At 68.4% G+C, this 57,671-nt stretch carries 42 protein-coding genes (1 of these 42 running past the window's edge); 17 read left to right on the top strand and 25 right to left on the bottom strand.

The genetic code is table 11. The features are described from left to right. From KF833_07485 to KF833_07475, 3 genes are all read right to left on the bottom strand, one after another. A protein-coding gene (locus KF833_07485; GenBank protein MBX3745137.1) for a metallophosphoesterase crosses the window boundary here: on the bottom strand, positions 1-584 show its 5' portion. Its footprint begins 235 nt before the window's first position; 584 of the gene's 819 nt are visible here — the first part of the coding sequence; its start codon is at positions 582-584; its stop codon lies beyond the left edge, outside the window. A 187-nt stretch (positions 585-771) separates the two neighbouring features. Then, complete coding sequence (locus KF833_07480) at positions 772-1,680, bottom strand: hypothetical protein (protein ID MBX3745136.1); 909 nt, start codon at positions 1,678-1,680, stop codon at positions 772-774. A gap of 131 nt (positions 1,681-1,811) precedes the next feature. Beyond that, the gene (locus KF833_07475) at positions 1,812-2,813 is read right to left on the bottom strand and encodes a MoxR family ATPase (protein ID MBX3745135.1); all 1,002 of its coding nucleotides are present in this window, start codon (positions 2,811-2,813) and stop codon (positions 1,812-1,814) included. A gap of 137 nt (positions 2,814-2,950) precedes the next feature. Between KF833_07475 and nadE the strand changes: the two genes are divergently transcribed. The 12 genes from nadE (at position 2,951) to KF833_07415 (ending at position 18,123) form a co-directional block, all read left to right on the top strand. Next, positions 2,951-4,966 (top strand): NAD(+) synthase, encoded by a 2,016-nt coding sequence (gene nadE, locus KF833_07470; GenBank protein MBX3745134.1) that lies wholly within the window; start codon positions 2,951-2,953, stop codon positions 4,964-4,966. 63 nt (positions 4,967-5,029) lie between these two features. After that, positions 5,030-8,335, top strand: coding sequence for a PSD1 domain-containing protein (locus tag KF833_07465; protein ID MBX3745133.1), 3,306 nt, complete (start codon positions 5,030-5,032; stop codon positions 8,333-8,335). Between the two features lie 58 nt (positions 8,336-8,393). Further along, on the top strand, positions 8,394-9,068 hold the full coding sequence (locus KF833_07460; GenBank protein MBX3745132.1) for a response regulator transcription factor: 675 nt from the start codon (positions 8,394-8,396) through the stop codon (positions 9,066-9,068). Then, positions 9,049-10,440, top strand: coding sequence for a HAMP domain-containing histidine kinase (locus KF833_07455; protein ID MBX3745131.1), 1,392 nt, complete (start codon positions 9,049-9,051; stop codon positions 10,438-10,440). The genes KF833_07460 and KF833_07455 overlap by 20 nt, the downstream gene beginning before the upstream one ends. A 965-nt stretch (positions 10,441-11,405) precedes the next feature. Further along, a complete protein-coding gene (locus tag KF833_07450) occupies positions 11,406-12,155 on the top strand; it encodes a class I SAM-dependent methyltransferase (protein MBX3745130.1) in 750 nt (249 codons plus the stop codon). A gap of 179 nt (positions 12,156-12,334) precedes the next feature. Next, a complete protein-coding gene (locus tag KF833_07445; protein MBX3745129.1) occupies positions 12,335-12,997 on the top strand; it encodes a class I SAM-dependent methyltransferase in 663 nt (220 codons plus the stop codon). A gap of 22 nt (positions 12,998-13,019) precedes the next feature. After that, positions 13,020-13,700, top strand: coding sequence for a class I SAM-dependent methyltransferase (locus KF833_07440; GenBank protein MBX3745128.1), 681 nt, complete (start codon positions 13,020-13,022; stop codon positions 13,698-13,700). After that, a complete protein-coding gene (locus KF833_07435) occupies positions 13,697-14,554 on the top strand; it encodes a sugar nucleotide-binding protein (protein ID MBX3745127.1) in 858 nt (285 codons plus the stop codon). Before KF833_07440 ends, KF833_07435 begins: the two co-directional genes overlap by 4 nt. After that, a complete protein-coding gene (locus KF833_07430) occupies positions 14,547-15,707 on the top strand; it encodes a class I SAM-dependent methyltransferase (GenBank protein ID MBX3745126.1) in 1,161 nt (386 codons plus the stop codon). The genes KF833_07435 and KF833_07430 overlap by 8 nt, the downstream gene beginning before the upstream one ends. After that, positions 15,704-16,282, top strand: a complete 579-nt coding sequence (locus tag KF833_07425) for an HAD family hydrolase (GenBank protein MBX3745125.1) — start codon at positions 15,704-15,706, stop codon at positions 16,280-16,282. Before KF833_07430 ends, KF833_07425 begins: the two co-directional genes overlap by 4 nt. Beyond that, a complete protein-coding gene (locus tag KF833_07420; GenBank protein ID MBX3745124.1) occupies positions 16,279-17,055 on the top strand; it encodes a nucleotidyltransferase family protein in 777 nt (258 codons plus the stop codon). Before KF833_07425 ends, KF833_07420 begins: the two co-directional genes overlap by 4 nt. 75 nt (positions 17,056-17,130) lie before the next feature. Further along, a complete protein-coding gene (locus tag KF833_07415; protein ID MBX3745123.1) occupies positions 17,131-18,123 on the top strand; it encodes a glycosyltransferase family 2 protein in 993 nt (330 codons plus the stop codon). A gap of 162 nt (positions 18,124-18,285) precedes the next feature. Here KF833_07415 and KF833_07410 read toward each other — a convergent pair whose 3' ends face one another. The 6 genes from KF833_07410 to KF833_07385 all read right to left on the bottom strand — a co-directional run bounded on the left by KF833_07410 (position 18,286) and on the right by KF833_07385 (position 27,556). Then, positions 18,286-20,304, bottom strand: coding sequence for a c-type cytochrome (locus KF833_07410; protein ID MBX3745122.1), 2,019 nt, complete (start codon positions 20,302-20,304; stop codon positions 18,286-18,288). 74 nt (positions 20,305-20,378) lie between these two features. After that, complete coding sequence (locus KF833_07405; protein ID MBX3745121.1) at positions 20,379-21,608, bottom strand: MFS transporter; 1,230 nt, start codon at positions 21,606-21,608, stop codon at positions 20,379-20,381. 231 nt (positions 21,609-21,839) lie between these two features. After that, positions 21,840-23,852, bottom strand: coding sequence for a response regulator (locus tag KF833_07400; GenBank protein ID MBX3745120.1), 2,013 nt, complete (start codon positions 23,850-23,852; stop codon positions 21,840-21,842). 10 nt (positions 23,853-23,862) lie between these two features. Further along, positions 23,863-25,017 (bottom strand): response regulator, encoded by a 1,155-nt coding sequence (locus tag KF833_07395; GenBank protein MBX3745119.1) that lies wholly within the window; start codon positions 25,015-25,017, stop codon positions 23,863-23,865. Continuing rightward, on the bottom strand, positions 25,014-26,222 hold the full coding sequence (locus KF833_07390; GenBank protein ID MBX3745118.1) for an HDOD domain-containing protein: 1,209 nt from the start codon (positions 26,220-26,222) through the stop codon (positions 25,014-25,016). Before KF833_07390 ends, KF833_07395 begins: the two co-directional genes overlap by 4 nt. Next, positions 26,219-27,556, bottom strand: a complete 1,338-nt coding sequence (locus KF833_07385; GenBank protein ID MBX3745117.1) for a PAS domain-containing protein — start codon at positions 27,554-27,556, stop codon at positions 26,219-26,221. Before KF833_07385 ends, KF833_07390 begins: the two co-directional genes overlap by 4 nt. A gap of 336 nt (positions 27,557-27,892) precedes the next feature. Here KF833_07385 and KF833_07380 point away from each other — a divergent pair, with 336 nt between their 5' ends. Continuing rightward, complete coding sequence (locus tag KF833_07380; GenBank protein ID MBX3745116.1) at positions 27,893-29,845, top strand: response regulator; 1,953 nt, start codon at positions 27,893-27,895, stop codon at positions 29,843-29,845. Positions 29,846-29,949: 104 nt separating this feature from the next. On the opposite strand, the gene KF833_07375 is transcribed toward KF833_07380, so the two are convergent. From KF833_07375 to tdh, 11 genes are all read right to left on the bottom strand, one after another. Further along, entirely contained in the window at positions 29,950-30,330 is a 381-nt protein-coding gene (locus tag KF833_07375) for a hypothetical protein (GenBank protein MBX3745115.1), read from the bottom strand. Between the two features lie 314 nt (positions 30,331-30,644). Continuing rightward, positions 30,645-34,751: a response regulator gene (locus KF833_07370; protein MBX3745114.1), complete on the bottom strand. Its 4,107-nt coding sequence runs from the start codon at positions 34,749-34,751 to the stop codon at positions 30,645-30,647. Between the two features lie 178 nt (positions 34,752-34,929). Beyond that, positions 34,930-36,843, bottom strand: coding sequence for an ABC-F family ATP-binding cassette domain-containing protein (locus tag KF833_07365; protein MBX3745113.1), 1,914 nt, complete (start codon positions 36,841-36,843; stop codon positions 34,930-34,932). After that, entirely contained in the window at positions 36,840-37,826 is a 987-nt protein-coding gene (locus KF833_07360; GenBank protein ID MBX3745112.1) for a fatty acid desaturase, read from the bottom strand. The genes KF833_07365 and KF833_07360 overlap by 4 nt, the downstream gene beginning before the upstream one ends. 15 nt (positions 37,827-37,841) lie before the next feature. Next, entirely contained in the window at positions 37,842-38,279 is a 438-nt protein-coding gene (locus KF833_07355) for a hypothetical protein (protein MBX3745111.1), read from the bottom strand. 16 nt (positions 38,280-38,295) lie between these two features. Then, entirely contained in the window at positions 38,296-39,009 is a 714-nt protein-coding gene (locus KF833_07350) for a type II secretion system protein (protein MBX3745110.1), read from the bottom strand. 118 nt (positions 39,010-39,127) lie between these two features. Beyond that, positions 39,128-40,726 carry a tandem-95 repeat protein gene (locus tag KF833_07345; GenBank protein MBX3745109.1) on the bottom strand — a complete coding sequence of 533 codons (1,599 nt, stop codon included), beginning with the start codon at positions 40,724-40,726 and terminating at the stop codon, positions 39,128-39,130. Between the two features lie 353 nt (positions 40,727-41,079). Next, the gene (locus KF833_07340; GenBank protein ID MBX3745108.1) at positions 41,080-42,963 is read right to left on the bottom strand and encodes a PIG-L family deacetylase; all 1,884 of its coding nucleotides are present in this window, start codon (positions 42,961-42,963) and stop codon (positions 41,080-41,082) included. A gap of 158 nt (positions 42,964-43,121) precedes the next feature. Continuing rightward, positions 43,122-43,775: a trimeric intracellular cation channel family protein gene (locus KF833_07335; protein ID MBX3745107.1), complete on the bottom strand. Its 654-nt coding sequence runs from the start codon at positions 43,773-43,775 to the stop codon at positions 43,122-43,124. A gap of 28 nt (positions 43,776-43,803) precedes the next feature. Next, positions 43,804-44,988 (bottom strand): glycine C-acetyltransferase, encoded by a 1,185-nt coding sequence (locus tag KF833_07330; GenBank protein ID MBX3745106.1) that lies wholly within the window; start codon positions 44,986-44,988, stop codon positions 43,804-43,806. Continuing rightward, a complete protein-coding gene (gene tdh / locus KF833_07325) occupies positions 44,985-46,037 on the bottom strand; it encodes an L-threonine 3-dehydrogenase (protein ID MBX3745105.1) in 1,053 nt (350 codons plus the stop codon). The genes KF833_07330 and tdh overlap by 4 nt, the downstream gene beginning before the upstream one ends. A 144-nt stretch (positions 46,038-46,181) precedes the next feature. On the opposite strand from tdh, the gene KF833_07320 reads away from it, so the two are divergent. The 3 genes from KF833_07320 (at position 46,182) to KF833_07310 (ending at position 49,870) form a co-directional block, all read left to right on the top strand. Beyond that, positions 46,182-46,787, top strand: a complete 606-nt coding sequence (locus tag KF833_07320; GenBank protein MBX3745104.1) for a helix-turn-helix transcriptional regulator — start codon at positions 46,182-46,184, stop codon at positions 46,785-46,787. Positions 46,788-47,028: 241 nt separating this feature from the next. Beyond that, positions 47,029-47,622, top strand: a complete 594-nt coding sequence (locus KF833_07315; GenBank protein MBX3745103.1) for a hypothetical protein — start codon at positions 47,029-47,031, stop codon at positions 47,620-47,622. After that, on the top strand, positions 47,540-49,870 hold the full coding sequence (locus KF833_07310; protein ID MBX3745102.1) for a heavy metal translocating P-type ATPase: 2,331 nt from the start codon (positions 47,540-47,542) through the stop codon (positions 49,868-49,870). Before KF833_07315 ends, KF833_07310 begins: the two co-directional genes overlap by 83 nt. A 48-nt stretch (positions 49,871-49,918) precedes the next feature. On the opposite strand, the gene KF833_07305 is transcribed toward KF833_07310, so the two are convergent. Then, on the bottom strand, positions 49,919-51,766 hold the full coding sequence (locus tag KF833_07305; GenBank protein ID MBX3745101.1) for a hypothetical protein: 1,848 nt from the start codon (positions 51,764-51,766) through the stop codon (positions 49,919-49,921). Between the two features lie 115 nt (positions 51,767-51,881). Here KF833_07305 and tgt point away from each other — a divergent pair, with 115 nt between their 5' ends. After that, positions 51,882-53,102 carry a tRNA guanosine(34) transglycosylase Tgt gene (tgt, locus tag KF833_07300; protein MBX3745100.1) on the top strand — a complete coding sequence of 407 codons (1,221 nt, stop codon included), beginning with the start codon at positions 51,882-51,884 and terminating at the stop codon, positions 53,100-53,102. Here tgt and KF833_07295 read toward each other — a convergent pair. From KF833_07295 to KF833_07280, 4 genes are read right to left on the bottom strand one after another with little or no spacing between them, the layout of a single operon-like run. Further along, the gene (locus KF833_07295; protein ID MBX3745099.1) at positions 53,054-54,046 is read right to left on the bottom strand and encodes an MCE family protein; all 993 of its coding nucleotides are present in this window, start codon (positions 54,044-54,046) and stop codon (positions 53,054-53,056) included. The two genes, tgt and KF833_07295, sit on opposite strands and share 49 nt — an antisense overlap. A gap of 5 nt (positions 54,047-54,051) precedes the next feature. Then, the gene (locus KF833_07290) at positions 54,052-54,810 is read right to left on the bottom strand and encodes an ATP-binding cassette domain-containing protein (GenBank protein ID MBX3745098.1); all 759 of its coding nucleotides are present in this window, start codon (positions 54,808-54,810) and stop codon (positions 54,052-54,054) included. Next, positions 54,810-55,553 carry an ABC transporter permease gene (locus tag KF833_07285; protein MBX3745097.1) on the bottom strand — a complete coding sequence of 248 codons (744 nt, stop codon included), beginning with the start codon at positions 55,551-55,553 and terminating at the stop codon, positions 54,810-54,812. The genes KF833_07290 and KF833_07285 overlap by 1 nt, the downstream gene beginning before the upstream one ends. After that, the gene (locus KF833_07280) at positions 55,534-57,051 is read right to left on the bottom strand and encodes a hypothetical protein (GenBank protein MBX3745096.1); all 1,518 of its coding nucleotides are present in this window, start codon (positions 57,049-57,051) and stop codon (positions 55,534-55,536) included. Before KF833_07280 ends, KF833_07285 begins: the two co-directional genes overlap by 20 nt. Between the last annotated feature and the right edge of the window lie 620 nt (positions 57,052-57,671).

Genomic DNA, 57,671 nt, shown 5'->3' with positions numbered 1-57,671 from the left:
CGTTCGATCGCCTCGGTCCACTCCGCGTTTCCTCCGATCGGCCCGGAAGGCATGCTCAACGGCGTGCCCAGCGGCGGTTCGTGCATCAGCCACAGGACCCGGGCCGCCGGTCCGATCCGCCGCACCACTCGCGGCAGCCAGCCGTCCATGTGCCCCGGAAGCGGTTCCTTCGTCAGCGTGAAGGCCGTCTCGTCCCCCAGCCGGGTCGGAAACCCCACCAACGTCAGGGACCCCACCCGGCACGCCTCCCCATGCAAGGTCACCACCTCCCGACCGATGTCCCGGAGGGCCGCGGCGAATCCCACATAATTCCAATCCTCGTGATTGCCCCGCACCACCACCACCTCCCGCACCGGCAGGGCCGCCACCGCCTCCGCGCATCCCCGCACCGACAACTGACCCGATGCCACCCCCAACGCGTCCAGGAAATCTCCGAGCAACGCCACGGCGTCCGGCTTGTGCAGCGCGACCGCCTCCCCCAACTGCCGGTAAAGCGCCTCGGACTGGTGAAGATCGCTGACCGCCAGCAATCGCACCGTCTCCTGCCCGCCCTCACCCGGCTCTGACAGACCCCGACGCACCATGGGCCAAGAGTATCCAGCCGGTTCCGCCGCGTCATGCCGGAAGAACTCCCACCACCGTATCCATGCAGAACGGTTCCTGTTTGGCGGCATTTCTGTTGCCTGAGGGTTGGGACTTACGGACGTTGGACGGGTCGGTGCCGGTTCCGGCCCGACTCCCGCCATGGGTGAAGCAAGTGCCAGCAACAGGTCATGGCTTGGCGCGCATGCGTTGGAGTCGGGGGGTGTCCTGCTCGCCATCTACGGCCTGCTGGCGTTCCTGGCGGCCTGGCTTGGTGGCGAACTGCCCTCCCGCATCAGGCTCACCCATACCCGGCTGCAACTGGCCATCGGATTCGTCTCCGGGCTCATGCTCGGCCTGGCCATGCTGGGTCTCCTGCCGCATGCCATCGGCACGCTGGCCGCATCCGATCAGGCCATGGGCTGGGCGTTGGCGGGCTTCGTAACCCTGTTCCTGATCCAACGGTTCCTCCCGTTCCACCACCATGATGTTGCCGAAGGCACCCCGCCGGAAACCTGCGGCCTCCCCCACGCGCTGGCGGATCGCTCCGCCCGGAACCTGGGCTGGATCGGCGTCGCCCTGGGCTTGTCCCTCCACTCCGTCTTCGATGGATTGGCCCTGGCCGCCGCCACCGCAACCACGGAGCACGGGGCCGGCGCGATGCTGGGGCTCGGAACCGCCCTGGCGGTGATTCTCCACAAGCCGTTCGGAGCCCTGGCCATTGCCACCCTGATGACGATTCGGGGGACGCCCGCAGCGCTGCGGCGCCAGGTGATCCTCGGATTCGCGCTGGTGACGCCTCTGGGAGCGCTGGCATTTCATCTGGGCGCAGGTCCCTGGGCCCATGGTCACCCCGCCTGGCTGGGCGCGGCGCTGGCCTTCTGTGCGGGCACCTTCCTTTGTATCGCCGCAGCCGATCTGCTGCCGGAGATCCAGTTCCACACCCATGACCGCTGGAAGCTCAGTGCCGCACTGATGGCCGGACTCGGCGTGGCGGTGCTCATCACGCGATTCGCCCACCCCGACCACCCCGACCCGGAACATCGGCACGCCCGGATTCACCGCACGCCGCAACCGACGCTCTTCGAGGTCTGCCACAGCCCACCCGACCGGAACCACTCCCCCTATCCCTTCCCCTCGCGCGATCCCGGATTCCACCCCGGCCCGCCCCCCGCACCCCCGGAACCGTCGTTTCTGCGACCGCGCCCCACGGCGCCCCTGCCCCCAGGTCAGTGCTGCGGGATCGCCGCGATGATCTGCCGGACGATCTCGTCCGGGGAAACGCCGTCGCTCTGGGCCGCAAAATTCGGGCCCAGTCGGTGCCGCATGACGGCGGGCGCGATGGCGGCCACATCGGCGCAACTCACGCAGTCCTCGCCTCTCAAAAGAGCCCGGGCCCGCGCCGCCACCACCAGGCTCAGGCTGGCACGCGGTCCCGCCCCCCAGCTCAGCCATTTCTTGCAGAGATCGAGGGCCGTGGGGTCCTTGGGGCGCGTCACCCGCACCAGCGTCTCGGCGTACTGGTACACATGATCGGCGATCGGGATCCGCCGCACGCCCGCCTGCAACTGGATGATCTCCTCCGCCGACAACACGGGTTCGGGCGCACCTTCCGATGCCGTCGTGCCGCGCTTCATGATCTCGAGTTCCTCGCTCGAACTGGGGTAATCGACGGTGATCATGAACAGAAACCGGTCGAGTTGCGCCTCGGGCAGCGGATAGGTCCCCTCCTGCTCGAGTGGATTCTGCGTGGCCAGCACGAAGAACGGGTCCGGCAGCGGATAATCCGTTCCCCCGGCAGTCACCTTCCGCTCCTGCATGGCCTCCAGCATCGCCGCCTGCGTCTTGGGCGGCGTCCGGTTGATTTCGTCCGCCAGAATGACGTTGGCGAAGATCGGACCAGGCAGGAACTTGAACCGCCGCTCCCCGGACACCGGGTCCTGGTAGATCACCTCGGTGCCGGTGATGTCCGAGGGCATCAGGTCCGGCGTGAACTGGATCCGTTTGAAGCTCAGATGGAGCGAGCGCGCCAGACTCGAGACCAGCAGGGTCTTCGCCAGCCCCGGCACCCCCACCAGCACCGCGTGGCTCCTCGTGAAAATCGCAATCAGGATCTGCTCGATCACCTCACGCTGGCCCACAATGACCTTGGCCAGTTCGCGCTCGAGCGCGGCGCGGGCATCCTGCAGGCGGGAAAGGGAGGCGAGCGGGTCTTGGGTCGATGTCGTCATGGTGCGAACTGGATCGGCGTCAGCGCCGCGAGGCTTCTCCGCGACGCTCCCGATTGCAACACGGAGTTTGCGCCCACCCGATGGGCCGAAGGGGGTCTCGACGCGCCGCCGCCCCCGGATAAAGTCCCCGCGGCGCCATGAAGCTCATCCGTCTCGCCGCTGCGGTCCTCAACCAGACCCCCCTCGACTGGCGGGGCAACCGCGCCCGGATCGGCGCCGCCATCGACCAGGCCCGCGCCCAGGGCGCCTCCGTCCTCTGCCTCCCCGAACTCGGCATCTCCGGCTACGGCTGCGAGGACACCTTCCAGTCCCCCAACACCCTTCACCACGCCCTCGAAGCCCTCCTCGATCTGCTGCCCCGCACCCGCGGCATGGTCGTCTCCTTCGGCCTTCCGCTCCGCGTCCGGAATGGCATCTACAACGTCGCCGCGCTGGCCGTCGATGGGCGCCTCCAGGGATTCGTCGGCAAACAGCACCTCGCCGGCGACGGCATCCACTACGAACCCCGCTGGTTCAAACCCTGGCCGGCCGGCGTCCATGACACCGTCCTGGTCGCCGGGCAACCCGTCCCCGTGGGCGACCTGGCCTTCGACATCGGCGGTGTCCGCTTCGGCTTCGAAATCTGCGAGGATGCCTGGGTCGCCACCCGCCCCGGCATCCGCCTCGCCCGCCATGGGGTCGATGTCATTCTCAACCCCAGCGCCAGTCACTTCGCCTTCGGCAAGATCGCGGTGCGGCAGCGGTTCGTCCTCGAAGGCTCCCGCGCCTTCGCCTGCAGCTACGTGTACGCCAACCTCCTCGGCAACGAAGCCGGCCGCGCCATCTATGACGGCGAGGCCATGATCGCCACCGCCGGACGCCTGGTCGCCCTCGGACCCCGCTTCTCCTACGCCGAACATCGCGTCACCAGCGCGGTCGTGGATGTCGACCTCACCCGCCTCGAACAGGCCCGCCGGACCGCCTTCCAACCCCACCTCGGCTCCGATCCCGGACGCATCGTGGTGCCCGACTTCCCCTGGCCGGAATGCCCGCCCGAATCCCGCCCGCCCGAGGCCCCCGCCTGGGAGACCTCGCCGTGCCTCAAGGAGGAGGAGTTCGCCCGCGCCGTCCCGCTGGCGCTGTTCGACTATCTCCGCAAAAGCCGCTCCCGCGGCTTCGTGATCTCCCTCAGCGGGGGCGCCGACTCCGCCGCCATTGCCTGCCTCGTCGGCCTCATGGTCCGCTTCGGCGCCGCCGAACTCGGCATCGACGGCCTCCGCGCCCGGCTGGGTCTGCCAGCCGACACCCCCGCGGATTCCCGCGAACGTGCCCTTGAACGCGCCCTTACCCGCGCCCTCCTCACCACCGTGTACCAGGCGACCGCCAACAGCGGACGCATCACCCGCGCCGCCGCCCGCGCCGTGGCCGAGGCGGTCGGGGCCGAACACCACGAGTTCGATGTCAGCCCCCTGCACGCGGGCTACGTGGACCTTGTCTCCAAGGCCCTCGGCCGCCCGCTCTCCTGGGGCGAAGACGACCTGGCTTTGCAGAACATCCAGGCCCGCGTCCGTTCCCCCGGCGCCTGGATGCTCGCCAACGTCAAGGGCGCCCTCCTCCTCTCCACCAGCAACCGCAGCGAGGCCGCGGTGGGTTATGCCACCATGGACGGCGACACCAGCGGCGGGCTCGCCCCCATCGCCGGCATCGACAAGGCCTGGCTCCGCCATTGGCTGGTCTGGCTCGAACGCGAAGGTCCCCACGGCCTCGCACCGGTTCCCGCCCTCGCCGCCGTCAATGCCCAGGCGCCCACCGCCGAATTGCGCCCCGCCGATCGGGCCCAGACCGATGAGGACGACCTGATGCCCTACCCCCTGCTCGATGCCATCGAACGCGCCGCCATCCGCGACAAACGATCGCCCATCGAGGTCTTCCGGCTGGTCCGGCCCGCCTTCCCCGACCTCGACCCGGCCCAACTCGGCCGTTGGATCGAACGCTTCTTCCGCCTCTGGTGCCGCAACCAATGGAAGCGCGAGCGGTACGCCCCGAGCTTCCATCTCGACGACGAAAACCTCGACCCGAAGACCTGGTGCCGGTTCCCCATCCTCAACGGAGGCTTCGAACTCGAACTCGAAGACCTCCGCGCCTGGATCGCCAGCCCGCCCCCGGCCGGCTGAAGTCCTTCCCATCCCGATTCCCCGGGTTGCCGTCGGGCGTCGGCCACGGCATAACTCGCACCCATGGACTCGCCCCGTTCCCGCCTGCGCCTGCTCTCCCGGGCGGCCTCGCCGCTGGCCGGCGTTCTGATGGCCTTCCTGCCCCTGGCGACGCCCGCTTCGAGCGCCGGCCCGGACCTCGACGGCATCGAGTTCTTCGAAACCCATATCCGGCCGCTCCTGATCGATTCCTGCTACTCCTGCCACAGCGCGGGCGCTGACAAGGTCCGGGGCGATCTGCTGCTCGACTCCAAAGCCGGCTGGGAGAAGGGAGGCGTCAGCGGCAATCCCTCGATCCGCCCCGGCGATCCGGATGCCAGCCCGTTGATCCAGGCGGTTCGGCACGAGGACGACGACCTGGCCATGCCCCCGCGCAAGAAGCTGCCCGACGAACACATCGCGCTCCTCGAGGCGTGGGTCCGCATGGGGGCCCCCGATCCCCGCACCGACGGAGAGGCCCTGCCCGACCCCGCCCAGCTCGCCGCAGGGCACTGGGCGTTTCAACCGGTCCGCACGCCGGAACTCCCGGAGGTCTCGGACGTCTCCTGGGTCCGCAACGGCATCGACCGCTTCATCCTGGCCGGCATCGAGAAGGCCGGTCTCACCCCAGCACCCCAGGCCGACCGGTTCACCCTGATCCGCCGGGCCAGCTTCGTCCTCACCGGACTGCCCCCCACGGACGAGGAAGTGGCCGCCTTCGAAGCCGATCCCTCGCCCGACGCCTTCGAGCAGGTGGTGGACCGGCTCCTCGCCTCGCCCCGGTACGGGGAACGCTGGGGTCGCCACTGGCTGGATGTCGCCCGGTACGCCGACACCAAGGGGTACGTGTTCGAAGAGGAGCGCCGCTACCCTTACGCCTACACCTATCGGGACTACGTCGTCCGCGCCTTCAACGACGACAAACCCTACGACCAGTTCCTTCTGGAACAGATTGCCGCCGATGCCGTGGTCACCGAAGACGACCGGACCGCCCTGGCGGCGATGGGCTTCCTGACCCTCGGCCGGCGTTTCCTGAACAACGCGCACGACATCATCGACGACCGGATCGATGTCCTGACCCGGGGCACCATGGCCCTCACGGTGAGCTGCGCCCGCTGCCACGATCACAAGTACGATCCCATCCCCACCGCGGATTACTACTCCCTCTACGGCGTTTTCGCCTCGTCCGAGGAACCCGCCGAGAAACCGCTGCTGGGCACCATCCCCGATGCCGCCCGCCATGCCGAGTTCGCCGCCGAACTTTCCCGGCGCGAAACGGAACGCGACGAGTTCGTCCGCTCCAAGGAGGAGGAACACCGCGCGAAACTGCGGCGCACCGTCGGCACCCACCTTCTGGCCGCCCACGACGCGGCAGCCTTCGAGGACGCCGGCAAGCGCGAGGAGATCGCCCGGTCGCGCCAGCTCAGCCCGGTGGTGGTCAACCGCTGGATCGCGGCCGTGGAAGGCTGGCGACAGGACCCCAACCCGCTCTTCGCAGCATGGCTCGCCTTCGCGGCGCTTCCGTCGGAATCCTTCGCCGACGACGCCGCCGCAGTCGCCGCGGCCATTGCAAGTCCGGCCGGCGCATCCGGCCATCCCGCCCCGGTGGTGGAGGCCTTTGCCGGGGATCCCCCCACCTCGCTGAAGGAGGTGGCCGAACGTTACGACCGCCTGTTCACCGATCCGGCCGACATCTCGTTGAAGGACTTTCTCGCCTCCGAGAACGCGCCGATCGCCCTGTCCCGGGGCGAACTGCACCGCCTCTTCGATGTCCCCGAGGGCCAGCGGCAACGGGCCCTGCAACGTGCGGTCGAGCAGTTGCAGGCCACCCATCCGGGAGCGCCGCCCCGCGCCATGGCCCTGGTGGACAAATCCCGCCCGGTCGAGCCGGTGGTCTTTCGCCGCGGCAACCCGGGAAATCGCGGTGACACGGTCCCCCGCCAGTTCCTCGAACTCCTTTCCGGTCCGGAACGGCAGCCGTTCACCCAGGGAAGCGGCCGCCTCGAACTGGCCCGTGCCATCGCCAGCCCCGACAACCCGCTCACCGCCCGCGTCGCCGTCAATCGTGCCTGGATCCACCACTTCGGCGCCGGACTGGTCCGCACCCCAGGCGACTTCGGTCTTCGCGCCGACCCGCCGACCCACCCCAAACTCCTCGACTGGCTGGCCGCGTCCTTCGTGGCCGAAGGCTGGTCCATGAAGGCGCTGCACCGGCTCATCCTGCATTCCGCCACCTGGCAGCAGTCGGGTCATGTCACCCCCGAGGCCGCCGTGAAGGATCCCGACAACCGCCTGCTCTCCCACCAGAACCGGCGCCGCCTCGATTTCGAGGCGCTGCGCGACATGCTCCTCCAGGCCAGCGGCCAGCTCGACCTGACCATGGGCGGTCACGCGGTCGAGATCGCCGCCCAGAACTACCAGCCGCGACGGACGGTGTACGGCTTCGTCGAACGCCAGAACCTCCCCGGTGTCTTCCGCACCTTCGACTTCGCCAGCCCCGACACCACCAGCGCCCAACGCTTCCAGACCACCGTCCCCCAGCAGGCGCTGTTCTTCATGAACAGTCCCTTCGTCCTCGACCAGGCCCGCCACCTCGTGCGCCGGCCCGAAGTCGCCCAGGCCGGCTCCGTCGCCGAACGCGTCACCCAGCTCTATCGCGTCGTCTTCCAGCGCGTCCCCGACGCCGGGGAGATCGCCCTCGCGGAACACTTTCTCGCCGCCGCCGGCGATCCGCCCTCCGCCGAGCCGGTGCCCGTCTGGCAATACGGCCACGGCACCTGGGACGCCCAGGCCCAGGAGGTCCGCAACTTCCAACCCCTGCCCCATTTCACCGGCTCCACCTGGCAGGGAGGCCCCGATTTGCCGGACCCGACCCTCGGCTGGATCAGCCTCTCCGCCGAGGGCGGACATCCAGGTTCGCCCGCTCACGGACCCGCCATCCGCCGCTGGACCGCCCCCGCCGACGGGCTGATCGAGATTCGCGGCACTCTGCGTCACCCGGGCGAAGCCGGCGACGGCGTGCGCGCCCTCGTCGTCGCCTCGCGCCACGGGCTCCTCGGCCAATGGGACGTTCACAAGGGCTCAACCCAGACCGGGATCGACGGCATCCGCGTCCTCCGGGGCGACCACATCGACTTCGTGGTGGAATGCCGCGCCGACGAGCACACGGACTCGTTCCGCTGGGCCCCCCGGCTTCGGGATCTGTCGGCCGCCGAATCCGGAGCCCCGGAACCGTCCTGGGACGCCCGGGCCGATTTCGAAGGTCCCTCCGGCACCACCCGGCCGCTGACTCCCTGGGAACGCTACGGTCAGGTCCTGCTCATGGCCAACGAAGCCATGTTCGTGGATTGACACCACGCCGGCTCCGGCATCCCGACCGGGTCGCCAGCCTCCATCCCTTCTGCCGCCCATGCGCGTGCTCGTTGTCGAAGACGATCCCAAGATCGCCTCGTTCGTGGTCAAGGGGCTCAAGCAGAGCGGATTCGCCGTGGATCATTGCCGCGACGGCAACGAGGCCCATGTGCTGGCCGCGACGGTTCCCTACGACGCCGCGGTCGTCGATGTCATGCTGCCCGGGCTCGACGGCATCCGCCTGGTCCAGCGTCTGCGCCGAGAGGGCGCCACGACCCCCGTGATCTTCCTCAGCGCCAAGGCGTCCGTGGACGATCGGATTCGCGGACTTCAGGCCGGCGGGGACGATTACCTGACCAAACCCTTCGCCTTCTCCGAACTGCTGGCCCGCATCCAGGCGTTGATCCGCCGCGCCACCCAGGCCGCCGAGCCCACCCGGCTCGAAGTGGGCGACCTGAAACTCGACCTGCTCACCCGCGAAACCACCCGCGCCGGTCAGCGCGTCGAACTGCAGCCGCGCGAATTCGCCCTCCTCGAATACCTCATGCGCCATCCCGGACGTGCCGTCACCAAGACGATGATCCTCGAACACGTGTACGACTACAGCTTCGATCCCCAGACCAATGTCGTGGACGTCCTCGTCTCCCGCCTCCGGCAGAAGATCGACCGCGATTTCCCGACCAGGATGATCCACACGATCCGCGGGGTGGGCTATGTCCTCAAGGCCGCTTGAACGCATCCGCCGGTCGCTGACCTTCCGGCTCAACCTCTGGTACGCCATTCTGTTCATTGGCAGTACCGTCGTCCTCTTTCTCCTCACCTACGCCCTCCTCTACGCCACCGTCGGCAGGAAGGACCGCGAACTGGTCGAGTCCCAGATCAAGGAATACGTCCTCATCTACGCCGACCGCGGCCTGCGCGGCCTGCGCGACTATCTCCAGGCCGAGTCCTTGCGCGGCGGCCGCGTCCCCTATGTCCGCTTCACCGGCCTCCGCGGACCGTCCGTCGTCCTGTCCGTCCCCGCCGGCTGGGTCGAGGTCGCCGCCCGTGAAATCGGACCCGGCCGTTACCGCCGCGAAGTCTGGCTGCGCGTGCCCCGCGATGCCGAACGCGACCTGGTCTATCGCGTGGCCCAACTGGCCGACGGCTCATGGATCGAGGTCGGCCGCATCACCGACAGCCGCGATGCGCTCCTCGACCCGTTCCGCCGCGCCTTCTTCGGCGTCATGCTTCCCGTCGTCGCCCTCGGCATCTTCGGAGGCTCCCTCCTCGCGCACCGGGCCACCCGGCCCCTGCGCGAGATGGTCGAGACCGCGCAGTCCATCCTTCGCACCGGCAATCTCGATGCCCGTGTCCCCGTGGGCCCCTCCGAGGATGAACTCAACGAACTGGCCCGCCTCTTCAACCGGCTCCTCGAACGCAACCGCTCCCTCATCCGGGGCCTGCGCGAGTCCCTCGACAACGTCGCCCACGACCTGCGCACCCCTCTCGCCCGCCTCCGGGGCACCGCCGAACTCGCGCTGCGCAACCCGCCCGATTCCGCCTCCGCCCACGAGGCCCTGGCCGACTGCGTCGAGGAATCCGACCGCGTCCTCGAAATGCTCAAGGTCCTCCTCGATGTCGCCGAGGCCGAAACCGGCACCATGCGACTGGACCGCGTTCCCTCCGATCTCCGCGCCGTCCTGGCCGAAGTGGTGGACCTCTACGGCTATGTGGCCGAGGAACGCGGCGTATCGGTCGTCCTCGAACCCGGCGAACCCTGCATCGCCCCCGTCGATGCCGCCCGGCTCCGCCCCGTCATCGCCAACCTCCTCGACAACGCCATCAAATACACGCCGGCCGGCGGCACCGTCCGTCTCCGCGCCTTTGCCGCCCCGCCCGACGCGGTGATCGAGGTCCAGGACAACGGCATGGGCATTCCGCCCGCGGAACAGGCCCGCATCTGGGACCGCCTCTACCGCGGCGACAAGAGCCGTTCCCAGCGCGGCCTCGGCCTCGGCCTCAGCGTCGTCCGGGCCCTGGTCGAAGCCCACCGCGGACGCGTCGCCGTCCACAGCGTCCCCGATCGCGGTTCCATCTTCGAAGTCCGCCTGCCCCTGCGCTGAATTCGGCCTCGCAGAGCCCGGCCCTCCGGATTCACCCCCCACGCTTCACCCTTCGGAGGGACGAGCTCCGCGAGTCCTCATCCCCATGCTCCACTCCCCTTTGGCCTCGTCAAACTCGGCCCTCCGATTTCACCCCTCCGCTCCACCCTTCGGAGGGACGAGCTCCGCGAGTCCTCATCCCATCGCACCACACCCCTGCGGCCTCGTGGAACTCGGCCCCTCCGATCTCACCCCTCCGCTCCACCCTTCGGAGGGACGAGCTCCGCGAGTCCGCAATCCCATCGCACCCCCCTCCATCCTCGTACTCAGCCCGAAGGGCGGTACTCGTCCTCGTCATCGTCCTCGACCCGCAGCCACACCGTATAAGCGTCGCCTCATGGCTGGCCCGATGGGTTCGATCCTGTTCGGACCTCCCATTCCGCATGCGAACTGGGCAGCGCGACGTCGAGCACGAGCACGAGCACGAGCACGAGCACGAGCACGAGTACGATTACGAGACCCGCTGCAAAGTCTGAGGTGCGCTGGCAGGGCGGGGACGTTGGGAGCAGAGGCTGGGTCGGCCTCTGTTGGGTGTGCACGCTTTAGCGTGTCGGGGCGGAGTCGTGAGGCTCACGCTGAAGCGTGTACACTCAACGGTCCCTCCGATCTCACCCCTCCGCTTCAGCCTTCGGAGGGACGAGCTCCGCGAGTCCGCAATCCCATGCTCCCCCCCCCCTGGAAGCTTCCCCTTCCATCGGCTCCCGGAAACCCGGAGGGTTTCCAGAGATTAGCCGGGGGTCGAGCCCGGCTCCGCGGGTTCGACCCCCGGTCAGAAGTCCCACCTCGCTCATGACCCCGTCAGGGGTCGCAGAACCCATCTCTCCAACCCGCAGGCACACCCTTTCGAGCATCATCGCCTCTGGAGGATTGAAGGCCCCGTCGCCCCGGTCGCATGCTGGAAGCCCGGCGGCGCAATCCGTCGTCCCATGATCATCCACCGCCTTATCCGCCATCATCTCCGGCATCGGGACGACGATGCCTTTTACGTGATGCAGGCGGAGGACGCGCTGCGGTGGATGCGGGAACAGGGAGTCGCCTTCGCGCCGGGCACCCGCGTGCTGGACCTCGGCTGCGGCAGTGGGATCTTCGGGGCCCAACTGCTCCCGTACGGGTGCGAAGTCACCTTCTCGGATTGCCATGAATCGCTGCGTCCGGAATGGCGGCAGCATCCCTTCCGGCGCCTGACCGTCGGCGAGGAGGATCTCTCGCTGCTGGGCGAATTCGATGTCGTGCTCTGCTCGAATGTGTTCGAGCACCTTGCCCGTCCGGACACCTTTCTGGCGCAGATGCACCGCATTCTCCGCCCGGGCGGTGTGCTGTTCCTGAGCTGGACCAACTGGCTTTCACCCTGGGGCGGACACGACTTCAGCCCGTTCCATTATCTCGGTCCGCGGGTGGGGCATCGGGTCTATGACTTCTTCCGGCCCGGCCGGCGCCAGCACATTCCCTATGCGGGTTTGTACCCCACCTACATCGGCCGGACGCTGCGGGACCTCCGCCGCCTGCCCCACGTGCGGGTCCGCGCCGTGGCACCCCGGTACTACACCGGGTTCGCCTGGATCATGCGCATCCCGCTGCTCCGCGAGTTCCTCGCCTGGAACTGCGCCGTCCTGATCGAACGGCCGGACGACCCGGACTCGCCGAGCCCGTCCCCCCAACGTGAAGCGAAGGAGTGAACTCGGAGGGCCGAGTTCCACGAGGCCGCAGGGAAGTGGAGCATTGGGATTCCGACTCGCAGAGCTCGTTCCTCCGAAGGGGGATGCAGGGTGGTGAAGCTGGACCCCGCGCCCGCATCAGCCCGAAAAGCCGGTGCTGCAATTCGGTCCGGGATGCCGTTTGATCCGGGGCACGCACCATGGCGTACGTCGATTTCATCAGCGTCCTGCACAAGCGCACCGCGCGGGATTACCTCGGCCGGGTCAATGAGTTTCCCAAGGCCGAGGCTGCCCGGATCGCCCGGCGGTTCGATCGCGACTACTGGGATGGCGACCGGAAGGTGGGGTATGGGGGGATGCGTTACGACGGCCGCTGGCGCCCGGTCGCGGAGGCCATGGCGCGGCATTACGGCCTGCAGCCCGGTCACCGGGTGCTCGACGTCGGCTGCGGCAAGGGCTTCCTCCTGCACGACCTGACCCTGGCGGTCCCCGGAATCGAGGTCCGCGGTCTGGACATCTCGCAGTACGCCATCGAGAACGCGAAGGAGGAGGTCCGGCCCTTCCTCGACGTCGGCCACGCGAAGGAACTGCCCTACGAGAGCGCCTCGTTCGATTTTGTCCTCTCGATCAACACGCTCCACAACCTCCACTGCTACGACCTCGACCGGGCCCTGCGCGAAATGCAGCGCGTCGGCCGCCGGCACCGGTACGTCTGCGTCGAGTCCTACCGGACCGAGGAGGAGAAGGTGAACCTTCTGTACTGGCAGCTCACCTGCGAAGGGTTCTACACCCCCGAGGAATGGGAATGGTGGTTCCAGCGGTGCGGCTACGAGGGCGACTGGTCCTTCATCTATTTCGAGTAACCCGCACCTCCCGGATCCACGCATGACCGAACTCACCCAGGAAGCCCAGTACCAGTTCCTCCTCGAACGCGAGCGCCAGCAGGGCCTCGAAACCCTCGGCCTGATGAGCAGCCAGGTCTGGCAGGACGACCCGCGCCGCCTTCTCTTCGTCCTCTCCCGCTACAAGTTCGTCGCCAAGATGTTCTCCGGCATGGGCAGGGTCCTCGAGGTCGGCTGCGCCGATGCCTTCGGCTCCCGCGTCGTCCGCCAGGAAGTCCCCGAGGTGGTGGCCACCGATTTCGATCCGGTCTTCATCCGCCGCAACCAGGCCCGGAACGACGGACGCTGGAATGTCACCTACCAGGTCCACGACATGCTCGCCGGGCCGCTCGGAGGGGACTTCGACGGCGCCTACGCCATCGACGTGCTGGAACACATCCCGCCCGAGGTCGAAGACCGTTTCCTGGAACATCTCGCGCGTTCGATCCGGCCCGAAGGCGCCGTGCTGCTGGGTTCGCCCTCGATCCATTCCCAGGCCTACGCCTCGGCGCCGAGCCGCGAGGGACACGTGAACTGCAAGGACGCCCCAGGCATGCGCTCCCTCCTCGAACGCCATTTCCATCGGGTCTTCCTGTTCTCGATGAACGACGAGGTGGTGCACACCGGCTTTCCGCCCCTCGCCCACTACCTCTGGGCCCTCGGCTGCCATCGCAAGGCAACGTGAGCGACGCAATCCTCGTGGTCGGCGGTGACGGTCGGCTTGGTGCGGCCCTGATCGAGGAAGGCCGCCGGCGCGGCCTGCCGATGGCCCACACCACCCGCCGCGACCCGGCGCCCGCCCCGTCCGGCTTTCATCTCGACCTCGCCCACCCGGTGTCGGACTGGCTCCCGCCCCGAGCCTTCCGGGCCGCGTTGCTGTGCGCAGCGGTCACCCGCCTCGAAACCTGCCGCTCCGACCCCGCGGGCACCCGCCGCATCAATGTCACCCACACCGTCGCCCTGGCCGAGTCCCTCGCCCGCGCCGGCATCTTCGTGGTCTTCCCTTCGACCAACCTGGTCTTCAATGGCTCCCGACCCCGTCCCGCTCCCGGGGATCCCCCGTCTCCCCAAACCGAATATGGGCGCCAGAAGGCCGCCGCCGAAGCGGCTCTCGCCGCACTGGCCGACGCGGTGGCCGTGGTGCGCCTGACCAAGGTGCTGCATCCGGACTGGGACCTGCTCCGGAACTGGATCGCCTCCCTGCGCGCCGGCCGGATCATCCGCCCGTTCTCGAACCGCGTGTGTTCCCTCATCCCCCTCGACCTTGCCATCCAGGGCCTGCTGACAGTGGCGCGCGAGGCGCGGGCGGGGGTCTGGCAGTTCTCCGCCGACGACGAGGTCACGTATGCGGAAATCGCGCGGCACCTGGCTCTCCGCCTGGGCACCGATCCCGCCCTCGTCGAACCCGTCGTCGCGGACCCGGTCGAGGACGCCCCGGCCCACGCCGCACTCGACGCCAGCCGCGCCCGACGCGAACTCGGATTGCACTTTCCCCCGTCGCTCGCTGCACTGGATCACGTTCTGTTTCCCGATGCCTGAATCCGCCCCCGCCGAACCCTTGAAGTGCCACGCCTGCGGCTCGCTCCATATCGAGGAGGCCGCCGCCTACGCCGCCTTTCACCGGGTCACCTCCGACTGCAAACCCTGGCCCCAGGGCGGCCGCCTCATCCGGTGCCGGGATTGCGGCCTCGTCCAGACCGCCGTCACCGATGCCTGGCGCGACGATGCCGACCGGATCTACCGCGATTACACGATCTACCACCAGAGCGGCGGTTCCGAACAGCGGGTCTTCGGCGGAACCGGCGGCGTCGGACAACCCCGTTCCGAACGCCTGATCCGTGCCTTCCGCCAGGCCGTGACGCTGCCACAGACGGGACGCCTGCTCGACATCGGCTGCGGCAACGGGTCGTTCCTCACCGCCTGGAGCCGTGCGGTGCCGGGCTGGGCCCTGACCGGCACCGAGGTCAACGACAAGTACCGTTCCCTCATCGAGGCCATCCCCGGCGTCGAACGATTGCATACCGGCCCCCTCCCCGAACTGGCGGGAGCCTACGACGTCATCTCCCTCATCCACGTCCTCGAACACATCCCCGATCCGGTGTCCTTCCTCGACGGCCTGCGGTCCCTGCTCCGTCCAGGGGGACTCCTCCTCGTCGAGGTGCCGGATTGCGGCCAGAACCCCTCCATGCTGCTGGTGGCCGACCACTGCTCCCACTTTGCACCGCCCCTCCTCGCAGGCGTGGTCGCCGCCGCCGGATTCGAGTCGGTCGTCGCCACCCACCAATGGGTCGCCAAGGAGGTGAGTGTCGTCGGACGCCGTCCCGTAGCGCCCGGGTCCACCCCGGCGCTGCGCCTGCCCGAAGACTCTTCCCGGGAAGTCTTCCAGGGCTGGACCTCGCTCGAAGCCATCCTCGCCCGGGTTCAGCCACTCGTCAGCCGGCCGTCATTCGGACTCTTCGGAACCGCCATCGCCGCCACCTGGCTCGACGCCCAAACCGGGGGGGCGGCACGCTTCTTCGTGGACGAGGATCCCACCCGGCACGGCCGCACCCACCTCGGCCGCCCCATCCTGGCCCCGTCCGACGTGCCTCCGGGCAGTACCGTCTTCGTCGCCCTTCCCGCCGTGCTCGCCGGTGAAGTGACGACCCGGCTTCGGAACGTCGGTCGCAACCTGGACATCGTGACCCCATGAACCGCGCCGTCTTCCTCGACCGCGACGGGGTCCTCATCGAGGACGTCCACCTGCTCACCGACCCACGGCAGTTGCGGCTGTTGCCGGGCGTGCCCGCGGCGTTGCGACGTCTGCGCGAGGCCGGCTTCCGGCTGATCCTCGTCAGCAACCAGGCCGTCGTGGCCCGCGGCCTCGCCAGCGAGGACGACGTCCGGCGCATCCACGATGCCCTCACAGGCATGCTGCGGGATTCCGGAGGTCCGCCGCTCGATGGCCTGTACTTCTGCCCGCACCATCCCGAGGCCACCGTCGAGGCGTACCGGCTGGACTGCGACTGCCGCAAACCGAGACCCGGGCTGCTGCTGCGCGGCGCCGCCGATCATGCCGTCGAGCTGACCGCCAGCTTTCTCGTGGGCGACCGCCTCACCGATGTCGCGGCCGGCGCACGGGCAGGGTGTCGCACCGTGCTGGTCGAAACCGGGCGCCACGCCGAACCCCTCATCGTGACCCGGGACCCGATCGCTCCCGGCCTCCGCCCGGACCACACCTGCAGCGGCCTGCCTTCCGCCGCCGACTGGATCCTCGATCCACCATGAAGGCCCTGGTCCTCTGCGCCGGATTCGGCACGCGGCTGGGATCGCTCACCCGCGACTGGCCCAAACCCATGCTGCCCCTCCGGGGTCATCCCCTGCTGGCCTACCTGCTCGCCCACCTCCAGTCCCAGGGCTTCCGCGATATCGCGGTGAATCTCCATTTCCGGCCCGAGATCATCCAGGACTGGTTCGGGGACGGCTCCCGTTGGGGCCTGCGCCTGACCTATTCGCACGAGGAACAGCTTCTGGGGACGGCCGGCGCCGTGCGGCGCCTGGCGGACTTCTTCCGCGGTGAGTCGTCCTTCCTCGTGCAGTACGGCGATGTGCTGACCGACCAGGACTTCAACGCCCTGATCCGGACCCACCGCGAAAAGCAGGCCCTGGCAACCCTCCTCGTCCACCACCGGGCCCGTTCGAACAGCGTCGTCAGTCTCGATCCCTCGGGCCGGGTGATCGGCTTCCTCGAACGCCCCGCCGAGGCCGAACGCCAGCAGGTCGCCTCGCCCTGGGTCAATTCGGGGATCTGCATCGGCTCCACCGAACTGCTCGAACAGTTGCCCGACCGCGCCCCCTGCGATCTGCCCCGCGATGTCTTCGCACCCCTCGTCGGTTCCGGCCGGCTCCACGCCGTGCCGCTCACCGGACGCCGCTGCGCCATCGATTCGCCCGAACGTCTGGCCGAGGCGCGGGCCCTCGTGGCCACACCCGATTGGCCCGTCATACCGCTGGTCCGGGACGGCGTCGCCCTTCCTCCCGATCTCGAATCCCATGCTTGAGTTCCGCCCCCTTCCCGATCGTCCCGTCCCGTCCCGGCCGATGCCGGACCCTCTGGATTCAAGACCCCAGCGCCCATGAGCCGACTGCGTGTCTCCATCGTCATTCCAAACTACAACCACGCGTCCCTCCTGCCGCGATGCCTCGACGCCGTCCTCGAACAATCGCGTCCGCCCGACGAAGTGCTGGTCCTCGACGACGATTCCACGGACCACAGCCTCGCCGTGATCGAGGACTACGCCCGCCGATCGAACCGGATTCGTGTCCTGCGCAACGAACGCAACCTCGGCGTCTGCGCCACCATCAATCGCGGTCTCGATGAAGTCACCGGGGACTACGTCGGGTTCCTCGCCGCCGACGACCGCGTGCTGCCCGGCATCTTCGAGCGCACCCTCCCCCTGCTCGAACGTCACCCCGGGGCCGGCGCGGTCAGCGGCCTCTGCGAATGGCGCTGCGAAGCCACCGGCCTGACCTGGTTCCAGGGCACCCGCATGCCGGCCGAGGCCTGTTACCTGTCCCCGGGCGACATGATCGGCCTCAGCCGTCAGGGAAGACTGTCCATCGCCGCCCAGCATGCCCTGTTCAAGACCCCGGCCCTGCGCGCCGCCGGCGGCTGGATCCCGGAACTCCGCTGGTTCACCGACTGCTTCAGCACCTGGGTTGTCGGGTTCCGGCACGGCGTCTGTCACGTGCCCGAGGTTCTCTCCGTGTTCCACACCTCGCCCACCTCCTACTACCATTCGGCGCGGTCCGGACGGGAACGCCGGGAAACGCTCGACCTCTTCCTCGATCTGCTCGGAGGCGCGACCTATGCCGACGTGGCGCCCGCCATCCGTGCCTCGGGCCTCGTCGGCAGCTTCGGCTGGCCCGCCTTGCGGGTGGCCCTCGGGCGGCGACGTCACTGGCCGTTCCTCACCCCCCCGTTCCTGCGTCACGCCCTCCGCCGCACCGCGGAAGTCGCCGGCCGCCGCATCCTGCCCCCCGCCCTCGCCCGCCTCGCCGCCCGCACCTTCTACGGCCGCCGCTCCCCCTCGCCCCCCCCAACCCCAACCCCGGGGTCACATCTCTGAATTTGACAATTGGACTTCCACACCCGGCTTCATCCGCCAAAACCCCAACCCAGGGGTCACATCTCTGAATTTGACAATTGGACTCCCATGCCCGGCGTCACCCGCCAATTGTCAAATTCAGAGATGTGACCCCGGCAGCCGCGTCGCCGGCAGGGGGCCGGCTCAGGGCGTACCAAGACGCAGGTACTCCCACAGGGCGCGGATCGTGCGCGGACCGTCGCCTCCGTACACGTCGCCCAGGGGACTGTCGCCGTGTTCATCGAAGTACTTCGGCATCGTGGTGACGGGGTCGATCGCCAGCGGATCCAGCATCCATCGCACGAAGAAGTCCGGGAGCAGCCGTGCCGCGCTGCGCGCAAAATCGATGCCGTAGGCATCGAAGACCGCGGTCGGCGCCTGCGACCCGATGGCGTGGCACGAGACGCAGGAAAACCCCGCCTCGGACGTCACCAGCCGCCGACCCACCTCCGCGGCATCCGGATCAGGCGGCGGTTCGACCGGCGACACCGGCGGCAGTCCGTGCCGTGCGGCCATCCCCTCGGCAAGACCCTTCGCGTAGGCCGGGAATGCCGGCATGCGTGTCGCAAGCCAGGGGCGTGCAGGATGGGCCACTTCGCCCGCCAGCAACTCGCGGACCCATTCGGGCCGCAGCTTCTCCCCGGTGTGGACCAGGTTCGGAATCCCTCCGCCCTGGTCATGGCACGCCCCGCAACGGAGCGTTTCGATCCAGCGGACCGCGTGTTCATCCGGCACGTGGCGCCCCAGGGAGGCTCGATCGGTGGTGGCCCAGGCCCGCAGCGCGTCGCGTTCCCCGGCGGTCAGTGCGTGGATGGGCGCCCGGTTTCCCCGGGGTCCGCCGTCGTCGTCGGCAAGACAGCCCCGGTTCCATGAGTCCGCGTGCAACGCGGACAGGGCGGGGGCGCGGTACGAGTTGATGATCGCCGCCTCGTGGCATGCCAGACATCCCCGCGTCTGCACCAGCGTCCGGCCCCGCTCCCGCAGCGCCGGGTCGGCGGACGGAACGGCGCCTCGCCCGGGCCCGGCCCCGTTCATCAGCCATGCGGCGAGGTGGTCCGCCTCGGCTTCGCTCAATCCGAAGTTCGGCATGCGCGTCCCGCGATGGTGAGCCTCGGGCCGCATGAGAAAACCCGCCAGCGCCCCGGGCTCGAACCGGGTCGCCACATCGTCGAGTGCGATCAACGAGAGATCCGTCGGTCCCTGCGGCACCGAATGGCACCCGTCGCAGCGGAGTTCCTTGAACAGGGTCTGCCCGACGGCGGCGTTCCCGGGGCGCGCCATGGGGGGCGGACCCTCGCGGAGCGAAGCCAGCCACGCGGCCATCGCCCGTGCCTCGGCGTCGCCTTCCGGCCCGTGGACAAGGCGCGGCATGGTCGCCCCCGGACGTTCCAGGGAGGCCCCGGCAATCCAACGGGCCATCCAAGCCTCGGACCGGCGGTTGCCGATATCCTGGAAGGTCGGTCCCGGCAGCGTCAGTTCCGGGACCGGTCGGTTCACGTCCGGTTCATGGCACTGACCGCAGCGACGATCGAGGAAGACCGCCCGGCCACGACGAATCCGTTCAAGGCGTTCGAAGTCCACGGGCAACTCCGGAGGAAGCAACGCCGTCGTCGGGATGGGCCCGGGCGTCACGCCGCGGCCCTGCCAGGACAAGCGCAGGCGCGCCTCGGTGACGGCATCGGTCCTGGCAAAGGTGGCCCGGAGCGTGTTGGGGCCCTGCCGAAGCCGCACCGGTTCGGACCACGGAGTGGGGCCGCTGGCGTCCGGCGCGGACAGCACCGTGGTCCCATTGAGTTCGAGGGTGAAATCGCCCAGAACCTCAGCCTGAAACCGGTACGTGCCGCGCAGATCCAGAACCAGACTTCCCGACCAGACGGCCTGAAACGGCCCCGGCGCCAGCCATGGGCTCGGAGTTGCCCCGGGGGCCACCCGCAGCCAGACGTTCGAGGCGACACGAAGATCGCGGTCCGAGCCGGCGGACAGTTCCAGCAGAAGTCCGGGACCGTCCGCGCCGCAGACGGGCGCGACGATGAGCCCGACCAGGATCTGGACCATCAGGTGCGTGAATCCGCGGGGACGCGCGCCGCGGGTCCGGGCCGGGTGGCGCACGCGATCGGGCGGCAGGGTGGGACCCGACCCGCCGCGCAGAGGCCGCGATCGCATGCGATTCGGGCGGCACGCTGGCGGATCGCTCCACGCAGGTTGACGGGAACTTCCGGGAAGGGCGCAGGGGGACTTCATCGGATCGGATCGCCGGACATCGGTGGAGGGGGCGCGTGACGTCGGTTTCGGGGAAGTTCACGCAGCAGGACCAGGCAGGAGATGGCAATCAGGGCGGCGGCGAAGTAGCCCAGGGTTGGCAGGGAAACCCGGCCGGCCAGCAGAAAGGCGGTCAGCGGGGCGAGAACCCCGCGCAACCCGGTGAAGAAGGTGTGGACCGCCATGTAGTCGGCGACCCGGTTGGGCGGGGCGAACTTGGTGACCCACAGGCTCCATGCCACGTCGCCGCCGGCGTTGGAAACGCCGTACACCAGCGATCCGACGACCAGTCCCGTCGGGCTGCCGGTGGTGAAGAAGGCGAGAATCCCCACCAGGAATCCAACGTTCAGCGTGACGCGCAGCGCGAAGAAGTTCATCCGGTCGAAGACCCAACCCCAGACCGGGCTCATCACCACCCGGGCGAGGTTCGGCAGGACCGCCGTGTACAGGGCGATGCGGTCGGCGGAAAGCTGCAGTCCGTACCGCTCATGCGCGAGGTACTCGACCCGCAGCGGCAGCATCATCAGGTTGGCGAACCCCATCAGCATCCACGCAATCAGCGTCCGCCGGAACACCGCGTCCTCGCGCACGAACCGCATCGCCCTCAACGGGTGTCGTCCGCCGTCGTCGTGGAGCGGCGCCGTCGGGCAGCGGCGCAACAGCTCTCCCGCCGCCAGGCAGGCCCCTGCGAAGACCACCAGCAGCCAGCGGAACCGCGCCATGTCCTCCGCCAGAAACAACCCGGCCAGTTTGGCGAACCCGGCCGCCGCAAGGATGCGGATCACGACCGTGCGCGAGAACAACCGGCCCCGCTCGGCGGCCGGGTAATTCTCCTGGTACATGTGGGTGAGCAGGGGCACCACCGCGGTGAAGGTGGCCATGGCGAGAACCGAACCGGCCACGAACAGCGGCAGCCTGGGAACCATCGCCAGCGCAAGGAACGACACGGCTCCCGCGTTGAGCAATCGCCGGGCAGCGTCCGAAGGACGCAGGCGCTTTCGAGCCACCCAGGCCACCACCAGGGGCGTCAGCAGAAGCCCCACACTGCTGCCGGCGGCAACCAGGGCCTTGGACCAGGCTCCCGCCTCGAACCAGCGCACGGCGATGAGGAGCAGGAAGGTGGTGCCGGCGGTCTCGAGGATTCCGCTGCTCAATGCCCGCCAACGCTCCAGCCGGTACGTCAAGGCCGTGCGTTCGGCGTCGTTCACCGGCTGACCCTAGGGCGCCCGCCCGCCCTCCCGCAATCCCTCCCCGGAAATCCGTGCCGTCACCAGTGCCTCCCGGAGTTGCGGGCAGAGGTGCGAACTCCGCCAAATGGCGCTTCGGAGGGCCGAGTTCCACGAGGCCGCAACGGTGTGGAGCGTTGGGTTGAGGACTCGCGGAGCTCGTCCCTCCGAGTCGCTGGCTCGGTACCGACAACTTGGGGATGCACCGTGCCGTCACCTGTCCGGTTCACGACCGCGTCGCGCCGTCCCCGCCGAGGCGCTGGCCAGCACCTGGCGCATCGCCGACAGCAGTTCGTCGGTCTTCAGCGGCTTGGTCACGTAGGCATCCATCCCCGCCTCGAAACACAGCTCCCGGGTGCCCTCCACGGCATCCGCCGTCACCGCCACAATCGGTATGCAGGCCCACGGCTGACGGCTGCGCCGAATCCGCCGTGTCGTCTCGAATCCGTCCATGCCGGGCATGTGACAGTCCATCAGCACCAGGTGGAACGGATGGGAATGGAGCGCATCGAGCGCCTTTGCGCCGTCGGACACCACCAGGGCGTCGATCCCCAGCTTGAGCATCAGGCGGCGGGCGAAGACCTGATTGGGCGGATTATCCTCCGCCACCAGCACGCGGAGTCCGGACAGATCCTCACAGGACCGCTCGCCCGAGTGCGCCAGCCTCGCCGGGCTCAACGCTGTCGGCCAGGCCGTCCCGCCCGGTACCAGCACGTCCCGCAAGGCGTGCAGCAGGTGGGATTGTCGGACCGGCTTCGTCAGCCACGCATCGAACCCGGCCCTCTGCAACCGCCCCGCATCCAGCAGCCGCGTCAAGGCCGTCAACAGAACCATGCGGGTTTCCTCAAGCCCCTTCTCCTCGCGCACGCTTCGTGCCAGCGAGAAGGCATCCATGTCCGCCAGGTCATGACTGACCAACACCACAGGAATCGGCCGGCGGCCGGCCCGGGCGGCCCGCAGGGCGGCCAGGGCCTCCGCGCCGGTGCTGGCATGAAGGCCGTTGATCATGCCCCAGGTTTCCAGGTGATGCCCCAGCATGCGGCGCGTGGCGGCGTTCGGTTCAACTAGCAGCACCTGAACGCCGGCAAACGACGCCACCAGGTCCGGTCCCGTTTCCTGGATCGTGGATTCGGGTCGGTCCAGCCGCACGGTGAACCAGAAGGTCGATCCCTCGCCCGGCTGGCTTCTGGCCCCGATCGTGCCTCCCATCAGATCGATCAGGCGCTCCGAGATCGCCAGTCCCACCCCGGTGCCACCGAACCGCCGCGAGGGCGAGGCATCCGCCTGGGTGAAGGGCTGGAACAGCCCGGCAACCATCCCGGCGTCCATGCCGATCCCGGTGTCCCGGACCTCGATCCGCACCTCGACACTCGCTCCCTCATCCCGGACCAGCCGCGCCTCCACCACCACTTCGCCGCGCTCCGTGAACTTGATCGCGTTGCCGACGAGATTGAGCAGCACCTGCCGGATGCGGTTCGGATCGCCGCGGAGATGGGCCGGCACACTTCGATGCACCAGGCACACGAGTTCGATCCCCTTCTCGTGGGCGCGGCCCGACGCCACCTCGACCGCGCTCTCGATGACCTGCCTCAGGTGCAGTTCCGTCCGCTCGACCACCAGGTTGCCGCTCTCGATCCGGGAAAGGTCCAACAGGTCATTGACGATCGTCAGCAGGGCCTCGCCGCTGGTCTGAACCGCCTCCGCCAGTTCCCGCTGCTGCGGCGTCATCGGCGTGTCCAGCAGCAGGCCGTTCATCCCCAGGATGGCGTTCATGGGGGTTCGCAGTTCGTGGCTCACATTGGCCAGAAAGGTGCTGCGGGCCCGGACCGACGCCGTCGCGGCCTGACTGGCCTTCCGTTCCTCCTGCAAGGCCCGGTCCAGCACCGCGGTCCGCGTTCGAAGCCGGGCGGCTGCCTCCGCAGTCCTCCGGGCGTGGCGGCGATGCAGAGCCCAGATCGTTGCGGCCAGCACCAGGCACGTTCCGGTGGCCAGCAGACATCCCGCCCGCCAACCCGCGGCCCCGGGAGTCGCGCTCCCGGTCCGGACGGGTTCAGCTCCCGCCCCGGTCACCGCCCCCAACCCGACCGCCAGCCAGACCCCCGCCCAGATTGCCATCGCCAGCCCCGATGCCCACGCCCGGCGACGGGAGGCGTCAGGCGTCCACGCCTTTCCCGCTGTCCGGTCCGGCGCCGTCCGGTTCGTTGCCCTTGCGATGCGAGCTTCCACGGTCGAAGCATCAGGTTTCCACGGCGATGGGCTCCCGGATGCCGGCGATGGTGGCGAAGTTGCGGATCTTCTCGATGATGACCGGTGTCAGCGTCCGGCCCGCGGGGACCAGGAGCGTGCCATCCTGCGTCTCCACCTGGGTGGCCAGCACCTGCCCCGGTTCGAGATCCCTCAACCGAAGGAGTCGCGTCTCGACCGGGCCGGTCGCCTCGGTCGGCAGCGGGGCATGAAAACACCGGGCCATCGCCTCGAGGACGCGCGGATCGTACAGGCCCTCCCGCTCGCGCAGGAGGAGCAGCCCGTTGCCCCGGGCCAGTCCGCGCGACTCCGCCTCGTGGAGATCGAGCAGGACGCGGAGAATGCGCGCCCCCAGGGGAATCTCCTCTCCCGCCACGTCATCGATCGGGAAGCCGCCGCCATCGTAGTTCTTCCGCTGGTACAGAATGGCGCGTGCCACCCCTTCGAGGCGGGGGATGGGCGCCAGGAGATCCGCACCGACCTGCGGCACGCGCTCGATCATCCGCCGTTCGTCCCCGCCCAGCCCGTGGCCTTCGCGCATGCGTTTGATGACCGGCTGCGGGATGGTCACAAACCCGATCTGCGAAAGCATGGCGGCGATCTCATACTCCCAGTAACTCGGCCGCCCCAGCGACTCGAGGAAACGGCGCACCTCCTCCCGCAGCACCTGGCCGAGCCCGAACGAGGCGGGATCCACCATCGACAGGATCTCGGTCAGGGTCTTGACCGAGCCGTGCAGGGTGTTCTCGAGCAGTTCGCGCTCCGCCCGTACCAGCCGGTGCTGCTGGATCGCCGCCCGCAGCGCCTCCTCGAGCGTCTCGGCGGCGCAGGGCTTGGTGAGGAACCGGAAGATGCGGCCCTGGTTCACCGCCTCGGCCGCCGTCCGCTGCTCGCCATTGCCCGTCAGCATCAGCCGCACGGTGTCGGGGTACCGGTCCGCCACCATGGAAAGGAGTTCGATCCCGGACAGCCCCGGCATCTGCATGTCCGCCACGATCACACCATAGGGCCCCTGGGCCTCGAACAGACGCAGCGCCTCCTCGCCCCCCGAGGCGGTCTCGATGGGAAACGATTTCCGCAGGGCCCTTTGATACCCCGCCAGAATGTTCGGGTCGTCATCGACACAGAGGATCCGTTGACTGCTCATGGATGGTTTCGCGGTGCCGGGTTTTGAAGGACGGCGCGCCAGTGCCCGGCCCGGGCCGCGCACCCGATGGCTTCCAGGTATTCGGAGTCCAGGTTCCCCCGCAGCATGGCCGCGACGCCGTTCACGGGCTTTGCCAGCAGGTTGGCGGCGTGGACCGCGGCCAGCGGTCCGAAGGCCCGGGTGGGCGACGACTGCGGGGCGTGATGCAGGGCGATGGCCTCCACCACCGGAGCGGGGAGACCCCAAAGGCCGAGAAGGTACCCTCCAACGTCGGCGTGGGACGCCCCCAGCACCCGGGTCTCCGCCTCCCACAACGCAATGGATTCCTGCTCCGCCAGGCGCCGCGCAAGCGCGCACTCGTCGGGGACGTTGCACATCAGGATCAACTTGCCGACATCGTGCAGCATGCCCGCCCCGAAGGCCTCCTCCTCGATGTGCCGGCCGGCGGCCTCCGCCCCTGCGATCGTCCTGGCGGCGCCCGCCACCTCCAGACTGTGACTCCAGAGTTGCCCCATGAACTCCGCCGGAACGGACGTCCCCTCGTACTGGGCAAACGCATGCATCGTCAGCACCAGGGACTTGATGGTCTCGATCCCGAGGTAGGACACCGCTTCCGCCGGGCTGGCGATGGGACGGCCAAGTCCGAAGAACGCCGAGTTCACCAGCTTCAGCATCTTCGCCGTCATCGCCACGTCCTTGGCGACCACCGCCGCCACATCGTCGGTGCAGACTTCCGGATCGCGCAGGCGGTCCACGATCTCGACATACAGGGACGGGAGGCTCGGGAGGTGCTCCAGGCGCCCGACCAGTCGCCCCAGGGCGTCGCCGTGCAGTGTCCCCGCCAGACGCCGCGCCCGTTCGATGGTGGTCCGCAGCGCGTCCGGGTCGCAGGGCTTCGATAGAAACTGGTGCGTGGATCCGACGCAGCGCATCACCATGTCCTGATCGGCATGGCCCGAGAGGATGAATCGCAGCGTCTCCGGATGGCGTTCCCGCACCCGGTTGAGAAGCGACGCGCCGTCCATGCCGGGCATCCGCATGTCCGACACCACCACGTCGAAGGATTGCTGATCCATGCGCGCCATGGCCTCGTCGCCGCTCTCGACAAAGGTCATGTCCCACTCATGACGCTGGCTGCGGAGCATCCGCTGCAATCCCTGGAGGATGAGCGGCTCGTCATCGACAAACAGCACCCGGGTTTTCATGGACGCAGGCTCAGGGTTCCCTCGTCCGCCACATGGAGCGGCAGGAGGATGATGAAGGTCGTTCCACGTCCGGATTCGGTCTCGAACCGGATGGAGCCCCCGTGCTTCTCGACAATCACCGAATGCGCGATGGCCAGACCCTGGCCGCTCCCCCGTCCGACCTCCTTGGTGGTGAAGAACGGCTCGAACACCCGTCCCCGCGCCTGTTCCGGAATGCCGGTTCCGGTGTCCTCGACGCGCACCTCCGCAAAATCGCCGGCCCGCCGCGTCCGGACGGTGATGGTTCCCTTGGCGCCGCCCCGCTCCTTCATGGCGTCCCCAAGGGCGTGGGCGGCATTGACCACCAGGTTCAGGATCACCTGGTTGAATTCCCCGGGCAGACAGGGCACGCACGGGAGCCCGGGATCGAAGTCCGTCACGATCTCCGCCACATACTTCCACTCGTTGCGCGAGACGGTCAGCGTGCTGTCGATCGCCCGGTTGAGGTCCGTCGGCGTCTTGTCCTCGCCGCCGGGATGCGAGAAGTCCTTGATGGCCCGGACGATCGTCGCCACGCGCGTGACCCCGTCGAGGGACTGCCGGAGGGCCGTGGGGATCTCCTCAATCAGATACGGGATGTCGGCCCGGGCGACCCATGCGCCGACTTCGTCCAGCAACGCTTTCGGGACCGGACTGCCCGTTTGAACCGCCTCGAAAAGGCGCCCGTACGCCTCCAGCGCCGAACGCAGGTCCTCGAAGGAATCCTTCAGGAACCGGATGTTGTCCCCAATGAACTGCGTCGGCGTGTTGATCTCGTGCGCAATCCCGGCGGCCAGCTGCCCAACCGCCTCCATCTTCTGCGAGTGCCTGAGCTGAACCTCGATCCGCCTGCGTTCACGGTCCGCCTCCACCCTGTCCGTGATGTCCACAAACATCCCCTGAACCCCGCACACCTCCCCGTTGCCGCCCAGCAGCGGATGCTTGGTCACTTCCACCACAATCCGACCGCCTCCGGGTTCCGTATGCTCCTCCACGGTGACCAGCGGCCGCCGCGTCTGCATCACCCGCTGGTCGTCCGCGGAGAACTTCGACGCCAGCGCCGCCGGGAAAAGGTCGGCATCCGTGTGACCCAGGATTCCTTCCCGGGCCAGTCGAAGGGTCTCGCAGAACTGCCGGTTGACGAAGGTGAAGCGCCCGGCCCGATCCTTGCGGAAGACGCTGTGCGGCAGCGTCTCCATCAGGGATCGATACAGCGCATCCGAGGGCGCTTCGACGGCCCCGCCCGGCACCTCGGCACCTGGCGCACCCATCACGTCCGTCAGGCGGGTCGGAGGAAGGTTGGGTGCCGCGATCATGGTCGTCGAGGCGCCTCTCCGGCGCCGCATGGCGACGCCCACCCCGGGGTTCCGGGACGGTCCTGCGCCAAGGGGACTATCGGTCCGGATTCCGGCATCCTTTAACCCGCTCCACTTGGTCCCCTCGCCTCCTCCAGGTCGTCAGCCCCGGCATACGGATTCAAGCTTCGCACCTGACGTACCGATAGACCCTTCGAGCCGTCCCCGGCGTGCGGCACAGCACCCGCGGCTCAGGGTGGGTCATCAACCGCCCCTCCCATGCCTGAATCCCTGTCCATCGACGATCGCCCGCCCCGCCCCACCCTGGCGCCGACCCGTTCGCATCCCTCCTGACTCATGGCGCCTCCGATCGCTCAGGACTCCGCCTCCGACACCCGGGTACTCGTCGTCGGTCCCGCACCGGAAACCGTCGCCCTCCTGAAGGGTGCCGGCATCGACACCGAGGCCGCTCCGGCCAGCAACGCCGCCTTGGACCGCGCCCGGGCATGGCGTCCCGACCTGGTCCTCGTCGAACCCGACGCCCCGGACTTCCCCTGCGTCCAGTTCGTGGCCGCCCTCAAGTCCGACCCACGCCTTGCCGGTGTCTTCGTCGTGTTCCTCGCCGCCCCGGCCGTTCCGGCGGAACGACTGGTCCCCCTCCTGGATGCCGGCGCCGATGGCTCCGTCAGGCGTCCCGTCTCCGACACCGAACTGCTCGCCTGCATCCGGGTCTTCCTGCGCCAGAAACGCACGGCCGACAGCCTTCGCGACACCCGTCGCCTCCTGGAAACCGCCCAGCGCATTGCCCAGGTGGGCAGTTGGCAACGTCACTTCGGCGACAACCGGCTGGTCTGGTCGGAGGAGATCTATCGCATCTTTGGCGTCGATCCCGATGCCCCCACAGAGGCCGGTTCCGATGCCTTCTTCTCCCGCGTCCATCCGGACGACCGGGACCAGCTCCTGGCCGCCCGCGAACGCGCCCTGCGCGGCGATGGACCCCTGGATCTCGAACACCGCATCGTCCGGCCGGACGGCGATGTCCGGCACGTCCATGAACGGGCGGTGCTCATCAAGGACCCCTCCGGCCGCGCCGTCGCCCTGGCCGGGACGGTTCAGGACATCACCTCACGCAAGCGCCTCGAGCAGGAGGTCCTCCGGGCCCGGCGATCCGAGAGCATCGGCACCCTCGCCACCGGCATCGCCCACGATCTCAACGGCATCCTCTCCCCAATCCTGCTCGGCCTGGGCCTGCTCGACACCGAACTCACCGAACCCAGGGCCCGGCAGATCCTCGACACCATCGCCGATTGCGCCCGTCGCGGCGTGGACCTCGTCAACCAGGTGCTTTCGGTCGCCCGCGGTGTCCCGGGCCGGCGCATCGAGGTCCGCCTGGATCGATTGATCCGGGACATCCAGAGAACCGCCCGCGAAGCCTGCCCCTCATCCGTTGCCATCCACGCTGTGCTCGACCCGAACCCCTGGTCCGTGCTGGGGGATCCCGCCCAACTGCACCAGGTCCTGCTCCATCTCTGCCTCAACGCCCGCGACGCGATGCCCGAGGGCGGGCGATTGCACCTCCGCGTCCGCAATACCGACATCGACGCGGCCTACGCCGCCATGAACCTCGATGCCAGGACCGGACCCCACGTGGTCGTCGAGGTCGAGGATACCGGCACCGGCATCGCCACCGCCGACCTGGATCGCGTCTTCGAACCGTTCTTCACCACCAAGGAAATCGGTGCCGGCACCGGACTCGGCCTCTCCCTGGCACTGGCCATCGTCAAGAGCCACGGAGGCTTCATCCGGGTGTACAGCGATCGGGACATCGGCACCCGGTTTCGCGTCTATCTCCCCGCCCACCTCTCCCCATCCGCCGATGCCCCAGGCTCGACCCGCTTCGAACCCCTGCCGCAAGGCAACGGGGAAACCATCCTGGTGGTCGATGACGAACCCATCATCCGCCAGGTCACCGCCCAGACTCTCCAAGCCTTCGGCTACCGCGTCCTCACCGCCGCCAACGGTGCGGAAGGCGTCTCCCTCTTTGCCCAGCAGTCCCCCTCGTCCATCGCCCTCGTCCTCACGGACATGATGATGCCCGTCATGGACGGTCCAGCGATGATCCAGGTCCTCCGGCGCATCCACCCCGCGGTTCGGGTCATTGCCGCCAGTGGCATCACCGGGGGGGAAAACGTTGACCGGGCCAACGCCGTCGGAGTGCAGCACTTCCTCGCCAAGCCCTACTCGGCGGAAACGCTCCTGACCGTCCTCCGCAATGTGCTGACCGCAGGCCACCCGCCAGCCCAGGCGTGAAATCTCGAACCCGCGGCATCTCCGCGAAGAGTCCCACCCCAGGCTCCGCCCTACCGCCGGACATCCATGGCGTGAACCCGCCGGGCCGGCTCTGACTTCGCGCCCTACCGCAGGTTCAGCGCGATCTCCTTCTCGATCTGCGCCGCCAGATCGATGTCGGTCCCGCCCCCCTGCCGTCGCGCCTGCACGGTCACTCCGGTCAGGTTCGGTTGCAGCTCGGTCAGGCCCACATAGACCGTCCGCGTGTCCACCCGGCCCACCAGGACGCGGTTCACAATGTCGTCGCTCACCAGTTGCCCGTTGTACGCCAGGACCCGACGCGCCGCCTCCTGCACCTTGTCCACCGAACGCTCGTACTGCCCGCTGATCCGGTCCTTGCCGAAGGGCACCCCTGCCCGGGAGCGGTCGTCGAGCGTCCTGTAACAGCCGGTGGCCGTGGTCAACAAGGCGATCAGCAGCACGCAAGCGGCCGCAAAATTCTTCATGGGCCAGATGCAAACAAAAGGCCCGCAACCCTTCAAGGGGCAAACCGCCCGGTCCCGTCCGGCCGTGCATCCCGGAGTTGTCGGTAGAGGCGCGAACTTCGCGAAGCATCGCCTCGGAGGGCCGGGTTCCACGAGGCCGCAACGGTGTGGAGCGTTGGGTTGTGGACTCGCAGAGCTCGTCCCTCCGATTTGCTGCCTCCTCACCGACAACTTGGGGATGCACCGCGTTCGGTGTCCCGGCTTCAGCCGGCCGCAACCCTCCACCCGTCCCATCCCACCACCTCGCGCATCGCTCCCCTCCAATCCCCAGCACGCTACGGTGTGGCCCCCCAACCGCCAGCCTCCATGGCCCCTCCCTGGACCCCGCAGTGCTCCCCTTGCCCCCTCCCCGGCCCCCATCGCCTCAGCGCGGCCCGAAGGGTCTCGATCCGCACGGGTTTGCACATGTAATCGTCCATTCCCGCACGCAGGCAGCCGTCCCGATCTCCCGGCATCGCGTTGGCCGTCAGCGCGATCACCGGCACCCGCCCCGCGCCCCGCGTGGCCTCGATCGCCCGCCACCGCCGTGTGGCCTCGAATCCGTCCATCTCCGGCATGTGGCAGTCCATCAACACGATGTCGTACCGCCGTGCCGCCAACCGCTCCAGCACCTCGACACCGCTGGACGCGGCCTCGACGGCGCAGCCCAGCTTGCTCAACTGCCTCAAGGCGACCTTCTGGTTGACCGCGTTGTCCTCGGCCAGCAGGACGCGAAGTCCGGCCTCCGGACCCGGCTCGTCGGCGGGTCCGGCTGAAACCCCGACGTCCCCCGGTCTCAAATCGGCCAGCGCCCCGGCCAACGTCTCCAGCAAGGTCGAATACCGGATCGGTTTCGTCATCCAGGCATCCGATCCGTCCTCCCCGGGACGCAAGGACCGGGTCCGCTGCCCCAGCGGGGTCATCGCCACCAGCCGAACCTGCTGCCCGACCAAACCGTCCCGTCGGACGGCCATCACCGCCTCCCGCTCGGTCTCCAGCACGTTGTCATCCATCAGGATCAACCGGTACGGGTCGCCGAGCCGCGACGCCTCCCGCACCTGCGCGGCGACGGCCCGACCGTCGGGAACGGCGCTGTCGCATCGCAAACCCGCTTCGCGCAGCCACGACGCCAGCGCCTCCCGCTGCCCGCCGTGGGATTCGATCACCAGCACCCGGACTCCTTGAAGGGCGTTCGCGGCGTCCGTGGAAGCCACGGCCATCCGCTTCGGGAGGCGTGCCGTGAACCGGAAGGTGGATCCCCGCCCGACCTCGCTTTCCACACCGATCTCACCGCCCATCATGGTCACCAGCCGCCGGCAGATCGCCAGGCCCAGACCGCTGCCCCCGAAACGCCGTGTCGTCGAGTTGTCCGCCTGCTCAAACGCATGGAACAGCCTCGCCTGCGCCTCAGGGGCAATGCCCATGCCGGTGTCCCGGACGGCGAACCCAAGCGTCACCTCCGACTCCGAATCCTCGACCGTCGTCACTTCAAGCCACACATCCCCGCGTGACGTGAACTTGATCGCATTGCTCAGAAGGTTCAGAAGCACCTGCCGCAATCGGCCCGGATCGCCCCGCAGCGCCGTCGGAATCTCGCGCCCCAGGCGATGCCACATCGCCAGCCCCTTCTCCCGGGCCCTCGCCGCCACCAGGTCGAGCGTGCCTTCCAGCACCTGTCGCAGATCGAAGTCCTGATCCTCGAACGAGAGCTTTCCCGCCTCGATTCGCGAGAAATCGAGGATGTCATCCAGGATCTCCAGCAGGGCCTCGCCGCTCTCCTTCACCGTCTTCGCAAACTCGCGCTGGTCCGGTCCCAGCGGCGTTTCGAGCAGAAGATGGCTCATCCCGATCACCGCGTTCATGGGGGTCCGGATCTCATGGGACATGTTGGCCAGGAACTGGCTCTTCGCCTGGTTCGCCGACTCCGCCGCCAGCCGCGCCTGCTCGGCCTCCTGCTCCGCCCGCTCGCGCACCGACACCTCTTCCCGCAGCGCCTGCGTCCGCTCCTGCACCGCCTTCTCGATCCAGGCCTGGCGCCTCCGCCATCGATGGACCTGCCAGCGATGCGCTCCCAGTCCGGCCCCCATCACCGCAAGCGTCGCCAGCACGTAAAAGGCCGGCGTCTCGTGGAACCGCGGTTCCACCCGGAAGATCCATTCCGTCCCCTCCTTGTTCCAAAGCCCGTCATCGTTGCACGCCATCACCTGGAACCGATAGTGCCCCGGTCGAAGGTTCGTGAAATAGGCCGTCCGCCGCGATCCCACCTCCACCCAGTCCCGGTCAAACCCCACCAGCCGGTACCGGAATCGAACGGCCGAAGGATCCCGAAAGCTCAGCGCCGTGTAGTCGAACTCGAGCCGTTCCGTGCCCGGCGGCAGCACCGCCTCGCTGACCGATCCGCCCCCGCCGCTCCAATCCGTTCCGTCCACGCGGACGTCCGTGATCTGCACGGCCGGCGGCACCCGATTCGGATGGATGCGCGCCGGGTCCACCACCGCCACACCCTTGATGGTCGAGAAATACAGGCGGCCGTCCCGGCCCAGCAGCCCGGCCGGACTGAACGCACCGGTGCACTCCGCCGTGGCCATCCCATCGGCCAGGCCCAGACGCAGGGGCTGCACTTCCGTCCGCTCCCCGCGAGCCACCGCCAGCAGGCCGTCCCGGGACACCCGAAGGATCCCCTGCTGGGTCCCCAACCACAGGAACGCACCCTGCTCGATGATCTGGTACACCACGTCGGAAATCAGCCCCTCCGCCGCCCCGAAGGCGTGGAACCGCCCGTTCCTCCAGATCGCCAGGCCCTTGCCCGTTCCGACCCAGAGTCGTCCCTCCCCGTCCAGAAACAGTGTTCGCACCCCCTCGTTGGGCAATCCGTCGTCCCGCCCATACCGACGAAAGCGACCTTCCTCCCCGCGGAACAACCCGTCCCCATTGGATCCGGCCCATACCCCCCCAACCCCATCCTCCACGATCGACGTGATGAACTTCCCGGTCAGCCCCTCCCCCAAACCAAAATGCTCGAACCGCCCGTCCCGCAAATGGCTCAATCCGCTGTCATACGTCCCGATCCACAAACCGCCCGCCCGATCCTCGTACAGCGACAGCACCACATCGTCCCGCAGTCCCGTGCCGGCCCGCCAGGTCTCGACCTGGTCGCCCTCGATCCGCAACAGTCCGTCCCCCCACGTCCCCGCCCACAACACCCCGGATCGATCCCGCAACACCGACCAGACGCACCGATCCCGGGCCGGTTCGAGCGGGGTCGCCCGACCGCCCCGGAGCACGTCGATCCCGCCGCAGTTCAATCCGGCCAGGATCGACCCGTCCGAGTCCTCCCACAGCGACATCACCACGTCGTGCCTCAGGCCGTCCCGACGGGTCAGCATGGTCACCCGCCGCTCCTTCAACCGCACCAGCCCTCCCGCCCACGTCCCCACCCATACGCTTCCCTCGTGGTCCTCGAAAAGTGTCCGCACCTTCGTCTGCAGCAGGTCGGCGTGAGCCTCGGCCCCAATGACCCGCCCGTCGTTCCAACGCCGCAACCGGTTGTCCAGATCCGTCCACAAGGTGCCCCCATACCCCCCGCGATAGTATCCAACCTGGCCCGAAGGATCGATCCGGTACACCCCTTGCGGCAGCCGCAGCCAGCGGAACTCCCCGCTGTCCTCCCCGCTGTCCTCCCCGCTGTCGCCCAGCAACTCGGCGCCGCCATGCGTGTCGGGATCGTCCGCCTCGAACCGCGTCCAGCGACCGTCCCGCAGCATCCCCAGCCACCGTGGCCCGCTCACCCAGAGGTTGCCCTGGGCATCCGAGCCGAGCCCATGAAACTCCTCCCCGGGAAATCCCCGCTCCCTGCCCAGGCGCTCCTCGACCCGCCCGGCCACCACACGGTTCAATCCCCCCAGGGTCGCCACCCAGATCTGCCCCCGCTCATCCTCGTGCACGGACCTCACCACGTCGTGAGCCAGCCCCTCCGCCGTCGTCAGACTCGAAAACGCCCCCTCCGCGTACCGCATCAATCCGCCCCCCTCCGTCCCGATCCACAACACCCCGGCCCGGTCCTCGGTCAGACACAGAATCCGTTCGCTGCTCATTCCCGGATGCGCCTCCTGCCGGAATACCGTGAACCGCTTCCCATCAAACCGCGCCAGACCGTTGAAGGTCCCAATCCACAGAAATCCATCCCGCGTCTGCAGGATCGAGGTGACCGTGTTCCCGGGCAGGCCGTCCTCGGTGGTCCAGACCTCCCCGAGGTAGGGCACCTCATGCGTCTCGCCCGCATCGCACCGGACCGTGGCGGCCGCTGCGACCAGGCTGGCGACGGCGATCCCGCACCCCCAGCGCCACGCGGTCTCGCCAACGCGGGTCCAGGCGACCCGGCCCATGCCAGGAAACCCCCTCATGGCGACTCCGGACCCTCGGTGGCGGTGAACCACACCGACCCGCACCCCTCGGGCGCGGACGGCACGACAATGCGCTGAACCATCCCCACCCCTTCGCTATCGGCATGCGGCCGAACCCACTGAAGCGCTCGGGGTTGCCCCTCCGGACCCCTTCGCCGCCCGGCCTACCGGGCCCGGCCTACCGGGCAACCTGGTCCAGCTCGTGCCAGCGCTCGTACAGGCGTCCGACCGCGGCCTTGCGCGTGTCCAGTTCGGCGATCAGATCCGGCGCCTCCCGGGCCCGGGTGACGAAAAACTCCGGATCGTTCAAGGTCCGTTCCAGCTCCGCCACCCGCTCCTCCGCCTCCAGAATGGCCGCCTCCATCCCCTCCAGTTCGCGCTGCTCCTTGAAACTCAGCCGCCGGGGGCGGACGGACCGCCCGGAATCGGTGCCCTGGGACGCGGGAACCACCATGCCGCCGGATTCCCAGACCTCCCGGCCCCGACGGGCCTGCGTCTCCCGCTCGAGACGTTTCTCGAGGTAGTACGAGTAGTTGCCCGGCTGCACCCACACCCCGCCCTCCTCGAAGGCGACCACCTGGTCGCAGATCCGGTCGAGAAAGTAGCGGTCATGGCTGACCACCAGCACGCTGCCATCGAAATCCGCCAGAGCCTCCTCGAGCATGCGCAGACTCGGCAGATCCAGATCGTTGGTCGGTTCGTCGAGCACGATCACGTTGCCGCCCCGGCACAGCACCTTGGCCAGCAGCAGTCGCGCCCGTTCCCCCCCGGACAGCCGTTCGACCCGCTCGATCAGCCGCTCGTCCGGAAACAGGAACCGCTTGAGATACGCCCGGGCACTGAGGCGCTGGGTCCCGAAATGAACGATCTCGTTCACACCCGCCACTTCCTCCAGCAGCGTGCGACCCGGATTCAACTGCAGTCGCGACTGGTCGATGTAGTTGAACGCCACCTTCTTCCCGAAGGTCACCGTCCCCTCGTCCGGGGCCCGTTCGCCCAGACACAACCGCAACAGCGTGGTCTTGCCCGCCCCGTTGCGGCCCACCACCCCGGTGCACTGACCCGGCTTCAGCGAGAAGGTCAGACCGCGAAACAACCACCGCGCCTCCGTCCCTTCACCCACCCGCGCCCCCGCCCGTTCGCAAGCCACCGCCACATTCCCCATCTCCGGCGCCGGCGGCAGAATCAGGTCCATCTCCCGCTCCTCCGGCGGCGCCTCCAGACCCGCCGTCGCGTAAAACTTGTCGAGACGGTGACGCGACTTCGACCGCTGCGCCCTCACCCCCGCCCGAACCCACTCCAGTTCCTCCCGCAGGAAACGCTGGCGCCGACGCTCGGCCTGCTCGGCGATCTGCTGCCGCACCGCCTTGGCCTCGAGATACGCCGTGTAATTGCCCGGGTGCGAAAAACACCGTCCCTCGGCCAGCTCGATCACCCGCGTCGCAATCACATCCAGAAAGTACCGGTCGTGAGTCACGAAGATGACCGCCCCCGGAAAGTCCCGCAGAAAGCTCTCCAGCCAGCCGATCGAGTCGGCATCCAGATGGTTGGTCGGTTCGTCCAGCAACAGCAGATCGGGACGTGCCACCAGCGCCCGGCACAGCGCCACCCGCCGCTTTTCCCCGCCCGACAACGGCCCGACCACCGCATCGCGCGGCGGCGCTCCCAACGCCGTCGCGCAGGCCTCCAGCCGCGCCTCGAAATGCCAGCCGTCCGCATCCTGGATCCGGTGCTGCAGTTCCCCCAACTCCGCCTCGCTGCCTTCCCCCGCCTCGTACCGTCGCACCCACTCCAGCAGATCCGCCGCCCCCGCCTCGATGTTCTCCCGCACCGTGCCCGCCCCATCGAGTTCGAACTCCTGCGGGAGATACCCGACCCGCGCCCCCCGGCGCCTGGAAATCTCCCCCCCATCCGGCTCGGCCGCCCCCGCCAGAATCCGCAACAGGCTCGTCTTTCCACACCCGTTTCGCCCCACCAGCCCGACCTTCTCCCCAGGCTGGACACTCACCGAGGCGCCGTCCAACACCCGCTGAAACCCGAACGCCAACTGAAGCTGACTGGCCGACAACAGGGCCGCGGCGGAGGAACTCATCGCACGGTCACCCCCGGCGCGAGCGGGGCGCGGATCATCCGGTACAGCAGCGTCACGTAAGAGGCCCGCACCCGCCGGACATACCCGGGCTGCTGGCTCTCCAGCAGCCGCCGCAGTTCGGGCAGGTTGTAAAACGGCACCGTGAGCTGCGCGTGATGCGCCTGATGATCGCTGAATCCAAACGGCGCGAACAGGTACCGCTCAACGGGGTTGGTCTCGACGTCGATCGTGCTCTGAGGCGCCACCGACAAATCAGCCACCGGCGGACCCGGGAAGAAGTAGTTGTACCCGTGCTCCAGAAACGTCCGGATCCGGTCCATCTGCAGGGCCACCACGAAGATCGGCGCCAGCCAGAACACCGGATAGCTCCACCACCCCACCTGCCAGGCAAACAACGCCCACACCCCGCCCTGCACCACCGCCAGCGGCGCCAGTTGCCTCGCCACCTGCATCGGACCCGGCTGCTCCGCCCCGGCCATTGCATGGGCCCCCTCAAGATCGCCGTCCCCGAAAAACTTCCGTCGCAGCTTGGTCAGAATATCCACGTAGTTCCCCGTGAAGAGCAGCACCAGCCGCGGCCAGCCCGGTCGGGCCCGCAGCAGGGGCCGGTAGATGTACCCGTCGATGTCCTCCTCGATGGATTGCGGCGCCTTGTGATGCTCCAAGTGCGCCCGACGGTAGTTGAACAGCGAGACCCCGACCAGGGACGCACAAAACAGTCCCGCCGCCTCGTTCAGCCACACCGGCTGAAGCAGGGTCTTGTGGGTCGCCTCATGCGAGGCCAGCACCAACCGATACTGCATCAACCCGATCGCCAGGAACGCCAGGGGCCCGGTCCATGCATCCAGGTGTTCCCGCAACACCCAAACCGCCAGCGCCAGAATCGCCAACGTGGACCCCAGGGCCGCCACCGTCGGCCACCACCGCCGCTGCCGTCGCAGTTGCGCAATCCGGTTGCGCACATCCACCGACTCAATCGCCATGGGCCGTCGTTACGCTCACCAGCGCGTGCTTTGCATGATCAGGTCCAACGCCTGCTTCGCCCGCGCATCCCCGCTCTCCGCCCGGCTGGCCAGATCCGATTGCAGGGCCGCCATCTGATCCTGTACCGCAGTCAACTGGTTCGGCGACAGATTGCGCGCCCGCCGCAGCGTCTGCAACAGCATCATCGCCTCCGCCAGGTCGTCCTTTCGAATCGCCACCGCCGCCTGGCCGGCCACCTCACGCAGCGACACCTCGCTGCCCGCCGCCCCGCCCGAAGGCAGGACCAGCACGTCGGTGGTGCTCTCGTCCGGCGCCGTCTCCTCCACCGCAGCCTCCCCCTGGAAAACCGCCTCCAGCGCGTCCGCGTCCACCCCGGAGGATGAACCCCCGGACCCGCAGCCTGACAACACCGCCATCGCCCCCATCAACACCCCGCAGCAAATCGCTTTCATAGCCCTCCCCCTTTCCTCACGGCCCGTCCCCCCTCACGCTGCCCGGCACATTCCACAACCGGCCCGGCCGTCGCGTCGCCTCCCGGTTGAACGCCGTGATCTTCATGTACTCCACATGGCCGTCCACCACCCCCACCGTCGTCCCGATGTTGTGACTCCGCGTGATCCCCTCGCTGGGACTGCTCGATCCGTCGTTGTAATCCCCGGGGCTCCGCTCGTCCGCCTGCCACAGAATGATGTCGTCCGGCTTGAACTGGTGGATCTTGAAGGTCGGCCGCCGGATCTGAAAAGCCGTCACCGACCCGTTCATGATGTAGCTGGAGTACTTCTGCCCGCGGCTCCGGAATTGCACCGTGTTGGTCCGGTCCAGCGGGCACCGGTAGATCTTGTAGGCGGTCAGGTAGGGCCAGAACACCCCCGTCTGGATGTTCGTCTCCGGCCGCGTGTAGGGCGGCGTGCACAACCACCCCGCCCATGGCTGGAAATCCCAGTTGTTGTGCGGCATCCACTCCTCGTTGTCCCCCGTGTACAGGTGGTTCGCCAGCATCATCTGCTTCTGGTTGTTCGTGCACACCGTCCGGTGCCCCTGCTCCTTCGCCTTGCTCAGCGCCGGCAACAGCATGCTCGCCAGAATCGCGATGATCGCAATCACCACCAACAACTCGATGAGCGTGAAACCCCGCGCCTCCCGCGGGAAGTCGGATACCGTCGGTTCGGGATACGGATTCATGGGAAGGAAGCTCCTGCAACCAGATCCTCGCCCCTCCGCCCCGTCGCCGTCCAGCGGTTCTTCCAGGGCACAGGCACAATGCATCCATCCCCCCGGCAACCGCCTCCTCCCCGCCCCGTCACGGCGACGTCGCCTCAATGGCGTAGAATCCCGCCGCCCCACCCACCTCCACCGGCCAGCGCACCGCTCCCGACACCATCGGCGTCACCGTTCCCACCGGAACCCACTCGGGCGCCGAAATCGTCGCCTTGTACAACACCCGGTAGGTCGTCTCCTCGCGCCCCTGCCACTCCAGCTCCCAGGAGGCCGTCCCCGGGGACGTCCCCGCACGCAGCGCCACCTCCAAACCCCGGCTGATCCACACTCGGACCGTCGCCGGTTCCGACTCCAGAAGCCCGTCCGAGACCACATAACGAAACACATCCTCCCCCACGAACCCGGCCTGCGGCTGGTACACCAGCTCGGGCGGAACCCCGGTCAGCCATCCGTTCGCCGGCGACTCCACCACCCGGTAGGTCAATGGGTCCAGATCCACGTCCATCCCCACCAGAGTGATCGACACCGATGCCCCGGTCGTCCCCTCCACCTCCAGGTCCATCGCCACCGGTGCGTCATTGACCGGCGTCACCGTCACCACGACCGTCACCACCGTCGGCCTTCCCGTCTCCGGGATCTCCAGGTACCGGAAACCATCCGAACCCGCATAGTCCGGGTCGGGATGGTACGTCACGGACGGCGGCATCCCCTCGAGCCGTCCCTGCTCCGGATCGTCGATCACTTCAATGCGGATCGGGATACCCCCCTCGCCCGTCGTTCGCATCGGCACCGGCACCGACGTGTCCTCGGCCAGCGTCAGGGACTCCTCGCGGCGCAACGGTTCAGGCGCCTCTTCACGGATCCGCACCCTGGCCGGATTCGAGAGAAGCCCCACCTCATCGACGGCCCGGAAGACGAACTGGTCCTCCCCCGCGAAATTCGGCCCCGGCGTGTACGTCAGGGCCGGCGGCGTCCCGCTGAGCTGGCCCAACGTCGGACCCTGCACGATCTGGTACGTCAGCACTGGGCTGTCCACGTCGAATGCCTCGAGAAGCACCGCCACCGGCACCCCCGGCGCCGTCCCGTAGTCCCGGTCGAAAGCCACCGGCGGGTCCGGTACCGGTTCCACAATCAGCGACGTCGTCACCTGCACAATCCGTTCGCTCCCCACCATCGCAATGTAACGGAACGAATCCGTGCCCCAGTAATCCTCCGCCGGATGGTACGTCAGGACGGGGGCACTGCCGCTCAGGCGCCCCCGCCGCGGTGGCTCCACCAGCACCCACTCGATCGCCACCGCCGCCAACCCCGCGGACAATGTGACCGTCACCGGCTCATCCTCCGGGGTCCTCACCGTCGTTCCCATCAGTTCCACCGGCGTGCCGTCCGCCCGGGCAGTGAAGGGGACCACATTCGAACGGTCGCTCTCCAACCCATCCGTGTTCACCGCCGAAACGGCGAAATGATACCGGATTCCCGGCACCGGCAGCGACAGCGTCACCCGCGTCACCAGGCCCACCGGAATGGTGGCCACATACACGTTCGGACTGAAGCCGTAATGGACCCGGTACTCCGTAAGATTGAATTCCGGGTTCGGATCCCACGCCAGGGTCACCAGCCGCTCCGCCCCCGAGGCCCGACCCACCCCCGCCAGCAACAACGCCGCCAGCGCCCATCCCACCCCGGTCCCCCAGGCGGTCCCACCCCCTCCAACCGCCCCACGCCTAATGGGTTTCCCTACGACAACTTCCTGCATCATGCGACTTCGGGTAAACTCGGAGTGCCGGCGCGTCAATGCCCGGCCCCAGCCGAAGACCCGAATCTCCCTGTCCGCGCCCTTAACGCAAGCCCGCAGCCACCCCCCCCAGATCCCCCGGTGCACCCCAAAGTTGCAGGCGAAAAGCCCACGAATCGGAGGGACGAGCTCCGCGAGTCCTCAATCCACCGCACCCCGCCCCTGCGGCCTCCTGGAACCCGACCCGCCGATGCCACGCTTCCCGATGCTCGCGCCTCTCCCCACCATTCACATTCCACTCATTCCAGATCGATCCGCCCCCAATCCTCCGGCCGTCCCTGCACCCCCGCACGGGGCGCCCAGGCCAGTCGTGACTTGTTGATGTTCTCCCCCGGAGCGGCATCGCGCTTGTCGCCGTCGTACACCAGCACGTTGAACCCGAGCCGCCCCGGCACCGGGCCGCCGTCCGTGATCAGCGCCAGCGGGATCGCCGCCGCCACCCGGTAGCCGTCCGGCATCCGTGCCGACGCCAGCCGCAATCCCGGCGCCGTCCACTCCACCGGACCCTGCCGCGCATCCGCGTCCCGTGCCGCCCGCACCCGTCCGCTCGTGTCGAAGGGAAATATCCCCACCTTCAGCGTCCCTGTCGTGTCGCCCGCCCCCGCTGCCGGATCCACACAAATCTCCACGGAATCGCTCCGCCAGTGACCCCGGATGTCGTCCGGCGCGATGTTCGAGACCACCACGTCGTCCCGAACCAAGACCTCCACCCACAGCGTTTCGCCGCCATGCGCCACCCGCACCCGCGCCGAATGGTCCGCCGCATCGGCGACCTGCCCCTGCCACACCCGGTCCGGCCCGATCTCCAGCAGGGCGCCCCCCTCCCAGTGCGCGCCCGGCCCCAGCGTCATCGCTCCCTCCGGCACCCGGGGAACCCGCGCCCGCGGCACGGCATGCAACCGCGCTTCGGCCTCGATGGACTTCCCCGCCATCGCCCCCCGCAACCGCACCGCCGCACTCCCCAGGGCACCTTCCGGCGGCACGACTTCCATCCGCCAACGTCCCGGCTCGCCACCCCGTTGCAGACCGCTCCATCCCCATCCCTCCGGTCCTTCCCACTTCAAACCCGTCAGCACGACATCCGGAACCTCCGGCGCCACTTCGACTTCGACAAGGTTCCCCTCGCCCGCCACCACCGGCAGATCGGCCGGGAACTCCGCACCCAGATGTTCCAGCCCCTGTTCCCGCGCCCATTCTCTATATCGCACGATCGACGGCCTCGGAACGAAGGCCACCAAGGGTCTCCCGGGTGCCGGTCCCGGATCCGCCCACGCCAGTGGACCGAACGCCGGCAGTCCCGCGAACAGGTCGAAGGCCGCAGATGGGTGCGCGACGGCATTCTTCACCAGCGTGAACGCCTGCGGTCGCCGCAGCCACGGTGCCCCGGCGAATCCGCCAAATCCCTGCGACCGATGATGACTCAGCGCCTCCCCCGCCACATCCGCCGGAATCCGCCCGTCGGGCAGGGGATCGGTCACCCCCACGTGCACCACATCCCTTCCCTGCACCCCGCCGTACACCAACCGCCGTGCCTGCCAGATCCCCAGTCCCTCGTCCGCGAGCTGCTCCGGAAACCGCCCCGGATCCGCCGCCGCCGCAAAGGCCTCCGTCGCCAGCACGCCGGCCGCCTGATGATGCCCGTGCTGCCCCGCCCGCGGCGCCGGATTCATCGTGGCGATGATCTCCGGACGGAGCGCCCGCACCAGCCGCACCAGCCGCCGCAACGCCTCCTCCCGATCCCACACCCGCAGGGTCGCCTCCAGGCTTTCCGTGTAGAAAAAGTCGGTCTGATCCAGGAAGTACGTGTACCGGACCCCCAGCAGCCGCAGGCAGTCCCGCAACTCCGCCTCCCGCAACACCCCGAGCGCCGGGCCCCAGTGGGTCCCCACCATGTTCCCCCCTCCCTCGCCCCGGGTCGCATACACATGCGCCACCCCCTTCCCCTCCCCCAGCGCGTACCGGGCCACCGTCGCCGCCATGCCCACCTCGTCGTCCGGATGCGCGAACACCCCCATCAGATCGGTCTTCAACAGCGCCGCCCCACGCGGCGGCCATTCCGCACCCACCACCAGCCAGGGCACCATCACCACCCACCAACCGCACCTCCGGACCAGGCATTTCACAGGGATCACCTCCCCATCCAACCGTCCCCGCCCTTTCCATTCAATGGCGCATCTTCCACCCGGCGGGCTTCGCCATCCCGGAGGGACGAGCTCCGCGAGTCCCCATCCCATCGCCCCAGGCCCCTTCCGGCCCCATGGAACTCCACCCCCTCCCGCGATCACCGCCCTTCCCCGTCCCCCTTCCGCCCCTCAAACACCGGCAGCTTCAATTCCCACCGCATTGCCGCCAACCGGATCGCCAGCGTCGTACCCACCCCCGCCAGCATCACCCAATCCGCCCCCGGCCAAACCCCGTTCAACCCCACAAACACCGTCGCCCCCGCGATCGCCGCCGTCGCGTACAACCGGATCTCCGGTCGAAACACCAGCGGCAGCTCGTTCATCAGCACATCCCGGAACACCCCGCCAGCCACCCCCGTCACCGTCCCCATCACCACCGCGCTGAATCCGTCCGCTCCCAGCCACAGCGTCTTGGTCGCCCCCACGATCGTGAACAGCGCCAACGCCCCCGCATCCGCCACCTCGTACCACTTCAAGACCGGCCCCAGGTGTCGCACCCACCAAAAGGCCGCAATCCCCGTCCCCGCCGCCGTCAGCGCATACCGCCAGTCCGCAATCCAGAAGACCGGCGTCGCCCCCAGGCAGATGTCCCGCAACGTCCCCCCGCCCAGGGCCGTCACCAGCGCCAGCACCACCACCCCGAACAAATCCACCCCGCGCCCACGCGCCGCCAGCACGCCCGAGATCGCGCTGATCGCCACCCCCACATGCTGCAACCCGATGTACAGCGTCGTCGGATCCGCCAGGTTCATCCCCCCTCCTCCGGGCGCAACGCCCCGTTCACACGCCCAGTTCCGCCTTCACCGCGGCAAACTGCTCCAGCGCGAATTCCAGATCCTCCCGCGTGTGGCCCGCCGACATCTGCGTCCGGATCCGCGCCTTCCCCTGCGGCACCACCGGATAAAAGAACCCCACCACGTACACCCCCCGCGCCAGCATCGCCTCCGCGAACCGCTGCGCCACCGTCGCCTCCCCCAGCAGGATCGGCACGATCGGATGCTCCCCGGGCACCGTCCGCAATCCGATCCGCGCCAGCCCCTCCCGGAACAACCGCGTGTTCGCCTCCAGCCGGTCCCGAAGCTCCGTCGAACCTTCCAGCAACTCCAGCGCCCGGATCGATCCCGCTGCAATGGGCGGCGCCACGGTGTTGCTGAACAGGTACGGACGCGACCGCTGACGCAGCATCTCGACAATCTCCCGACGCCCGCTGGTGTATCCGCCGCTCGCCCCGCCCAACGCCTTCCCCAGCGTCCCGGTCAGGATGTCCACCCGGCCCATGACGCCGTGCAATTCGTGCGTCCCCCGGCCGCGCCGCCCCACAAACCCCACCGCGTGCGAGTCGTCCACCATCACCAGCGCGTCGTGCCGTTCCGCCAGGTCGCAGACCGCCCCCAGATCCGCCACGATCCCGTCCATGCTGAACACCCCGTCGGTGACGATCAGCCGGAACCGCGCGTCCGCCGCCTCCCTCAACTTCGCCTCCAGATCCGCCGCATCGTTGTTCCGGTACCGCAGCCGCCGGGCCTTGCACAACCGGATCCCGTCGATGATCGAGGCGTGGTTCAGTTCATCCGACACCACCGCATCCTCGGGTCCCAGCAGCGTCTCGAACACCCCGCCGTTGGCATCCCAGCAGCTCGTGTACAGGATCGTATCCTCGGTTCCCAGGAAGGCGCTCAGCCGCCCCTCGAGTTCCTTGTGCACCCCCTGCGTCCCGCAGATGAACCGCACGCTCGCCATCCCGTAACCCCACCGCTCCAACCCCTCCCGCGCCGCCTCCCGCACCGCCGGATGCTGGGCCAGCCCAAGATAATTGTTGGCGCACAGATTCAGCACCGGTGCCCCCTCCCCCACCCGCACCCGCACCCCCTGGGGCGTCGCGATGACCCGCTCCGACTTGTACAACCCGGCCGAACGGATCCCGGCCAGTTGCTCCTCGAGATGCGCCAGGAACCGCGCGCTCATTCCCGCCCCCCCGGTCCTCCAACGTGTTCCCAGTCGAGAATCACCTTCCCCGACTCCCCCGACAACGCCACCTCGAAGGCTCCCCGGAAATCCTCGCACCGGAACCGGTGCGTGATCACCGGCCGGATATCCAGGCCGCTCTGCAACATCACCGTCATCTTGTACCACGTCTCGTACATCTCCCGCCCGTAAATCCCCTTGATCGTCAGCATGTTGAAAATCACCGCGTTCCAGTCGATCGCCATCGGCTCGGCCGGGATTCCGAGAAGCGCAATCTTCCCCCCGTGCGCCATCGCCCCGATCATCTCCGAGAACGCCTTCGGGTTCCCCGACATCTCCAACCCCACGTCAAACCCCTCCTTCATCCCCAGCTCCCGCTGCACGTCCTTCAAACTCTCCTTCCGCACATCCACGGCCCGCGTCACCCCAACCCGCCGCGCCAGTTCCAGCCGCCACGGATTCACGTCGGTGATCACCACGTACCGCGCCCCCGCATGCCGCGCAATCGCCGCCCCCATGATCCCGATCGGCCCCGCCCCGGTCACCAGCACATCCTCGCCCAGCACACTGAAGGAAAGGGCCGTGTGCACCGCGTTTCCAAACGGATCGAAGATCGACGCCACCTCCCGGTCCACCTCCGGCGCATGCACCCACACGTTCGTCATCGGCAACGCCAGATACTCCGCAAACGCCCCGGCCCGGTTCACCCCCACCCCCTTCGTGTCCGCACACAGGTGACGCCGCCCCGCCAGGCAGTTCCGGCACCGCCCGCAGACCACATGCCCCTCCCCGCTCACCACCTGCCCGGGAAAGAAATCGTGCACGTTCGCCCCCACCTCCACAATCTCCCCCACAAACTCGTGCCCCACCGCCATCGGCACCGGTATCGTCCTCCGCGCCCACGCATCCCACTTCCAGATGTGCAGATCCGTCCCGCAGATCCCGGTCTTGTGAACCCGGATCAGAACGTCGTTGATGCCGATCTCCGGTTGCGGGATGTCCTCGAGCCACAACCCGGGCTCGCTCCTGGATTTCACAAGTGCCTTCATGTGCGTTCGCGCCCGCCCCCCCGGCCTTTCGCCTTGCACCCATTCCCGGCTCCGGCTTGATTGCTCCGAAATGGCGGATGCGCATGCGCAATATCGGAAGAATCACCTCCGCCCTGCAAGACTTTTCTCCATTATATCGGATATATGACACCCCCCGATCCGGTCCCGCCCCAAGCAACGCCCCAATCGCCACCCGATGCCGTCAGCGCCCACCTCTGCCGCCGTGTCCGTGACCTCCGCAAACGGCGCGACTGGTCCCTCGACCAGCTCGCCGCCGCCTCCGGCGTCAGCCGTTCCATGCTCAGCCAGATCGAACGCCACGAGGCCAACCCCACCCTCGCCGTCACCTGCCGCATCGCCCAGGCCTTCCAGATGACGCTCGCCGAACTCCTCGAATCCCCCTCCGCCCAGTCGTCCATCCAGACCATCCGCAGCGACGACAAAACCCACCTCTTCCGCTCCGACCCCGACTGCCGGATCCGCACCCTCTCCCCCCTCAACCTCGAAAAGGACGTCGAGTTCTACGAAATCCGCCTCGGCCCCGGAGGCGCCCTTCGCAGCGCCCCCCACTTCGCCGGCACCCGCGAGTACCTCACCGTGGTCAAAGGCCGCCTCCGGCTCGAATCCGGCGACGACGTCGAGGAACTCGCCCATGGCGACTCCGCCAGCTACCGCGCCGACGTCCCCCACGCCATCCTCAACCAGGGCCGCACCGAGGCTGTCGCCTACCTCGTGGATATCTATCGGTGACTTTCCCCCATCCGGGGATCGCTCGACTTGCCGCCTTCCAAGGAACTACCCTCCCTCCCGATGCGCCCCGATTCCCAGGCACCCAGCCCAGACGAAGACCCCGTGGCCTGGGGAAGACGCCTCGCCGAGCGGGTCGCGGCCGTCGTGGCCCGGCATCCGGAAGCCGACCCCGAACATGTTCGGTGGACCTTGATCTGCCTCGAACGCAGCCCCGACCAGCGGCTGGCAAGGAGTCTCCAACGTGGCCGAGGTTTTGCCGCTTTCCGACGCTGAGCGGATCCTCCTGGAATCCCTCACCCGTCACCAGGTCCGGTTCCTGGTCGTCGGCCTCTCGGCCGCCGCCTTGCAGGGAGCTCCTGTGGTCACTCAAGACATCGATCTGTGGTTCGAAGACCTTGCTGATCAGCGCATGGCGGCCGCGCTTCGGGAAGTCGGCGCCGCCTACGTGCCGCCCTTTGATCTCAATCCCCCAATGCTCGCCGGCCCAGGCTCGGATCCATTCGACATCGTCCTGAGAATGGATGGGCTGAGAGGTTTCGCCCGCGAATTCGAGGATGCGATCCCGATACGCGTTGCCGGCCTCTCCCTCCCCGTGTTGCCTCTGGCCCGGATCATCGCAAGCAAGACCGCCTCCAATCGGCCCAAGGACCAGGCCGTCCTCCCCGCCCTCAAGGATGCCCTGACCAGCATCAACGCCAGCCCGATCCACCCCCTTGCCTCGCCACCCGTTGCCGCGGATACTGCCCCCCTCGATGGACCCCCTTCCGTCCACGAACCCGCCGTCCCCGGCCCGAACCCAGACGGACCTCTGCCTCGTCCGGATCGTTGCCCGTGAACTCGAATCCCAGCCGGCCCTCGAGGCCGTGAAGGTGGACCACGCGGCCGGATCCCTCTCGGTCGCCACCTTCGGCGATGTCGGTACCCCCTTCGCCGACCGCCTGGCCCGCCAGCTCGCCGACGCCGGCGCGGCCGATCCCGATGGACCAGGTTGCGCCCTGCTCTCCGGGGCCTCCGACTGCGCGGATTGCCCGGCGGCCGACCAGCCCCTCGCCAACAGCCGCCTCACCGTCCAGCACCAGCCCGGCTCCACCACCGTCGCCCGCGTCACCTGCCCCACCGCCCCGCGCTTCTGGCGCTGGCGCGACCAGCCGTTCCCGCGCCTGGTGCCCCGTCAGGTCCGCCTCCCCGACAGCGAGGCCTCCGAACAGGAGTGGAAACCCCAGATCGTCGCCGCCCTCCTGTGTGGCGCCCTGGGCCTCCTCGGGGCCTTCCTCGGAACCCATCCCCTCGCCCCGTCCGCCTTCGCCGCCGCCTACCTCGCCGGCGCCTGGTTCCCCGCCGTCGAGGTCTGGGAACGCCTGCGCCAGCGTCACCTCGACATCCATTTCCTCATGCTCGCCGTCGCCGCCGGCGCCGCCTCCATCGGCGCCTGGGGCGAAGGCGCCATCCTCCTCTTCCTCTTCTCCCTCTCCGGTGCCCTCGAAAGCTACGCCCTAGGCCGCACCCATCGCGAAATCCGCTCCCTCATCCGCACGGCCCCCCGCGAAGCCGTCGTCCTCGGACCCGATGCCTCCGAACACCTCGTCCCCGTCGACCACCTCCGCCCCGGCGACCGGCTCCTGCTCAAACCCGGCGACCTCTTCCCCGTCGATGCCGAGATCGCCCTCGGCAGGACCGCCGCCGACGAATCCAACCTCACCGGCGAAGCCGTTCCCGTGGACAAACAGATCGGCGACACCGTCCTCGGCGGCACCCTCAACCTCTGGGGCTCCGTCGAAGCCATCGCCCTCCGCCCCGCCGAATCCAGCGCCCTCCAGCGCATCATCCGCCTCATCCGCGATTCCCAGCGCCTCAAAGCCCCCTCCCAACGGTTCACCGACCGCTTCGGCACCGGCTACACCGTCGGGATCCTGGGCCTCACCGTCCTCATGTTCCTCGTCTGGTGGGCCGCCGGCCGCCCTCCGTGGATCGGCGCCCCCGACCGCCCCAGCGCCTTTTACCTGGCCATGACCCTCCTCGTCGTCGCCTCCCCCTGCGCCCTCGTCCTCTCCATCCCTTCCGCCATCCTCGCCGCCATCGCCCACGGCGCCCGCCATGGCATCCTCTTCCGCGGTGGAGCGGCCGTCGAAAAACTCGCCGACATCGATGTCGTCGCCATGGACAAGACCGGCACCCTCACCACCGGCGAACTGCGCGTCGATGCCGTCGAAAGCTTTCCTCCCGGCCGCGAAACGGACGTCACCCGCCTCGCCTTCGGCGTCGAACGCCTCTCCACCCATCCCCTCGCCCGCGCCATCGTCCGCCACGGCAAACGTCTCGGCCTCCAACCCCCGCCCGTCCACCACCTCGAAGCCGTGCCCGGCGAGGGCGCCACCGCCCGCCTCGACGACCTCGATCTCCGCCTCGGACGTCGCGACTTTGTCCTCGAAGGTTCCCACCCGGACGCGCCCGAACCGCCCCCGCCCCAACCGGGCACCTCCGAAGTCTGGCTCCGCCACGGACCCCTCGTCGGACGCCTCCTCCTCCGCGACGATATCCGACCCCAGGCCCGCGAGGTTGTCGCCGATCTCCGCGCACACGGACTCCATACCGTCGCCCTCACCGGCGACCGCCATTCCACGGCCGATCACCTCCAGCGCCATCTCGACCTCGACGAAGTCCGCGCCGAACTCCGCCCGGAACAAAAAGTGGCCGCCATCGCCGCCTGGTCCCGTCAGGGCCGCCGCGTCGCCATGGTCGGTGATGGTGTCAACGACGCCCCCGCCCTCGCCGCCGCCCATGTCGGCATCGCCATGGGCGCCCGCGGCTCCGACGCCGCACTCGAACAGGCCGACGTCGTCCTCATGCACGACCGCCTCGAAAACGTCCGCCACGCCCACCACCTCAGCCGCCGCGCCCGACGCATCATCCGCCAGAACCTCGTCATCTCCCTCGGCACCCTCGCCGTCCTCGCCGTCCTCGCCATCGCCGCCCGCCTCCCCCTCTCCCATGGCGTGCTCGGCCACGAAGGCAGCACCGTCCTCGTCGTCCTCAACAGCCTCCGCCTCCTCTTCCCCGCCCGGTCCCGGTCGCTCCCCAGGTGATCCCGGAACGGGTCGCCTTCCGGACGCCACCGCGGATGCATCGCCTCCCTACCCCCGAACCCGCGTCCGCAGTTCCTGTCGCAAACGCTCCAGCCGCCGCGCCTGGGGCGGCAGTATCAATCCCGGTTGCACCCGGTCCGACGCCTCCAGGGCCTCCGCATACTCGCCCCTCGCGTAACGCGCCTCCGTCACCGCCAAATGGAACGCCGAGGCCGCCTGCCGGTCCAGCCGGCCCGGATCCAAGCGGCGCAGAATCTCCCACGCCTCGTTCACCCTCTGGTTCAACAGCAGCGCAAACGCATGGTTGATCTGAAACGCCGCCGCGTTCGGATACTGCGTCACCAGCCGGAAGGTGATCTCCAGCGCCTCCGGAGATTTCTCCTCCAGCGCGATCAGCATCGCCGCCCGGTTGCTCAGCGCCACCGGGCTGTTCGGTGCCAGCCGCAGCATCTCCAGCGTCGATTCCTGCATCCCCTCCAGGTCCCGCGCCGACAACGCCGCCGCAAAAACCAGCTGCCAGTACGGCAGCATCCCGGCCATCTCCGTCCGCTTCCTCCGCAACAGCCCCAACGCCGGCTCCGCCCGCCCGTCCCGCAGCAGCGTGTCCGCAATCCGCATCGCCATCCCGCCGTCCAGGATCGGCACCTGCCCCAAACGTCGCGCCAACGTGTCCGCCATGTGATCCCGCCCGTCCCCCGATTCCGCCCGGTACTCCGCAAACTCCGCCAGGATCCGCGCCATCTCGAAGCTCGCCGTCTGCGTCCTCACCTGGTTCGCCGCCCGACGCACGTCGTTCCATCGCCGCGCGTCGATCAGGATCGACAGGTACACCTCCCAGACCGACGGATGCGTTCCCAGGCGGCCCAGGTTGCCTTCGAGAAACCGGATCGCCTCGTCCCGAAACCCCAGCGCCGCCAGCACCGCCGCATACTCCGCCGCGTCCGTCGGCAACCGCGGCGTCCCCTCGTACGATCGCGCCTTCTCCCGCGCCTTCTCGAGGTCTCCGACCGACGCCAGAAACCGCCAGTACATCGCGTGCTGCGTCACCGACGCCGCACGCCCCTCCTCCAGTCGGTCCAATGCCAGCGCCACGTCGTCCGGCGTCCCCCGTCGCGTCCCCGCCGTCAACACCATGCGCGCCGCCGTCAGCCCCAGGTTTCCCCCTTCCCGTGTCGCCTCCTTCAACCGCAGCAACGCCTCCACCGCCGGTGTCCCCGTGTCCCAACCCGCCCGCCATGCATCGTGGTACAGCCGCTGCCGGGCATCCGCCCCCCACGCCGTCGCATTCGCCTCCCACAACGCCAGGAACGCCTCCACCCGCCCCACCGAAAACAGGCAGCGCGCCCGAACCGCCGCCAGCTTCGCCTCCGCCTCCAGCTTAGAAGCCTCCAGCAGATCCAGCCCGTACCCCGCCACGCGATACTTCTCCAATACGTCCGCCGCCAGTTCCAGGTCCGATACGTTCGTCCCCGTCAACGCCAGCAACCATGTGCTGCTGAACAACGCCGCCGTCACGTGATCCGGACGCGCCTCCGGCACCTCCCGCAAATGCACCAGCAAATCCCGGTGCCGGTCCGGATCCCCCAGGTTGTTCACCAGGGCCCCCCGCCACGCCAGCATCGCCCCGTCGTGGTCCCCACGGGCCTCCGCCCGCCGCGCCGCCCGCCCCAGGGACCACGCCTGGCCCAGGTCCAGCAGGCTGATCTTGACCGTGCCCCGCGGGAAATCCCGGGGCGTCGTCCGCCAGACCTTCGGCAGCGCCAGCGCCAGTCCCGCAATGCCTCCGGTCACCACCAGGAACGCCCAGAAAAACGCCCGGTCCAAGACCAGCATCCGCAGCAGCGGATAACCCTCCAGCCGCAGCGCCAGCCGCTGCCGCAACGTTGGTGTCTCCATCGGTGTTTCCACGCAGTGCCCGTCACCCTACCCGCTTCCCCCGGCCCGGACACCGGAAATCCTCCGCCCCCCTCCCCGCTCGGCAACAGACCCGGATTGTGGCCTCATCGCGCCGATGTTCGAACTCCTGACGACGGACTCCGGGACCCGCGCACGATTGGGCCGACTGACCACCGCCCGCGGAGTCATCGACACGCCCACGTTCATGCCCGTTGGCACCCAGGCTTCCGTCAAGGCCCTCGACCCCCGCGAACTCCTCGAATCCGGCACCCAGATCATCCTCGGCAACACCTACCACCTCTTCGTCCGCCCCGGGCTCGACGTCATCGAGGCGGCCGGGGGTCTGCACCGCTTCATGAACTGGTCCCTGCCGATCCTCACCGACAGCGGCGGATTCCAGGTCTTCAGCCTCGCCAAAATCCGCAGGATCGAGGAACACGGCGTCGCCTTCCGCAGTCACCTCGACGGCTCCCCCCTCTTCCTCGGCCCCCGCGAATCCATGCACATCCAGCGCGTGCTGGGTTCCGACATCGCCATGGTCTTCGACGACTGCCCCCCCGCAGGCGCCCCGGTCCGCGACGTCGAGGCCGCCGTCCAGCGAACCCTGCGCTGGGCGCGCGAATGCCGCGAACAACCCCGCGCCGAGGGTCAACGCGTCTTCGGCATCGTCCAGGGCGGCACCCACCCCGGACTCCGCGAACGCTGCGCCCGCGAACTCGTCGGCCTCGACTTCGACGGCTATGCCATCGGCGGGGTGAGCGTCGGGGAACCCGAACCCGACATGCTGCGGGCGATCGAGATGACCGAACCCCACCTTCCCCCGGCCAAACCGCGTTACGCCATGGGCCTCGGCACACCCGCCCAGATGATCCAGCTCATCGCCCGCGGCGTGGACATGTTCGACTGCGTCCTCCCCACCCGCGTCGCCCGCAACGGCACCGCCTACACCCACCAGGGAGCCTTCAATGCCAAGGCCGGCTACAACCGCATGGATTTCCGTCCACTCGAAGAGGGCTGCGACTGCTTCTGCTGCCAGCGCTTCACCCGCGCCTACATCCGCCACCTGCTCAACGTTGATGAAATCCTCGGCCTGCGCATGGTCAGCGTCCACAACACCCACCTCTACCTCCGCCTCATGGCCGAGGTCCGCCAGCACCTGCAGGCCGGCACCTTCGGGGAGTTCCACCGCGAGTACCTCGCCCGCTACATCCCCACCCGGCGCGTCCTCGCCGCCCGCTCGGCCGACGCCCAGCGTCCCGCCCCGACCGACTCCGGGCAGGCGGGATCTCAGAACAACGTTCCGATCACCGTTCCCAGCACGGAGATCGGACCCTGATCCTCGAGGCCGTCGGTGGCCTTCTCCACCTTCTGCAGGGTGCCCTTCACGCTCTTGAAGAAGGTCTCGTCATTGACGACCTTGCCCGCCAGCCCCTGGCCCTGGTTGATCTTCCCGAGAATCTCCCGAAGGCTGGTCATCGCCTCCGTGGTCTCCCGGTAGAGCGCCTCGTCCCGCATCAGACGGCCCAGCGTCCCCTGCCCGGCGCTGACGTCCGCCACCATCTGCCGCGCCTCGGCCACCGCCGCCTGGGCGTCCCCGCTCAATGCCTGAATCTGCACCGCCACGTCGTTCATGTTGGTGATGGTGCCGATCGCCGCCGTGTACAGCGCATCGTCGCTCACCAGCTTCCCGATGGTCCCCTCCCCGTCCGCAATCTGCTTCGAGACCACCTGGAGATTCCCCAGGATGGCCGTCAGCCGCGGACTGTTGTCCCGCAGAAAGTCCGTGAAGGGACCCAGCAGGTTCTGGAAATTGTCGCCGCCAAACAGGTTCGTGATGTTCCCAACCCCCGACGCCGCCGCATCCAGCTTGGCCATGATCTCGCCCAGATCGGGCAGCGTCTCGGCCGCCAGCTCCGTCCCCTCCGTCACCCGCGGCGCCCCGGGCGATCCAAACGTGAGCGCGACGTAGTTCTGCCCCATCAGCCCGGCGAACCGGATGATCGCCCGGCTGTCCGTCCGCACATCCACGTCCGCTCGCAGCCGCATCGTGACCACCACCTTGTTGTCCTCGATGGCAACACCGCGGACCTGCCCGACCGGCACCCCCGCCAGCTTCACCGGGGCGCCGGGCTGCAGCTCGTTCACCGCATCGAACCGGGCCCGCACATGGGTCGCCTTCCGGAAGAAGGTCAATCCACCGGACACTTCGAGCAGCACGACGGCGGCCAGGATGACAAGGGCGAAGAACACGCCCAACCGGGTTTCAAGCGAACTTTTCATGGCATTCAGTCGGAGACGGAGGTGGCGTTGAAATCGACGGTCAGAAAATCGCGGATCAGGGTGTCCTCGCTGGCGCTCAATCCCTCGGGTGTCCCGACAAACCGCACCGCACCCTCATGCAGAAAGGCGATCCGATGCCCCACCCCCATCGCCAGATCGCGGTCGTGCGTTACCACGATCGACGTCACCCCAAGGCGCCGGTTCAGGTTCCGGATCTCCCGCCCGATGGTCGCCGTCCGCAGCGGATCCAGTTCGCTGGTCGGCTCGTCGTACAGCAGCAACTGAGGTTCCATCACCAGCGCCCGGGCAATCGCCACCCGCTTGCGCATCCCCCCGGACAGCTCGGCGGGCAGCTTGCCCTCCGCCCCCGACAACCCCAGCAGGTGCAGCTTCTCCGACACAATCCGCTCCACCACCGCATGCGGCTGCAGACGATGCTCCGTCAGGTACAACCCCACGTTCTCCCCTACGGTCAGCGAGTTCAGCAGCGCCGCCGACTGGAATACCATCGCCATCCGCACCCGCCCCGCCAGCCCGTCGGACTGGACCGGCTCCCCGTCCACACGAACCTCCCCCGCATCCGGCCGGTCCAGCCCGATGATCTGGCGCAACAGCACCGTCTTGCCGCTCCCGCTGGGGCCCATCAGGACGAACACCTCGCCCGGCTCGATCGTGAGGTCGATCCCACGCAGGACCTCGACACCGCCAAACCCCTTCCGCAGACCGCGGATCTCGACCCCCACCCTGTGTTGCTTCGCGTTCATCAATCGAAGATCAGCAGCGTCCGGGTCAGGGCGTAATCCAGCATCAGGATCAGCACGATCGACTGCACCACCGCCTGCGTCACCGCCTTCCCGATCCCCCGCGGACCCCCGGACGTCCGCAATCCCTGGTTGCATGACACCAGCCCGACGGCCACCGAAAACACCACGCTCTTGATGAGCCCCTTGGCAATGTCGAACCGCTCCACCGTCTCGCCCAGGTTGTTGAAATACTCGGCCCCGCTGATCCCGATCGCCGGGTTGCCCATGGCCACCAGCGCCCCGCCCGTCCAGCCGACCAGCATCGAAAACACCACCAGCATCGGCAACCCCACCGTGATCGCCACCAGGCGCGGCAGCACCAGGTAGTGGATCGGGTTGATGTTCATCGTCCGCAGCGCATCGATCTCCTGGTACACCCGCATCGACCCGATCTCCGCGGCCATCGCCGACCCGACCCGCCCGGCGATCAGGATCGACATCATCACCGGCGCCAGTTCCTCCGCCATCGACAATCCCACCAGGCCGCCCAGCATCGACGAAATCCCCCGCTCCGCCAGCCTCGGCCCGCTCTGCAGCGCCAGGACCCCGCCGATGAACAGCGACAGCATGCAGGCCATGAACAGGCTCGCATTGCCGATCTCGAACAACTGCTCGGCCACCTTCCGGCGCTGCCGCCACGTCTGCGGCAAAGCCGACGCCGTCCGCCCACCCAGCACCATGATCTCACCGATCGTCCGGAACATCGCTCGCTCGCTCCTCGGTTGCGGCCCCGCCCCCGTGGCGTGACCCGAAATGAAACCACTTCCACCGCCGCCCCGCGACGGTCCGTTCGCACTGCACCAATCCGAACAGAAACGAGGTCCGCGACATCGCGGCTTCGTAATCCCGTCGGTACACATTCCACAGAATCGACCGGTTCCCCTTCCCCGTCCGACCATCGTGCTCCCCCCGCCACAGCCCCCATACCGGTGACCAGTTGCGCTCGATCCCCGCCCCCCGCCGCAATGGCTCCATCACCGACAATCCCTGCCACCGCTCCACCCCCTCGGGCGAACGGCTCCACGAAAACAGGGGCCACGAGTCGATCCGCCGCGCCGTCCGCCCGGTCTCCAGATTCTGCTCCCGCAGGTCCACGTAGAGAAACACCGCCCACTGCCGCCGGTCACGGTCGATCGATTCGGTCATCAGATGGCGCCGCCGGTACAGCGGCCACAGATACGACTCCGACTCGAACGTCTCCGTCCGGCCCACACTGAAAAACGGGATCACCCGGTCCAGCGTCTTGCCCTCGCCCCGCGCGAACCCGACGAGCGGCCAGGGCGCGTTCCACTGCCGGAACCGCTCCTCGCGGTTCTCCGTCCACGAGACCAGCGGCCACAAAACCGACGTGTGGTCCCGGGCCGGCGACCGCTCGGCGTAGAACAGCGGCAGCGCCGCATCCACCCGGGCCGGCGATTCCGTGCCCAGACCAAGCCGGTTCCGGAAAAAGACCGGCCACAGGGCAAACGTCTTGTCGTGCCCGGGCACCACCTCGATCTCGTCCACCACATTGGTCCGGACCCCCGGTGCCCGCCGTTCATGCCCGACCAGCGGCCACACCTGCCACCCCCGCAATCCCGGACCCTCCCGCGTATGCACCACCGGAAACAACACGTTCCGCGTGGTCATCGTCCCCTTCCGCGTCTTCAGCCACAAGGGAAACAGAACAAACTCCGCCTCGTCCCGGAACATCCGGTTCCGCAGCGTCCCGTAAAACGGAAACAACGCCCAATAGTCCTGCTCCGGATCCGGTGCGTCCTGGTAGAACCAGAATGGGAACAGGTTGAACCGCCGCACCTCCCGGTCCTCGTCAATGCGCTCCAACCGCGACCCATTGATCCACTGGACCAGTTGCCAGCGCATGTCCTCCCCGTACCGCCGCCACGTGAACAGCGGAGGCAGCACCAGCACCTGCACCCGCTCGCCATCATCCGACCGCAGCACCGAGACCACCGGCGGCACCGCCCACAACGTCTCGTCCTCCCCCTCCCTCCGGTAAAACAACGGTCCCAGCGCCTCGACCCCGTCCCCCGGTTCCAGCGCCAGCGGGAAGGTCTGGAACAGCGGCCCCGCCGCCACCCAAGGCGCCCGCGGTTCCCCCCCCCAGGACAGCCCTCCCACCCCGATCCCCAACGCCAGCAGCACCCACCCCCCGAGGCCGGAAAGGCGACGGCGGGCGAAACGGCGCAAAGCGTTCGTCATCGGAACGGCGCGATCTAACCCGGCCCTTCGCCCGGAACGAAGCCGAAATCGGCGCTCCTCCCCACAGTCGGTGCATCCCCCAGGTTGTGGGCGAGGAGGCAGCGAATCGGAGCGACGAGTTCCGCGAATCCATAACCCACAGCCCACCCCCCGTTACAGCCTCGTGGAACTCGCCAGAATAGTGGGACCGGCATTGTACTGTTGACTTTCTGCCTAGGCTGACGGCCCGCCAGAGGTGGTTTAATGAGCCTGACTTTTTACTGTTGACGATCCGCGAAAGGCACGGACCCGGGAGTTCGTTCCAAAAATAGTGAGACCGGCATTTTAATAACCGCAGTGTAAAGTTGACCATCCAGAGCAAAGCCCTCCCCCAGCGGCCCGATGGGGTTTCTTGGAGTATCCGCGCCGACAGCAACTAAATGCCTGACATTGTTTGTCGGACATCGGAACAGGGCGGCACGCCGGGGGGGGCGATGGACTCGGGGAAGCACCTACTGCCGCGACAGGTCCCGCTGCGGGATATGGCTCATCCCCGGACGGGGGCTCATCCCCAGCCGGGGGCTGCGTATCTCTGGGAAGAAGATGTTTGCCAACCCAAAACCCAATGGGGGTCCGGCACC

It is taken from the genome of Verrucomicrobiia bacterium, assembly GCA_019634625.1.
GTDB lineage: Bacteria > Verrucomicrobiota > Verrucomicrobiia > Limisphaerales > CAIMTB01 > CAIMTB01.
This window is presented reverse-complemented; position numbering and strand designations above follow the sequence as displayed.

Coding starts and splice junctions, on each gene's coding strand:
- KF833_07355 (MBX3745111.1), bottom strand. CDS start 38,279: ATGAAAGCGATTTGCTGCGGGGTGTTGATGGGGGCGATGGCGGTGTTG.
- nadE (MBX3745134.1), top strand. CDS start 2,951: ATGAAGCTCATCCGTCTCGCCGCTGCGGTCCTCAACCAGACCCCCCTC.
- KF833_07475 (MBX3745135.1), bottom strand. CDS start 2,813: ATGACGACATCGACCCAAGACCCGCTCGCCTCCCTTTCCCGCCTGCAG.
- KF833_07335 (MBX3745107.1), bottom strand. CDS start 43,775: ATGAACCTGGCGGATCCGACGACGCTGTACATCGGGTTGCAGCATGTG.
- KF833_07305 (MBX3745101.1), bottom strand. CDS start 51,766: ATGGAGACACCAACGTTGCGGCAGCGGCTGGCGCTGCGGCTGGAGGGT.
- KF833_07445 (MBX3745129.1), top strand. CDS start 12,335: ATGGCGTACGTCGATTTCATCAGCGTCCTGCACAAGCGCACCGCGCGG.
- KF833_07380 (MBX3745116.1), top strand. CDS start 27,893: ATGGCGCCTCCGATCGCTCAGGACTCCGCCTCCGACACCCGGGTACTC.
- KF833_07415 (MBX3745123.1), top strand. CDS start 17,131: ATGAGCCGACTGCGTGTCTCCATCGTCATTCCAAACTACAACCACGCG.
- KF833_07365 (MBX3745113.1), bottom strand. CDS start 36,843: ATGAGTTCCTCCGCCGCGGCCCTGTTGTCGGCCAGTCAGCTTCAGTTG.
- KF833_07310 (MBX3745102.1), top strand. CDS start 47,540: ATGGACCCCCTTCCGTCCACGAACCCGCCGTCCCCGGCCCGAACCCAG.
- KF833_07455 (MBX3745131.1), top strand. CDS start 9,049: ATGTCCTCAAGGCCGCTTGAACGCATCCGCCGGTCGCTGACCTTCCGG.
- KF833_07465 (MBX3745133.1), top strand. CDS start 5,030: ATGGACTCGCCCCGTTCCCGCCTGCGCCTGCTCTCCCGGGCGGCCTCG.
- KF833_07320 (MBX3745104.1), top strand. CDS start 46,182: ATGACACCCCCCGATCCGGTCCCGCCCCAAGCAACGCCCCAATCGCCA.
- KF833_07425 (MBX3745125.1), top strand. CDS start 15,704: ATGAACCGCGCCGTCTTCCTCGACCGCGACGGGGTCCTCATCGAGGAC.
- KF833_07280 (MBX3745096.1), bottom strand. CDS start 57,051: ATGACGAACGCTTTGCGCCGTTTCGCCCGCCGTCGCCTTTCCGGCCTC.
- KF833_07430 (MBX3745126.1), top strand. CDS start 14,547: ATGCCTGAATCCGCCCCCGCCGAACCCTTGAAGTGCCACGCCTGCGGC.
- KF833_07360 (MBX3745112.1), bottom strand. CDS start 37,826: ATGGCGATTGAGTCGGTGGATGTGCGCAACCGGATTGCGCAACTGCGA.
- KF833_07285 (MBX3745097.1), bottom strand. CDS start 55,553: ATGTTCCGGACGATCGGTGAGATCATGGTGCTGGGTGGGCGGACGGCG.
- KF833_07390 (MBX3745118.1), bottom strand. CDS start 26,222: ATGAAAACCCGGGTGCTGTTTGTCGATGACGAGCCGCTCATCCTCCAG.
- KF833_07290 (MBX3745098.1), bottom strand. CDS start 54,810: ATGAACGCGAAGCAACACAGGGTGGGGGTCGAGATCCGCGGTCTGCGG.
- KF833_07440 (MBX3745128.1), top strand. CDS start 13,020: ATGACCGAACTCACCCAGGAAGCCCAGTACCAGTTCCTCCTCGAACGC.
- KF833_07330 (MBX3745106.1), bottom strand. CDS start 44,988: ATGAGCGCGCGGTTCCTGGCGCATCTCGAGGAGCAACTGGCCGGGATC.
- KF833_07410 (MBX3745122.1), bottom strand. CDS start 20,304: ATGCGATCGCGGCCTCTGCGCGGCGGGTCGGGTCCCACCCTGCCGCCC.
- KF833_07385 (MBX3745117.1), bottom strand. CDS start 27,556: ATGATCGCGGCACCCAACCTTCCTCCGACCCGCCTGACGGACGTGATG.
- KF833_07375 (MBX3745115.1), bottom strand. CDS start 30,330: ATGAAGAATTTTGCGGCCGCTTGCGTGCTGCTGATCGCCTTGTTGACC.
- tdh (MBX3745105.1), bottom strand. CDS start 46,037: ATGAAGGCACTTGTGAAATCCAGGAGCGAGCCCGGGTTGTGGCTCGAG.
- KF833_07350 (MBX3745110.1), bottom strand. CDS start 39,009: ATGAATCCGTATCCCGAACCGACGGTATCCGACTTCCCGCGGGAGGCG.
- KF833_07460 (MBX3745132.1), top strand. CDS start 8,394: ATGCGCGTGCTCGTTGTCGAAGACGATCCCAAGATCGCCTCGTTCGTG.
- tgt (MBX3745100.1), top strand. CDS start 51,882: ATGTTCGAACTCCTGACGACGGACTCCGGGACCCGCGCACGATTGGGC.
- KF833_07420 (MBX3745124.1), top strand. CDS start 16,279: ATGAAGGCCCTGGTCCTCTGCGCCGGATTCGGCACGCGGCTGGGATCG.
- KF833_07395 (MBX3745119.1), bottom strand. CDS start 25,017: ATGAGCAGTCAACGGATCCTCTGTGTCGATGACGACCCGAACATTCTG.
- KF833_07450 (MBX3745130.1), top strand. CDS start 11,406: ATGATCATCCACCGCCTTATCCGCCATCATCTCCGGCATCGGGACGAC.
- KF833_07295 (MBX3745099.1), bottom strand. CDS start 54,046: ATGAAAAGTTCGCTTGAAACCCGGTTGGGCGTGTTCTTCGCCCTTGTC.
- KF833_07370 (MBX3745114.1), bottom strand. CDS start 34,751: ATGAGGGGGTTTCCTGGCATGGGCCGGGTCGCCTGGACCCGCGTTGGC.